The organism is Pseudonocardia bannensis (genome assembly GCF_012911875.1).
GTDB classification, from domain to species: Bacteria; Actinomycetota; Actinomycetes; order Mycobacteriales; family Pseudonocardiaceae; genus Pseudonocardia; species Pseudonocardia bannensis.
On the sequence record NZ_JAAXKZ010000041.1, the window covers coordinates 1 to 42601 of the forward strand.

General features: G+C 72.7%; 37 protein-coding genes. 25 read left to right on the top strand and 12 right to left on the bottom strand.

Annotated elements, in window-relative coordinates; translation table 11 throughout:
• Together HF519_RS13200 and HF519_RS13205 are read left to right on the top strand one after the other, a co-directional pair.
• Positions 1 to 1606 (top strand): DNA translocase FtsK (locus HF519_RS13200; RefSeq protein ID WP_246243409.1); only part of this gene is annotated, 1606 nt, incomplete at its 5' end.
• 239 nt (positions 1607 to 1845) lie between these two features.
• Positions 1846 to 2682 carry a YceI family protein gene (locus HF519_RS13205; protein WP_246243416.1) on the top strand — a complete coding sequence of 279 codons (837 nt, stop codon included), beginning with the start codon at positions 1846 to 1848 and terminating at the stop codon, positions 2680 to 2682.
• Between the two features lie 9 nt (positions 2683 to 2691).
• On the opposite strand, the gene HF519_RS13210 is transcribed toward HF519_RS13205, so the two are convergent.
• The 3 genes from HF519_RS13210 to HF519_RS13220 form a co-directional block, all read right to left on the bottom strand.
• On the bottom strand, positions 2692 to 3162 hold the full coding sequence (locus HF519_RS13210) for a tRNA (cytidine(34)-2'-O)-methyltransferase (protein ID WP_169413217.1): 471 nt from the start codon (positions 3160 to 3162) through the stop codon (positions 2692 to 2694).
• Positions 3163 to 3225: 63 nt separating this feature from the next.
• Positions 3226 to 4107 carry a helix-turn-helix domain-containing protein gene (locus tag HF519_RS13215; protein WP_169413218.1) on the bottom strand — a complete coding sequence of 294 codons (882 nt, stop codon included), beginning with the start codon at positions 4105 to 4107 and terminating at the stop codon, positions 3226 to 3228.
• Between the two features lie 49 nt (positions 4108 to 4156).
• A complete protein-coding gene (locus HF519_RS13220; protein WP_312860087.1) occupies positions 4157 to 4672 on the bottom strand; it encodes an amino-acid N-acetyltransferase in 516 nt (171 codons plus the stop codon).
• A 35-nt stretch (positions 4673 to 4707) separates the two neighbouring features.
• Here HF519_RS13220 and rimO point away from each other — a divergent pair, with 35 nt between their 5' ends.
• The 4 genes from rimO (at position 4708) to HF519_RS13240 (ending at position 8448) form a co-directional block, all read left to right on the top strand.
• Positions 4708 to 6207, top strand: a complete 1500-nt coding sequence (gene rimO, locus HF519_RS13225) for a 30S ribosomal protein S12 methylthiotransferase RimO (RefSeq protein ID WP_211169964.1) — start codon at positions 4708 to 4710, stop codon at positions 6205 to 6207.
• A complete protein-coding gene (gene pgsA / locus HF519_RS13230; protein WP_169413220.1) occupies positions 6204 to 6839 on the top strand; it encodes a CDP-diacylglycerol--glycerol-3-phosphate 3-phosphatidyltransferase in 636 nt (211 codons plus the stop codon). The genes rimO and pgsA overlap by 4 nt, the downstream gene beginning before the upstream one ends.
• Before the next feature lie 170 nt (positions 6840 to 7009).
• On the top strand, positions 7010 to 7387 hold the full coding sequence (locus HF519_RS13235; protein ID WP_169413221.1) for a helix-turn-helix domain-containing protein: 378 nt from the start codon (positions 7010 to 7012) through the stop codon (positions 7385 to 7387).
• Positions 7388 to 7620: 233 nt separating this feature from the next.
• The gene (locus HF519_RS13240) at positions 7621 to 8448 is read left to right on the top strand and encodes a PspA/IM30 family protein (RefSeq protein ID WP_169413222.1); all 828 of its coding nucleotides are present in this window, start codon (positions 7621 to 7623) and stop codon (positions 8446 to 8448) included.
• 190 nt (positions 8449 to 8638) lie between these two features.
• Here HF519_RS13240 and HF519_RS13245 read toward each other — a convergent pair whose 3' ends face one another.
• Positions 8639 to 9487 carry a DNA-formamidopyrimidine glycosylase family protein gene (locus HF519_RS13245; RefSeq protein ID WP_169413223.1) on the bottom strand — a complete coding sequence of 283 codons (849 nt, stop codon included), beginning with the start codon at positions 9485 to 9487 and terminating at the stop codon, positions 8639 to 8641.
• Between the two features lie 189 nt (positions 9488 to 9676).
• Here HF519_RS13245 and HF519_RS13250 point away from each other — a divergent pair, with 189 nt between their 5' ends.
• From HF519_RS13250 to HF519_RS13275, 6 genes are all read left to right on the top strand, one after another.
• Positions 9677 to 10594, top strand: coding sequence for an ABC transporter ATP-binding protein (locus HF519_RS13250; protein WP_169413224.1), 918 nt, complete (start codon positions 9677 to 9679; stop codon positions 10592 to 10594).
• Entirely contained in the window at positions 10591 to 11331 is a 741-nt protein-coding gene (locus HF519_RS13255) for an ABC transporter permease (RefSeq protein WP_169413225.1), read from the top strand. Before HF519_RS13250 ends, HF519_RS13255 begins: the two co-directional genes overlap by 4 nt.
• Before the next feature lie 13 nt (positions 11332 to 11344).
• On the top strand, positions 11345 to 12637 hold the full coding sequence (locus HF519_RS13260; RefSeq protein ID WP_169413226.1) for a sensor histidine kinase: 1293 nt from the start codon (positions 11345 to 11347) through the stop codon (positions 12635 to 12637).
• A complete protein-coding gene (locus HF519_RS13265) occupies positions 12634 to 13311 on the top strand; it encodes a response regulator (RefSeq protein ID WP_312860088.1) in 678 nt (225 codons plus the stop codon). Before HF519_RS13260 ends, HF519_RS13265 begins: the two co-directional genes overlap by 4 nt.
• A gap of 30 nt (positions 13312 to 13341) precedes the next feature.
• Complete coding sequence (locus HF519_RS13270; protein ID WP_169413227.1) at positions 13342 to 14016, top strand: AIM24 family protein; 675 nt, start codon at positions 13342 to 13344, stop codon at positions 14014 to 14016.
• Between the two features lie 69 nt (positions 14017 to 14085).
• Positions 14086 to 14592 carry a hypothetical protein gene (locus HF519_RS13275; RefSeq protein ID WP_169413228.1) on the top strand — a complete coding sequence of 169 codons (507 nt, stop codon included), beginning with the start codon at positions 14086 to 14088 and terminating at the stop codon, positions 14590 to 14592.
• A gap of 8 nt (positions 14593 to 14600) precedes the next feature.
• Here the strand turns inward: HF519_RS13275 and HF519_RS13280 are convergent, their stop codons facing one another.
• Entirely contained in the window at positions 14601 to 16613 is a 2013-nt protein-coding gene (locus tag HF519_RS13280; protein WP_169413229.1) for an acetoacetate--CoA ligase, read from the bottom strand.
• 10 nt (positions 16614 to 16623) lie between these two features.
• The gene (locus HF519_RS13285) at positions 16624 to 18564 is read right to left on the bottom strand and encodes a flavin-containing monooxygenase (protein WP_169413230.1); all 1941 of its coding nucleotides are present in this window, start codon (positions 18562 to 18564) and stop codon (positions 16624 to 16626) included.
• A gap of 178 nt (positions 18565 to 18742) precedes the next feature.
• Between HF519_RS13285 and HF519_RS13290 the strand changes: the two genes are divergently transcribed.
• The 3 genes from HF519_RS13290 to HF519_RS13300 all read left to right on the top strand — a co-directional run bounded on the left by HF519_RS13290 (position 18743) and on the right by HF519_RS13300 (position 21676).
• A complete protein-coding gene (locus tag HF519_RS13290; protein WP_169413231.1) occupies positions 18743 to 19393 on the top strand; it encodes a nitroreductase family protein in 651 nt (216 codons plus the stop codon).
• A gap of 5 nt (positions 19394 to 19398) precedes the next feature.
• Complete coding sequence (locus HF519_RS13295; RefSeq protein ID WP_169413232.1) at positions 19399 to 20952, top strand: class I adenylate-forming enzyme family protein; 1554 nt, start codon at positions 19399 to 19401, stop codon at positions 20950 to 20952.
• A gap of 76 nt (positions 20953 to 21028) precedes the next feature.
• A complete protein-coding gene (locus tag HF519_RS13300) occupies positions 21029 to 21676 on the top strand; it encodes a TetR/AcrR family transcriptional regulator (RefSeq protein WP_169413233.1) in 648 nt (215 codons plus the stop codon).
• A 319-nt stretch (positions 21677 to 21995) separates the two neighbouring features.
• Here the strand turns inward: HF519_RS13300 and HF519_RS13305 are convergent, their stop codons facing one another.
• Positions 21996 to 26753 carry an ATP-dependent helicase gene (locus tag HF519_RS13305; RefSeq protein WP_211169970.1) on the bottom strand — a complete coding sequence of 1586 codons (4758 nt, stop codon included), beginning with the start codon at positions 26751 to 26753 and terminating at the stop codon, positions 21996 to 21998.
• Positions 26754 to 26886: 133 nt separating this feature from the next.
• Here HF519_RS13305 and HF519_RS13310 point away from each other — a divergent pair, with 133 nt between their 5' ends.
• The gene (locus tag HF519_RS13310) at positions 26887 to 28143 is read left to right on the top strand and encodes an MFS transporter (RefSeq protein ID WP_169413235.1); all 1257 of its coding nucleotides are present in this window, start codon (positions 26887 to 26889) and stop codon (positions 28141 to 28143) included.
• 15 nt (positions 28144 to 28158) lie between these two features.
• On the opposite strand, the gene HF519_RS13315 is transcribed toward HF519_RS13310, so the two are convergent.
• The 3 genes from HF519_RS13315 to HF519_RS13325 are packed head-to-tail and all read right to left on the bottom strand — an operon-like array spanning position 28159 to position 31029.
• Complete coding sequence (locus tag HF519_RS13315) at positions 28159 to 28296, bottom strand: hypothetical protein (protein ID WP_169413236.1); 138 nt, start codon at positions 28294 to 28296, stop codon at positions 28159 to 28161.
• A 14-nt stretch (positions 28297 to 28310) separates the two neighbouring features.
• A complete protein-coding gene (locus tag HF519_RS13320) occupies positions 28311 to 29642 on the bottom strand; it encodes a CoA transferase (RefSeq protein ID WP_211169962.1) in 1332 nt (443 codons plus the stop codon).
• Between the two features lie 58 nt (positions 29643 to 29700).
• Positions 29701 to 31029, bottom strand: coding sequence for a DUF6777 domain-containing protein (locus tag HF519_RS13325; protein ID WP_211169963.1), 1329 nt, complete (start codon positions 31027 to 31029; stop codon positions 29701 to 29703).
• 188 nt (positions 31030 to 31217) lie between these two features.
• Here HF519_RS13325 and HF519_RS13330 point away from each other — a divergent pair, with 188 nt between their 5' ends.
• The 3 genes from HF519_RS13330 (at position 31218) to recX (ending at position 33877) form a co-directional block, all read left to right on the top strand.
• Positions 31218 to 31412: a DUF3046 domain-containing protein gene (locus HF519_RS13330; RefSeq protein WP_169413238.1), complete on the top strand. Its 195-nt coding sequence runs from the start codon at positions 31218 to 31220 to the stop codon at positions 31410 to 31412.
• A 249-nt stretch (positions 31413 to 31661) separates the two neighbouring features.
• Entirely contained in the window at positions 31662 to 32702 is a 1041-nt protein-coding gene (gene recA, locus HF519_RS13335; protein WP_169413239.1) for a recombinase RecA, read from the top strand.
• A gap of 5 nt (positions 32703 to 32707) precedes the next feature.
• Positions 32708 to 33877: a recombination regulator RecX gene (recX, locus tag HF519_RS32355; RefSeq protein WP_312860089.1), complete on the top strand. Its 1170-nt coding sequence runs from the start codon at positions 32708 to 32710 to the stop codon at positions 33875 to 33877.
• Positions 33878 to 33887: 10 nt separating this feature from the next.
• Here the strand turns inward: recX and HF519_RS13345 are convergent, their stop codons facing one another.
• Entirely contained in the window at positions 33888 to 34853 is a 966-nt protein-coding gene (locus tag HF519_RS13345) for a LysR family transcriptional regulator (RefSeq protein ID WP_169413240.1), read from the bottom strand.
• A gap of 88 nt (positions 34854 to 34941) precedes the next feature.
• Between HF519_RS13345 and HF519_RS13350 the strand changes: the two genes are divergently transcribed.
• The 6 genes from HF519_RS13350 (at position 34942) to HF519_RS13375 (ending at position 42098) form a co-directional block, all read left to right on the top strand.
• Entirely contained in the window at positions 34942 to 35646 is a 705-nt protein-coding gene (locus tag HF519_RS13350) for a succinate dehydrogenase cytochrome b subunit (protein WP_169413241.1), read from the top strand.
• Positions 35647 to 35654: 8 nt separating this feature from the next.
• On the top strand, positions 35655 to 37598 hold the full coding sequence (locus HF519_RS13355; protein WP_169413242.1) for a fumarate reductase/succinate dehydrogenase flavoprotein subunit: 1944 nt from the start codon (positions 35655 to 35657) through the stop codon (positions 37596 to 37598).
• The gene (locus tag HF519_RS13360; RefSeq protein WP_169413243.1) at positions 37595 to 38350 is read left to right on the top strand and encodes a succinate dehydrogenase/fumarate reductase iron-sulfur subunit; all 756 of its coding nucleotides are present in this window, start codon (positions 37595 to 37597) and stop codon (positions 38348 to 38350) included. The genes HF519_RS13355 and HF519_RS13360 overlap by 4 nt, the downstream gene beginning before the upstream one ends.
• Positions 38351 to 38624: 274 nt before the next feature.
• Positions 38625 to 39425: a succinate dehydrogenase subunit SdhC gene (gene sdhC / locus HF519_RS13365; RefSeq protein WP_169413244.1), complete on the top strand. Its 801-nt coding sequence runs from the start codon at positions 38625 to 38627 to the stop codon at positions 39423 to 39425.
• A 13-nt stretch (positions 39426 to 39438) separates the two neighbouring features.
• Positions 39439 to 41346, top strand: a complete 1908-nt coding sequence (locus HF519_RS13370) for a fumarate reductase/succinate dehydrogenase flavoprotein subunit (protein WP_169413245.1) — start codon at positions 39439 to 39441, stop codon at positions 41344 to 41346.
• Positions 41343 to 42098, top strand: a complete 756-nt coding sequence (locus tag HF519_RS13375; protein WP_169413246.1) for a succinate dehydrogenase/fumarate reductase iron-sulfur subunit — start codon at positions 41343 to 41345, stop codon at positions 42096 to 42098. Before HF519_RS13370 ends, HF519_RS13375 begins: the two co-directional genes overlap by 4 nt.
• 45 nt (positions 42099 to 42143) lie before the next feature.
• Here the strand turns inward: HF519_RS13375 and HF519_RS13380 are convergent, their stop codons facing one another.
• On the bottom strand, positions 42144 to 42440 hold the full coding sequence (locus HF519_RS13380; protein WP_211169974.1) for a hypothetical protein: 297 nt from the start codon (positions 42438 to 42440) through the stop codon (positions 42144 to 42146).
• Between the last annotated feature and the right edge of the window lie 161 nt (positions 42441 to 42601).

Here is a 42601-nt window from a genome sequence, read left to right on the forward strand (position 1 = left end):
CGCGAAGACCCGCCCGCCCGCCGCGGTCGCCGCGGCACCGGTCTCCGAGCCCGACCCGCCCCCGGCCGCCGGGGAGCAGCTGCGGATGACCGTCGGGGAGACGGCGGGATCGGCCGACTACGTGCTGCCGCCGTCGGACCTGCTGCCCACCGGGCCGCCGCCCAAGACCCGCAGCAGCGCCAACGACGCCATGATCGAGGCGATCAGCGGCGTGCTCGACCAGTTCAACGTCGACGCGCAGGTCACCGGCTTCACCCGGGGCCCGACGGTCACCCGTTACGAGATCGAGCTCGGCCCGGCCGTGAAGGTCGAGAAGATCACCCAGCTGACCCGCAACATCGCGTACGCGGTCGCCACCGACAACGTCCGGCTGCTGGCACCGATCCCGGGCAAGTCCGCCGTCGGCATCGAGGTGCCCAACACCGACCGCGAGATGGTGCGCCTGGGCGACGTGCTGCGCAGCGGCAACGCCCGCAAGGAACAGCACCCGCTGGTGATCGGGCTCGGGAAGGACATCGAGGGCCACTTCCTGGTCGCCAACCTCGCGAAGATGCCGCACCTGCTGGTCGCCGGTTCCACGGGCTCCGGCAAGTCGAGCTTCGTCAACTCGATGCTGGTCTCGCTGCTGTCGCGGGCCACCCCGGACGAGGTCCGGATGATCCTCATCGACCCGAAGATGGTCGAGCTGACGCCCTACGAGGGCATCCCGCACCTCATCACGCCCATCATCACCCAGCCCAAGAAGGCGGCCTCCGCGCTGTCCTGGCTGGTCGAGGAGATGGAGCAGCGCTACCAGGACATGCAGGTCAACAAGGTCCGCCACGTCGACGACTTCAACCGCAAGGTGCGGTCCGGGGAGATCACGGCGCCGCCGGGCAGCGAACGGGAGTACCGGCCCTACCCGTACATCCTGTGCATCGTCGACGAGCTGGCCGACCTGATGATGACGGCCCCGCGCGACGTCGAGGACGCGGTCGTGCGGATCACGCAGAAGGCCCGTGCGGCCGGCATCCACCTGGTGCTCGCCACGCAGCGGCCGTCGGTCGACGTCGTCACCGGCCTGATCAAGACGAACGTGCCGTCCCGGCTGGCGTTCGCGACGTCGTCGCTGACCGACAGCCGCGTCATCCTAGACCAGCCGGGTGCCGAGAAGCTGATCGGTATGGGCGACGGGCTGTACCTGCCGATGGGCGCGGGCAAGCCGACCCGCATGCAGGGCGCCTTCGTGGGGGACGAGGAGATCGCCGAGATCGTCGCCTTCACCAAGCAGCAGGCCGAGCCGACCTACACCGACGGCGTCACCGCGGCCAAGTCGGGCGAGCAGAAGGAGATCGACCCGGACATCGGCGACGACCTCGACGTGCTGCTGCAGGCGGCCGAGCTCGTGGTCACCTCGCAGTTCGGCTCGACGTCGATGCTGCAGCGCAAGCTCCGCGTCGGGTTCGCGAAGGCCGGCCGGCTGATGGACCTGCTGGAGTCGCGCGGTGTCGTCGGGCCCTCCGAGGGCTCCAAGGCGCGCGACGTGCTCATCAAGCCCGACGAGCTGGAAAGTGTGCTCTGGCTGATGAGGGGCGGGGGAGGGCCCGCACCCGGCGAGGAGGGGTGAACCACGGCACGGGCCCGTCCCACCCGACGGAACTGTCCGTAGCGGCGCGCGGACACCCTGTGGTGATCCCCACCCTGGCCTGATCGCGCCGGCAACTACCGTGCGTGCCAGAGTAGGTGATCGATCGGTTCCGACGGACGGATCCGACCGATGTCGGAACGGAGATGGCTCAGGGGATGTTGCGTTTCTTGCGACGGGGTGAACGGGCCGGTCGTGGCGCCGATACCGGGCGGCACGCGATGATGCCGATCCCGCTCACCGGTGGACTGCTCAGCGGCCAGGTGCGCGATGCCGAGGGCCGTCCACTGCCCGGGGCCGAGATCTCGGTGTTCGACCGGTCGAGCCGCCGGGTGGCCCACGCCGACAGCGACCCCTTCGGCTACTTCTGCGCGGCCGTGGTGCCCGGTGAGTACCGGGTTCGCGCCGAGGCGGGCGGCTACCAGAGCGTCACCGACATGGTCGAGGTCGACTGGGGCAAGCACGCCCAGCTCGGCGAGGTCGTGATGGCGCCCGACGACACCCAGCAACCACCGATGCCGGGCGTGTACGACATCGACCTCGACCACTCCGCGGTTCGCTTCGTGGCCCGGCACATCGCGCTGTCGAAGGTCTACGGCCAGTTCAACGAGTTCCGGGGCCAGATCCAGATCGCCGAGTCGTTCGAGGACTCGCACGTCGAGGTGGTCATCGAGGCGGCGAGCGTCGACACCAACGTCCCCGTGCGTGACGCCCACCTGCGCTCGCCCGACTTCCTGGACGTGGAGCGCTTCCCTCAGCTGCGGTTCAGCAGCACCCGGTTCTCCCGCCGCGGCGGCAACAAGTGGCTCATCGACGGGGAGCTCACGCTGCACGGGCTGACCAGCGACGTGCAGCTGGACACGACGTTCCTGGGCATGCAGGAGTGGGCCGGCATCCGGGCCGGCGCGATCGCCACCACCGAGCTGCACCGCGAGCACTTCACCCTGAACTGGCAGCAGACGATCGCCCGTGGGCTGCCCGTGGTGGGTTCCACGATCGCGATCACCCTGGACGTGCAGGGGATCCTGAAGGGATCCGGAACTCACCGAACCGGGTGACGGGCCCGCTCACGGCCCGTCCGGCCTGCGGAAGCCGTGCTGGCGCCAGGCCTCGTACACCGCGACGGCCGCCGCGTTGGCCAGGTTGAGCGACCGGGAGGTCGGGAGCATCGGCAACCGCACCCGGTCGCTGATCTGCGGGGCGTGCTCGACCTCGGGCGGCAGCCCGGCCGACTCGCAGCCGAACAGCAGCACGTCCCCCGGGGCGTAGGCAACGTCGGTGTAGCACCGGGTCGCCGTGGTGCTGAACGCGTAGACGGGGGCCGGCAGCAGGGCCTGCCAGGCCGCGTCGAGGTCGGCGTGCACGTGCACCCGGGCGAGGTCGTGGTAGTCCAGCCCGGCCCGGCGGACGTTGCGCGCGTCCAGCGAGAACCCGAGTGGCTCGACGAGATGCAACTCGGCGCCGGTGTTGGCGGCCAGCCGGATCGCGTTGCCGGTGTTGGGCGGGATCTCGGGGGCGTGGAACACGATCCGGAACACGCGGAGATCCTCGCGTGGGGCCCGCCGGCGCCGGTAGGGGGTGCCGAAGCGGCCGCGCCGGTCTCACGCCCCCGGGCGAGGTGCCGTCGGAGCGGTGGTCTCGGGCCGTTCGGCGAGCCAGGCGGTGGCGGTGAGCCCGGCGAGGTCGCGGAAGTCGCGGGCGAGATGGGCCTGGTCGACGTAGCCGCACCGGGCGGCCACCTCGGCCAGCGCGGGCCGGCGCGGGCCGCGCAGCAGGTCGCAGGCCCGCTCGAAGCGGATCACCCGGGCGGCTGCCTTGGGGGACAGGCCGACCTCGCGGCGGAACCGGTCGGCGAGATGCCGGCGGCTCCAGCCGACCTCCCGGGCCAGCGCTCCGATGCGCAGCGTGCCGCCGGTCGCGGTCAGCCGGTCCCAGGCGTACCCGACCTCGGGCGCGGTCCCGGCCGGGTCGGCGCCGCGCTGCCCGGGGGGCACGAGGCCGGCGAGCGCGGCGTCGAGCAGCGCGAACCGCTCCGCCCAGCCGGGCGTGGTGGCGAGCCGGTCGAGCAGCGGGGCGGTGCGGCGGCCGAGCAGCGCGGCGAGGTCGACGACGTCGCCGGCCAGCTCACCGGCCGGGACGCCGAGCAGGACGCGGGCACCGCGCCAGGTCAGCCGTAGCTGCAGCCCGGTCTGCGGGGCACCCTGGGCGATCACCGCCGGTGCGTCGTGGAGGCCGCCGACCATCGCGACGAACGAGCCGGGGGCGCGCGCCGGGTCGGGCATCCGCAGGACCTCGACGGTGCCGTCGAGGCAGAGCAGGAACGTCAGGTGCGCCGACGGGACACCCTGGTGGGTGCCGGGCTCGGCGGCACCCGTCCGGTAGCCGGAGTAGGCGGTGACGAACGGCTGCAGCGCCGCCGCCGGCCGGGCCCGGATCATCTCGTGGCCCGTCTCCCGGGCATCGGGGCCGGCCGGCGCGACCATGATCCGAGGCTACCGCCTCCCGCGCCCGGACACGGTCACCGGAACAGCGTCACTCGCGCCCGGGTGGGGGCAGCCGCAGCATCATCCGCACGTTGCCCAGGGTGTTCGGTTTGACGTGTGCCAGGTCCAGGAACTCGGCGACGCCGGCGTCGTAGGAGCGCAGCATCGCGGCGAACACGTCCGGCGACACAGGGGTCCCGTCGATCTCGGCGAACCCGTGCCGGCCGAAGAAGTGCTTCTCGAACGTCAGCACGAAGAGCCGCTCCAGCCCCAGGTCACGGGCGTTGTCGATGAGCGCGCTGACGATCGCGTGTCCGACGCCCTGACCGAGCACCCGGGGGTCCACCGCGACCGTCCGGATCTCGCCCAGGTCCTCCCAGAGCACGTGCAGCGCACCACAGCCCACGACCTCGCCGTCGATCTCGGCGACGAGGAACTCCTGCACCGATTCGTAGAGCGTGACGATCTCTTTCGCCAACAGGACCCGACCGGCGTAACCGTCCACCAGGGACTTGATCGTCGTCACGTCGGCGGTCCTGGCCCGCCGCACGGCCACCACTGCCACGACGGGTCAGAGTAGATCACGGGGGGCCGTCTACCCTGGTCCGTGTGTCGACACCCCGCAGAGCTGCCCTACTGACCCTGGGCTGCGCGCGTAACGAGGTCGACTCCGAGGAACTGGCCGGCCGGTTGGTCGGGAGTGGTTGGGAACTGGTGGAGGCCGATCCGGGTGCCGACCCGGACGCGGGTCCCGCACCGGACGTGATCGTGGTCAACACCTGCGGCTTCGTCGAGCAGGCCAAGAAGGACTCGATCGACACCCTGCTGGCCGCCTCGGATGTCGCGAAGGCCAGTGGTGCCAAGGTGGTCGCAGTCGGCTGCCTGGCGGAGCGGTACGGCGCCGAACTGGCGGAAAGCCTGCCCGAAGCCGATGCCGTGCTCGGCTTCGACGCCTACCCCGAACTGGCCGAACGCCTCGGCGACGTGCTCGGCGGGCACGCGCCCGCCCCGCACGTCCCGGTGGACCGCCGCACGCTGCTCCCCATCTCCCCGGTCCAGCGCCCGGCCGCCGTGGCCGACGTCGCGGTCCCCGGCCACGCCTGGGTGCCCGACCTGTCGCGGCGCCGGCTCGAGGACCGCCCGTTCGCTCCGCTCAAGCTGGCCTCCGGCTGCGACCGGCGGTGCGCGTTCTGCGCGATCCCGTCCTTCCGCGGCGCGTTCGTGTCCCGGCCACCGGCCGACGTGCTGGCCGAGGCGGCGTGGCTGGCCGGCCAGGGCGTCCGCGAGGTCGTGCTGGTCAGCGAGAACTCCACCTCCTACGGCAAGGACCTGCCCGGCGACACCCGGGCGCTGGTCGACCTGCTGCCGCGGATGGCCGCGGTGCCCGGCATCGACCGGATCCGGGTCAGCTACCTGCAGCCCGCCGAGGTCCGTCCCGACCTGCTGAAGGTCATCGCGACCACCCCCGGCGTCGCGCCGTACTTCGACCTGTCCTTCCAGCACGCCAGCCCGGCGGTGCTGCGCCGGATGCGCCGCTTCGGCTCGCGCACGGACTTCCTCGACCTCTGCGAGCGCATCCGCGCCCTGGCCCCCGAGGCCGGCATCCGCAGCAACGTCATCGTCGGGTTCCCCGGCGAGACCGAGGAGGACGTCGCCGAGCTCGAGGCGTTCCTGACCGGGGCGCGTCTCGACGCGGTCGGCGTGTTCGGCTACTCCGACGAGGACGGCACCGAGGCCGCCGGCTACGACGGCAAGGTCCCGGCCGACGAGGTCGCCGCGCGGGTGTCGCGGATCTCCGCGCTGGTCGACGAGCTGATGACCCAGCGCGCCGAGGACCGGATCGGTACCGAGGTCACGGTCCTGGTCGAGCAGGCCGAGGACGACGACTTCGAGTGCACCGGCCGGGCCGCGCACCAGGCCCCTGAGGTCGACGGCGAGTGCGTCTTCGAGCGCGGCTCCGGTCTCGAGGTCGGCGATCTGGTGCGTGCCGTCGTCGTCGATACCGAGGGTGCCGACCTCGTCGTATCGCCGAGGGAGATCCTCCCCCGGGCGGTGTCCGCTGCGGAGGACCCCGCGGCCGCCGCCCTGGGGCGCGGGTGAACTCCGTCCCGGCGGGGGGCGCGTCCACCCCGCCGGGCGGCGCTCCGCCGCTGCTCAACATCGCCAACGTGCTCACCGGGTTGCGCCTGGTGCTGGTGCCGGTGTTCGTCGCCGCGCTGTTCGTGGAGTCCGGCCGCGACGTGGACTGGCGACTGATCGCGTTCGCCGTCTTCGCGGTGGCCGCGTTCACCGACAAGCTCGACGGCGAGATCGCCCGCAAGCGCGGCCTGGTCACCTCGTTCGGCGCGATCGCCGACCCGATCGCCGACAAGGCCCTCACCGGTTCGGCCCTCGTCGGGTTGTCCGTGCTGAGCCTGATCCCGTGGTGGATCACCATCGTGATCATGGGCCGGGAGATCGGGATCACGCTGCTGCGGTTCTGGGTGCTGCGCCACGGGGTGATCCCGGCCAGTCGCGGGGGCAAGGCCAAGACCTTCGTGCAGACCCTCGCGATCGGGCTCTACCTGCTGCCGTTGACCGAGCTCCTCGGGGGCGCGGTCGCCGTCGACATCGCGCGCTGGACGGCACTCGCCGTCGCGCTGGCGCTGACGGTCGTCACCGGACTCGACTACGTGCTGCGCGCGCTGCGCCTGCGCGCGGCGGCGTCGGCGGCCCTGCACGACACCCCCTGAGCGGCTCCCGACCGCTGCGCGGTGCGCTCCGCCCGGCGCCGGTGTTCGCCGTGAGCGGACACGTCGGACCGCTCCATGACGGACGCGGATCGGCCGGAGTGGGTACGGTGAGGCGCACCGGGCCGATCGCGGATCGGCCCGGCCGGGCGGCGGGTGCGAGGAGGGGTGGCATGGCTGTGCTGCTGCGTGAGGCGATCGGCGGCAGCCTTCGGCGGGCCCGCACCGCGCGACGGCGGACGCTGCGGGACGTCTCCCAGCGCGCCCGGGTGAGCCTGGGCTACCTGTCGGAGGTGGAGCGCGGCCGCAAGGAGCCTTCCAGCGAGCTGCTCGCCGCGATCTGCGAGGCCCTCGACATCTCGCTGCCCGACCTCATCGCGGCCGCGGCCGAGGACATGGCCGCCGCGCTGCGCCCGCAGATGGTGGTCCCGATCGGGCAGCGGCACGCCGACCTGCGCATTGCCGGCCTCGCCGACCCACTGACGAGCCCGCAGCCGGCGTCGGCGCTCGCGCCGTCCGCGCCCGTCGCCCGGGTCAGCGCTGCCGCCTGAGTCCTGTTCTTCCGTTCTGTCCGGCTCCGCCCTCGACGGTCGACCTCGTCCGTTGGGTAGCCTGGTCTGCGGGTCGCCCCCCGGGCGGCCTCCGGAAGATCCCCGATATCGTCGGTGTGCGCTGGAAGCAGGCCCCGTGCAATGCCACGATGGGGCGAAGCAAGCGGCGAACCGACGCCCCAGTCGGACGGCGCGGTGGCAGACGGTGTCGCACTCGGAGGTAGGCGGAGCAGATGGCCAACGCTTTCACGAAGGCCTGGAAGTACCTGATGGCGTTGTTCTCGTCGAAGGTCGACGAGTACGCCGATCCGAAGGTGCAGATCCAGCAGGCCATCGAGGACGCTCAGCGGCAGCACCAGGCGCTCTCGCAGCAGGCGGCTGCGGTGATCGGCAACCAGCGGCAGCTCGAGATGAAGCTCAACCGGCAGCTGGGCGAGATCGAGAAGCTGCAGGCCTCGGCCCGGCAGGCCCTCGTGCTCGCCGACCAGGCCCGGGCCCAGGGCGATGAGACGACCGCCCAGCAGCGCGAGCAGGCGGCGCAGGCCTTCGCGACCCAGCTGGTCACGGCCGAGCAGTCCGTCGAGGACCTGAAGACCCTGCACGACCAGTCGATCCAGGCTGCGGCGCAGGCCAAGCAGGCCGTCGAGCGGAACTCGATGATGCTGCAGCAGAAGATCGCCGAGCGGACCAAGCTGCTCAGCCAGCTCGAGCAGGCCAAGATGCAGGAGCAGGCCGCGGCCTCGCTGCGTCAGATGACCGAGCTCTCCGCGCCGGGCAACACCCCCTCGCTGGAGGAGGTGCGGGACAAGATCGAGCGGCGCTACGCCAACGCGATCGGTTCCGCCGAGCTCGCGCAGAACTCGGTGCAGGGCCGGATGCTCGAGGTCCAGCAGTCCACGGTCGACATGGCCGGGCAGAACCGGCTCGACCAGATCCGCGCGTCGCTGCACGGCACCCCGGTCGCCGGTGAGGTGAGCTCGGGCTCGCAGCAGCCGACCACCCAGCTCCCGGCCTCCCCGCAGAGCGGCCAGCAGACCCAGCAGCAGCCGGGCACGGCCTGACCCTCGCCCCTCACGACACGCCCGTCCCGGTCCGCCCGGGGCGGGCGTTCGTCGTCCGCCGCGGGGCCGGCCGCGGTGTGCTCGTCCGTGATCGCCGCACGGAGGGCCTGCGCGCTCTCCCGGTGACCCATGATCGCCGTACGGGAGCGGGCAACCGCCACGCGCGCGGCCACAGCTGCCGGAACGGCGATCACGGCCGGGACGTGCGCCGCTCCCCGCGGCCGGCTGCGCGACCGCCGCGGGGCGCCGGGCCGGGCTGGCAGCGGGGGCACCAGTACGCCACCCGGGCGTAGACGCCGTCGCCCTGGTCGGCGGTCCGGATCCGGGTGCCGCAGCGGCGGCAGCGTTGCCCGGCGCGCTCGAACACCCAGTGCGCCTCGCCCGGGTGCAGCGACCCGGTGGTGCTCTGCTCCGGGCGGTCGGCGTTGCGCAGCAGGAGCTTCCGCGACAGCGCGACGGCCCCCGGCAGGTCGGGGACGTCGCGTACGAGCGTCCACGGGGAGAGCCCGAGCAGGAAGCAGACCTCGGCCTTGTAGAGGTTCCCCACGCCCGCCATGACGCGCTGCTCGAGCAGCGCCAGCCCGATCTCGGCGTCGCGGCGGGCCTCCAGCCGGCGCAGCGCCTCGGCGGCGTGCCCGTCGTCCCAGGCCGGGTCCAGCAGGTCCGGGCCGAGATGGCCGACGAGCCGGTCCTCGGCGACGGTCGGCAGCAGCTCCATGTCGTGCAGCGCGAACCCGACAGCGACCCGGTCCTCGGTCTCCAGCACGGCGCGGGCCTCGTGGGTGGGCCGCCGCCAGCGCATCCCGGGCCGGTAGAGGTGCCAGGAGCCGTCCATGCGGAAGTGGCTGTGCAGGCTGCGGCCGTCGTCGAACCGGGTGAACAGGTGCTTGCCGACACTCGCGACCCCGAGCACCGTCAGGCCGGCGAGATCGTGCTCGACCAGCCGCGGGTGCCGCAGCTCCCCGCGCAGCAACCGGTGGCCGGAGAGCGCCGCGTGCAGCCGCTTGCCGGCGAGGTGGACGGTATCGCCCTCGGGCACGACGCCGACGGTAGCCGCCACCGGACCCGTTCGCCGCCCGCGCGACGCTCGGCGGAGCCGGGGTGGGCGGCCGCCCGGGTGGCAGCCCCCGCGCATCCACCGATCGGTGGATCGCCGGTCCACCGGCCGGGCCGTATCCCGAACCGGGCGTCCGATCCGTACGCCCGGCCCGCCCGCCAGGCTCGGAGCATGCCTGTCATCGAGGTCCGCGACCTGCACAAGCGCTACGGCGACCACGTCGCCGTGCACGACGTCTCGTTCGCCGTCGAGGAGGGGGAGATCTTCGGCATCCTCGGCCCGAACGGTGCCGGCAAGACCACGACGGTCGAGTGCATCGAGGGGTTGCGCACCCCCGACGGCGGCACGATCCGGGTCCTGGGCCTCGATCCGCAGCGTGACGGCGACGAACTGCGCCGTGCGGTCGGGGTCCAGCTGCAGGATTCGAAGCTGCCCGAGCGGATGACCGTCGGCGAGGCCGTCGCCCTCTACGCGTCGTTCCACCCTGATCCGGCTGACGGCGACGAACTGCTCGATCGGCTCGGGTTGGCGGCCAGGCGGAGGACCCGGTTCGGCGCGCTGTCCGGGGGCCAGCAGCAGCGCCTGGCGATCGTGCTGGCCCTGATCGGCCGGCCGCGGATCGCGGTGCTCGACGAGCTGACGACCGGCCTGGACCCACGGTCGCGGCGCCGGACGTGGGAGCTCGTCGAGCAGATCCGTGCCGAGGGCGTCACGGTCCTGCTGGTCACCCACGTCATGGAGGAGGCCGAGCGGCTGTGCGACCGGATCGCCCTCATCGACGCCGGGCGCGTCGTGGCGATCGACAGTCCGGCCGGTCTCGTCGAGCGGGTCCAGGCGCCTCAGCGGATCCGGTTCCACCCGTCGGAGCCGATCCCCGATGCGTTGCTGCTCGCCCTGCCCGAGGTGACCGCGGTCGAGCAGCGCGACGGCCGCGTCGAGGTCAGCGGCACCGGAGACGTCCTCGCCGCCGTCACGAGCACGCTCGCCCGGCGTCGCATCGTGGTCGCCGAGCTCCGGATCACCCAAGCCCGGCTCGACGACGCGTTCGTCGCCCTCACCGGGACCACCGAGGAAGGAACCGGAGCATGACCGGTCTGCGTGCCCTGACGCTCTGCGAGTCGCGACTGTTCCTCCGCGACCGCGCCAACGCCTTCTACACGTTGCTGTTCCCGGCGCTGCTGCTCGCGGTGCTCGGCCTGATCCCGTTCTTCGGCGACCGCCCACCGGAGCTCGGCGGGCTCCGGCTGATCGACGTCTACGTGCCCGTGGTGATCGCTCTCGCGCTCGCGGCGACGGCCCTGCAGGGCCTGCCCGCGCTGCTGGCCGGCTACCGCGAGCAGCGCGTGCTGCGCCGGCTGCGGACGACGCCGGTGCGGCCGGAGACGTTGCTGCTCGCGGTGCTGCTGATGACGCTGGGCGTCACGGCGGTCTCCATGGTGCTGGTGCTGGCCGTCGGGCGGCTCGGGTTCGGCGTGGCGCTGCCGGCCAATCCGGTGGGCTTCGCGCTGGCCGTGCTGCTGGCCGCCGCTGCCGTCCACGCGCTGGGCCTGCTGGTGTCGGCGGTCGCGTCGACCGGGCGCGCCGGCAGCGCCCTCGGTTCGCTGCTGTTCTTCCCGCTGATGTTCTTCGGCGGGATGTGGCTGCCCCGGGACGCGATGCCCGCACTGCTGCGCGCGATCAGCGACTACACGCCGCTCGGGGCCGGCGTCGGCGCGATCCAGGCGGCGTCGGCCGGCTCCTGGCCGCAGCTGCTGCACCTCGGGGCGCTCCTGGTGTGGACCCTGGCGGCCGGCTGGATGGCCGCTAGGTTGTTCCGCTGGGAGTAGGGGGGCCTGGAGGATGGTCGAGCGCGAGGCGCCGATCGGTGGGGTCCGGTCACGGCCCGAACACCGCCTCGATGTCGTCGAACGTCGTCTCGAGGTGCTCATCGACCGGTTCGCGCCGTTCCTCGGGCTCGGCCTGGGCCTGGTCCTGACGGTGTTCGCGTTGCCGCCGCAGTCCGCGGCCTACTGGGCGATCACCGGCGCGCTGGCGGTGGTCACCGTGGGGTGGTTGCTGTTCCTCGCGGCGTTGCCGGCGGCCCGGGCGGACGAGCCGAGGACGGGCGCGGTCTACATGACCGGTTACATCGTGCTGATGGCGGCGCTCACCCACCAGTCCCCGTTCTTCGCCTTCATGGTTCTCGGGGCCTACGGGCACGCGGTCCGCTATCTCCGGGGCAGGTGGCGGTTCGTCGCCGTCGCGGCGTCGGCCACCGTCGCCGCCTACTCGCAGATGGGCGGCCGTCTGGCCGAGGCGTCCGCCACCTGGCTGGCCGGGCTCGTCGCGCTGATGGTGACCAACATGATCGTCGCGGGCGGCCTCACCTGGTTCGGCGCGATCAGCGCGCAGCAGACCGAGCGGCGCAAGCGGGTCATCGCGGAGTTGGAGGACGCCAACGCGAGGCTGAACGCCGCGTTGGAGGAGAACGCCGGGTTGCAGGTGCAGCTGCTGGCCCAGGCCCGGGAGGCCGGGGTGCTCGACGAGCGCCGGCGGATGGCCCGGGAGATCCACGACACCCTCGCCCAGGGTCTGACCGGCATCGTCACGCAGCTGGAGGCCGCCGACGCCGCCGGGGACGACCCCGGCCTGCGCCGCCGCCATCTCGACGTGGCGCGATCCCTGGCCCGGGAGAGCCTGACCGAGGCGCGCCGCTCCGTCGACGCCCTGCGCCCCGGCCGGCTCGAGGAGGCGCAGCTGCCCGACGCGGTCACCGATCTGGCCAAGCGGTGGGCCGAGACATCCGGGGTCGCCGTGCGCGTGGACACGACCGGAGAGCCCCGTCCGCTGCTGCCCGAGCTCGAGGTGACCCTGTTCCGGGTGGCGCAGGAGGCGTTGGCGAACGTGGCGAAGCACGCCGCGGCGAGCACCGCCGGCCTGACGCTGTCCTACATGGACGATGTCGTGGTGCTGGACGTGCGCGACGACGGCGCCGGGTTCGAGCCGGGTTCCACGAGCGGGGGGTTCGGGCTGGCCGCGATGGAGCAGCGGGTGCGCCGGGTCTCGGGCACCTTCACCGTGGAGAGCGTGCCCGGGGACGGGACGGCGCTGAGCGCGAGCGTGCCGGCGATCCCGGCGGAGGTGCAGGCGTGACCGAGCAGCGAGGAGGCTCCGTGGCCGGGCCGATCCGGGTACTGATCGTCGACGACCACCCGGTGGTCCGGGACGGGCTGCGTGGCGTGCTCGCCGGGGAAGCCGGCATGGAGGTCGCCGGCGAGGCCGGGAACGGCGCCGAGGCGCTGGCGCGGGTGGCCGCCGCCGCGCCCGACGAGCCGATCGAGGTCGTGCTCATGGACCTGCGGATGCCGGTGATGGGCGGGGTGGACACGATCCGGGAGCTGCGCCGCGTCGCACCCTCGGTCCGGGTGCTCGTCCTCACCACGTTCGACACCGACCGCGACGTGCTGCCCGCGATCGAGGCGGGCGCCACCGGCTACCTGCTCAAGGACGCCCCGCGCGAGGAGCTGCTGCGCGCGGTCCGGGCCGCGCACCGGGGCGAGGCGGTGCTGTCCCCGGCGGTGGCCGGGCGGTTGATGGGCCAGGTCCGGGCGCCCGTCCAGGATGCGCTGAGCGAGCGCGAACTTCAGGTACTGCGGCTGGTCGCCGCCGGTGCGACGAACCGGGAGGCGGCCCGGCGGCTGTTCATCAGCGAGGCGACGATCAAGACCCACCTGTTGCACATCTACGCGAAGCTCGAGGTGCGGGACCGGGCCTCGGCGGTGGCAGCGGGCTTCCAGCGTGGCCTGCTGCTGCCCGGCGGGGGATGAGAACCGCCCGGATCGGCCAGGATGGCGACCATGCGGAGCAACCTGTTCGAACAGCAGCACGCCGAGGTCACGACCAACCAGCGGTTCACCCTGCAGTCGTCGAAGATGCTCAAGGTCGTGCTCGGGCCCGACCTGCTCGCGCTCAAGGGCAGCATGGTCGCCTATCAGGGCCGGGTCGAGTTCAACCACGAGGGTGCGGGCAGCGTCGGCAAGCTGGTCAAGCGACTGGTGACCAGTGAGGACACCCCGTTGATGCGGGTCCGCGGGCAGGGCGAGGTGTTCTTCGCCAACCGGGCGCAGAACATCTTCCTCGTCGCCCTGGAGGGCGACGCGATCAGCGTCAACGGCACCAACCTGCTCGCGTTCGACGCCGAGCTGAGCTGGGACGTCCGGCGGGTCAAGGGCGCCGGGGTCGCCACCGGGGGTCTGTTCAACACCGAGATCGGGGGGCACGGCACCGTCGCGCTGACCTCCGACGGGGACCCGCTGCTGCTGGACTGCTCGCAGCAGCCGACCTGCGTGGACGTGCAGGCAGCCGTGGCCTGGTCGGCCAACCTCGTGCCCCAGGTCGTGTCGAGCATGAACGTGCGCTCGCTGCTGCGCGGCGGCAGCGGTGAGGCTCTGCAGTACGCCTTCCACGGGCCGGGTTTCGTGGTGGTGCAGCCCTCGGAGGGGATGCCCGTGGCGACCCAGCAGGGGAGCTGAGCGGAGGCGGCGGATACGGCCCCCGGCCGGGCCTGTCCAGCGCCCGCCGGGCGTCCTACCGTCGAGATCGTGACCACGCAGAGTGCGCCACGCGCCGGTCGGCCGCTGCGGGCGCTGCTGCTCGTCGTCGGTCTGGCCGCCGCGCTGGCTGTCGGGTGCGGCGGCCCGTCCGGCTCGTCCGCGTCGGGACAGGCCGCGAGCGCGACGCTGGCCGACACCCTGGACAAGCTCCGGCTGATCGGCCGTGACGAGTGCGCGACGCACCCGTCCGCGACGATCTACCCCCGGTGCACCCGGTTCCTGCGGGAGCTGGAGAACGCCCTGAACAGCGTCAAGAACGAGGCCAAGGAGCTGCCGCAGGCGGGGTCCATCAACGGCGCCGTCCAACCGATCGAGTCGGCCATGGACGACTTCACCCAGCGGGGGTGTGCGCCCCCGCCGGGTCAGCCGCCCTCCGGGACGGGAGGCCCGGTGGACGCCCCCTGCGTTGCGGACCTCACCGAGGTCCAGAGCGGGCTCCGGCAGCTGGTCGCCGTGCTCTCGCCGGTGGTGTCCGAGGGCGCCACCCCCCGCTGAGATGGGCGTCAGCCCTCCCGTGCGGGGTCGCCGTGCGGCTGCAGGGTGGCGAACGCCGCGACCGCCGCGAAGTCGCTCACCGCGTCGGGGCTGACGACCTCGGCCGCCGGTCGCCCGCGCAGGATCTGCTTGATCGGCGTCTCCAGCTTCTTCCCTGTCAGGGTCCGCGGGATCGCGGGGACCGCGTGCACCACGTCCGGCACGTGCCGCGGGGAGAGCTCGCTGCGCAGCGCGTCGCGGATCCGGCCGCGCAGTGCGTCGTCGAGCGTGGCGCCGCCGCGCAGCGCGACGAACAGCAGCAGCTGACCGGCCCCGCCGCCGGCGTCCTCCAGATGGACGACGAGGCTGTCGGTGATCTCGGGCAGCTCCTCGACCACCGTGTAGAACTCCGCCGTGCCGAGCCGGACCCCGCCGCGGTTCAGCGTGGCGTCGGAGCGACCGCTGATCACGCAGCTGCCCCGGTCGCTGAACTCGACCCAGTCACCGTGGCGCCACACCCCGGGGAAGGTCTCGAAGTACGACGACCGGTAGCGCGCATCCCCGGGGTCGTTCCAGAACCGCACCGGCATCGACGGCATCGGTGCCCGGACCACCAGCTCACCCAGCTCACCGACGACCTCCCGGCCGGCCGCGTCGAACGCCGCGACGTCGGCGCCGAGGCACGGCGCGGCCAGCTCCCCTCGGTACACCGGCAGCCACGGGCCGCCCCCGACGAACGCGCTGCACACGTCGGTCCCGCCGCTGATCGGGTTGAGCAGCACATCCGGGCCGAACCGCTCGTACACCCAGTCGAAGCCCTCGGCCGGCAGCGGCGCCCCGGTGATGCCGATCTGGCGCAGCTGCGGCCAGCGGGCCGGCTGCACACCGTCCTTGCGGCAGGCCATCACGAAACCGGGAGAGGTGCCCATCAGGGTCGCCCCGGTCTCGGCGGCCAGCCGCCACTGCGCTTCCAGGTCGGGCCACAGCGGGTTGCCGTCGAGCAGCACGATCGCGGCCCGGTGCAGCAGCGCGGAGATCGTGATGTTCCACATCGCCCATGCCGTCGTCGTGAACCACAGCGCGCGGTCGCCCGGCCGGGTGTCGAGGTTGAACGCGTGCAGCTTGAGGTGTTCGAGCAGGATGCCGCCGTGCCCGTGCACGATCACCTTGGGCAGCCCGGTGGTGCCGGAGGAGAACAGCACGTAGAGCGGATGATCGAACGGCACCGGGTCGAACGCGAGCGGACCCGGCTCGGACAGCATCGCGTCCCAGGTCAGCGTGCCGGGCCCGGTGTCGGCCGGCGCGTACGACCCGTACGGCACCGCGACGACGTGTTCGACGCTCGGCAGTCCCGTGCGGATGGCCGCCACCTCGTCGCGCTTGTCGATGTGCTTGTCGCCGTAGGTGTAGCCCGCCACGGTGAGCAGAACCCTGGGCTCGATCTGGGCGAACCGGTCGACGACGCTGCGCGCGCCGAACTCCGGCGCGCACGACGCCCAGATCGCGCCCAGGCTCGCCGTGGCCAGGAACGCGACGAGCGCCTCGGGAATGTTCGGCAGGTAGGCGACCACCCGGTCCCCGGCACCGATCCCGAGCCGGCGCAATCCCGCCCGGGCCCGGGCGACCTGGTCGCGCAGCTCGCCGAAGGTCAGCTCGCTCGGCTCCCGGGTCTGGGACCGGGCGATGACGGCGGTCCGGTCCCGATCCTCCTCCAGCCCCAGCATGTGCTCGGCGTAGTTCAGCGTCGCACCGGGGAACCACTGCGCGCCCGGCATCTCCCGCGAGGCGAGCACCCGCTCGTACGGGGTGTGGGCGCGGACCCCGAAGTGGTCCCACACCGAGGCCCAGAAGCCCTCGAGGTCGTCGACCGACCAGCGCCACAGTGCCGCGTGGTCGGCGAACTCCCGTCCCCGCTCGGCCAGCCCGCGCACGTAGCGGCCGAGGGCGGTGGTGTCGAGGGCGTCGGGGGCGGGCTTGCGGAGTACGGCACCGGGGGCGTGCGGACTGACGGTGCTGACATCGGCGGCAGCGGGGTCGCTCATGTCGGGATCTCTACCGCACGACGGGCTCGGTCCGGAAGTCTGCGAGATCGGCGGAGCGCGTCATCGACCAGTAGTCGACGATGCGCCAGGGCAGCGTGGAGACCACCCGGCCGGCGTCGTTGCGGTACCAGTTGTCCATCCCGGGGTGGGTCCAGATCATCCGCGCGTGCGCGTCGTCGTGGCGGCGGACGTAGGCGGCCTCGACCTCGGGCCGGCACTCCACCGCGCCGATGCCGCCGTCGATCATGGAGACGAGCAGGTCGACGATGTAGCGCACCTGGCACTCGGCGATCGTGATGTAGCTGCCGCCGTGGCCGAGCACCGTGCCCGGCCCGCAGGTGATGAACAGGTTCGGGAAGCCCGCGGTGGTGATGCCCAGGTGCGCGGTCGCGTCCTCGGGGCCCCAGACCTCGCGGATCGAGCGTCCGTCGCGGCCGCGGACGTCGATCGGGTGCAGCAGCTTGTGGGTCTCGAAGCCGGTCGCCAGCACGACGACGTCGGCCTCGCGCTCGGTGCCCGCGACGCTGCGCACCCCGGTCCCGGTGATCTCCGCGACCGCTTCGGTGATCAGCTCGACGTCGTCGCGGCGCAGCGCCGCGAACCAGCCGTTGTCCAGCAGCATCCGCTTGCCGAAGGGCGGGTAGTCCGGAAGCGCCTTGGCCACCAGGTCCTCGCGGCCCTCGAGCTGGGCGGTGAGGTAGCGGGTGAAGACGCGGCGGTGGGCGTCGTTGATCGCGTTGACCGACCGGTCGGCGTGCTCCCACTCCGGGTCGACCTGCAGCGACGGGTGCACGCGGTCGTTGAAGTTCCAGGCCAGCCGGGTGCGGTACCAGCGGCTGTAGAACGGCACGTGCGCCATGAGGTGGTGCACCGCGTCGCCGACCGGGGCGAAGTACACGTCGTTCGGCGCCGCCCACTGCGGGGAGCGCTGGAAGATCGTCACCTGCGCGGCGTCGCCGGCGATGGCGGGGACGATCTGCATCGCGCTGGCCCCGGTGCCGACGATCGCGACGCGCTTGCCGGTGAGATCGAGGTCGGCCGGCCAGTGCGCGGAGTGGAAGATCGGGCCGCGGAACGCGTCGAGCCCCGGCAGGGCGGGCACCTTGGGCCGGTTGAGCTGGCCCGTCGCGGTGATGACGGCGTTGGCCGTCAGCTCCTGCCCGTCGGCCGTGCGCACCGTCCAGCGCTGCCGCGCCGCGTGGTACTCGGCGGCGGTCACCTCGGTGCCGAACCGGATGACGCGGCGCAGGTCGTGGCGCTCGGCGACGTCGCGCAGGTAGCGGTAGACCTCGTCGCGCTTGCCGAAGTGGGTCGACCAGGCCCGGGGGGCGAACGAGTACGAGTACAGGTAGCTGGGCGTGTCGACTCCGGCCCCGGGGTAGCGGTTCTCCAGCCACGTGCCGCCGACGTCGTCGTTCTTCTCCAGCACGACGTGGTCGATGCCGGCCTCGGTGAGCTTGATCGACGCGAGCATGCCGGACACACCGGCGCCGATCACGATCACGGAGAAACCGGTGGCGCTGCCGGTGCGCGGTGCCCGGGCCGGGGCGGGCGCGAAGCCCATGTCCTCGGCCGTCATCTCGGCGTACTCGGCCGGGACCTCCTCGCCGACGGCCAGGCTCATCAGTTCGACCAGAGCGTCCCCGGTCGGGGCCGGAACCGCGGGTGGGCGGCCGTCGGCCCAGGCCAGCACGGCGTCGACCGCGGCGGCCCGGATCCGCGCCTGCACGGGCGGGGGGAACCCACCGTCGTCGTTGTCGTCCATACCGCGGCTGCGGGTGGGGCGGTACGGGTCGGCCAGCCACGCGCGGTCGCCGGTGAGCTGGAACAGCACGGCGACCAGCGTGGGTAGGTTGGCGTGCTCGACGGCCCGGGCCAGGGCGGCCCGGTCGCGCGAGGGCGTCGCGCCGGACGCGTCCGCAAGCGCCCGCGGGGCGTCGACCTCGGTCATGGCGGGCCTCCTGTATCCGATCATGTACCCGCCGTGAGCCTAACCATTGTTAGGCACTCTGGCCAGTGTTACGACGGTGCACCGGGCCGAACCGTGCACAAAGTTCTTGACGAGTGGCTCTGACCACAGCATGCTGCGACGATCAACCTAACCGCTGATAGGTAAACGGGAGCGAGCGATGGAGCTGACCGCCGCCATGCGGACCACGGGGACGTGCCGCTACTTCCGGACCGACCCGGTGCCTGACGAGGTGCTCCACCAGGCGTTCGAGGTCGCCCGGTTCGGCCCGCAGGGTGGCAACCGGCAGCCGGTCCGCTGGATCGTCGTCCGCGCGGCCGCCCGCAAGCAGGCCCTCGCGGATCTGTACCTGCCGCTGTGGAAGGCCTACTTCAACGCGATCAGCGACGGCTCGGTCAACGTCGGAGCCCTGCCCAAGACCGTCGTCGACGCCGACCACTTCGCCGAGCACCTGGCCGAGGCGCCGGCGATCATCGTGGTCTGCGCGGAGACCGCGGGCCTGCATCCGACCGACCACGAGCTCGGCCGGATCAGCGTCGTCGGCGGTGCCTCGATCTACCCGACGGTGCAGAACCTCTGCCTGGCACTGCGCGACCAGGGCGTCGGTACCGCCGTGACCACGCTGCTGTGCCACGAGGAGCCGCAGGTCCGCAAGCTGCTGGAGATCCCGGACGGCTTCATCACGGCCGCGCACATCGCCGTCGGCTATCCCGAGAAGCCGTTCCCGACCACGCTCACCCGCAGCCCCGTCTCCGACATCGTCGCGCTGGAGACCTTCGGCACGCCGATGTTCGCCCCGGCCGGGAGCTGACGGCCGTGCCCGATCTCGCCCCGCTGCACCGCCGCCCGCTCGGCCGCGCCACCCTCGGCGACCAGCTGCGCCGGCACGCCCGCACCCAGCCCGACAAGATCGCCTTCATCAGCTACGACGGCTCCGGCGGCCGCACCGAGACCAGCTACGGCGAACTCGACCGGCGGGCCAACCGCTTCGCCCACGCGCTGCTCCGTCTCGGCGTGGGCCGCGGCGACCGGGTCGCGGTGATGGCCCGCAACAGCGTCGACGTGGTGGTCGCCTACTACGGCACGGTCAAGATCGGTGCGGCGTTCACCGGCGTCAACGCGCTGTACCGGGCGCCGGAGATCGCCCATCAGCTCGGGCACGCCGAGCCGGCGGTGGTCGTGGTGGGCGCGGAGTTCGCCGAGCTCGTCGCGTCGGTGAAGCCGGACGGCGCCGCTCTCGTCGTGCTCGGCGAGGAGTTCGACGCGCTGCTCGCCGCCGGTCCCGACACCGAACCCGACGCCGACGTCGACGAGAACGACGTCGCGATGATCGTCTACACGAGCGGGACCGAGGCCGCGCCGAAGGGCGTGCTCATCCCGCACCGCAACTACCTGATCTCCACCGCGCCGGCATGGAGCTGGGGGCTGCAGACCGGGCCCGATGACACGTGGTTGTTCGTGATGCCGTTCCACACCATCGCCGGCCTCGGCTCGATGACCACCCTGACCCTGATGGGCGCCACGCTGGTGCTGCCGGCCACCGCGGATCCGGCGCGCTCGTGCGAGATCATCGGCCGGGAGCGGGTGACCGTGATCGCTCAGACCCCGACGTTCTACCTCGCCCTCGCCGGGCAGCCGGCGTTCGGGCCGGAGACGGTCGGCGCCGTCCGCCGGTGCATGACGTACGGCGGGCAGGTCGCGCCGCACGCCGTCGAGGCCTGGTCCGCGGCGGCCCCCGACGCGGTCTGGGGCACCTACTGGGGTCAGTCCGAGCTGTCCCAACTGGGTTCGGTGGGCTGGTTCCGCACGCTCGCCGACATCCCCGACGGCGACCCGTCGTGGATCGGCAGGCCGGTGACGCACCTGGAGATCCGGGTCGTCGACGCCGAGGGCGACGACGCCGAGGTCGGCGAGCTGATCTGCCGGTCGCCGTCGGTGATGCTCGGGTACTACAAGGACCCGCAGCGCACCGAGGAGGTGTTTCGCGACGGGTGGGTGCACACGGGTGACATGGTGCGCATCGACAAGGCCGGCAACCTGTTCTTCCACGACCGGGTCAAGGACATGGTGAAGTCGGGCGGCATGAACGTGAGCTCGCAGGAGGTGGAACGGGTGCTGCACGCCCATCCCGACGTGCTGCGGGCCGCCGTGATCGGGATGCCCGACGAGTACTGGTCGGAGGCCGTGACGGCGTTCGTCATCGCACGCCCCGGCCAGGTGCCGGACCCGGCCGGGATCATCGCGTTCTGCCGCGAGCAGCTCGCCGTGTACAAGGTGCCCAAGGCCGTGCACGTGGTCGACGAGCTGCCCGTCGACGCCCAGGGCAAGATCCTGAAGCGCGAGCTGCGGGCGGCTGGGACACCGTCGTGAACCCGGCCGACAGGCCTCCTGGCCGGAAGGACGGCGTGAACCCGGCCGGAGCCGGCGTCGTGGCCGGAGAGACGTCGTGAGCTCGGCCGGGGCTGCACCGGCCGCCGGCGAGCCGGCGCGGCCCGCGGCGCGCGAGGCCCGGACCCGGCTGCGTCGCGAGGAGATCGTGGCCGCCGCGGCCCGGATCTTCGCGACGGCGGGATACCACAACGTCGGGATGCGCGACATCGCCGACGCGGTCGGGATCCGCGGCGCGAGTCTGTACCACCACTTCCCGTCGAAGGAGGAGATCCTCTACGCGGTCTGCCTGAGTGTCACCCGGGAGCCGAACGAGGAGAACCTGCTGTTGCTCGACGCTCCCGGCACACCGTCCCAGCGGATGGCCGCGCTGGTCCGCGCCCACTTGCGGCACCTGCATCGGCGCCGCGTGGAGCACCTGGTGGGCCTGCACGAGCTGAACTCGCTCGCGCCGGAGCACCGCGCGGAGATCGACGGCTATCGGCGGTACTACCAGCGCCGGGTGCGCGACGTCGTCGTCGCGGGCGTGCGCACCGGTGAGTTCAGGGTCCCCGACGCCCGGCTGGCCGCGTTCGGCCTGCTGGACATGCTCAACGGGATCAGCAACTGGTTCCACGACGACGGCGTGCTCGGCCTGGAGCAGGTCGTCGACGGCTACGTCGAGTTGATCGTCGGCCGCATGCTGGGGTCGTCGGGACCGTACTGAGCCGCCGCGGGGCCGCGTTCCTCGGCCCGGCTTGTCCGACCGGAGCCGGTTGATCGACCACGGAGACGCCCGCTCCCCAGCGGCGACCGAGTGTCCGGCGCTGCGCGGAGTCTTCCCCTGATGCTTCGCGCAGGCACGGACGACGGCCCGGCCGGTGCAGCGTCGCACCGGCCGGGTCCGGCCTCGCTCCGTCGAACCGGGCCCCGGCCACGGGCTCAGCCCCCGACCGCGGCCGATCCGGCCCGCTACCGGGCTCTGCCCGCTCGGGTCGCCGGGCTCAGCCGGCATTCGCCGCCGGCCTCAGAGCGGAGCCGCGTGGTCACGCTCGCAGCCGCAGCCCCTTCGGCGTGACCCGGAAGCCCGCCTCCGTGAGCACCTCGGCGAGCCCGGAGCCCAACGAGCCGACGCCGTCGGCGCGCTCCACCGCCAGCGAGCCCAGCCACCCCTCGTGCACCGCCCCGGCCAGCGCGTCGGCGCCCGCCCGGAGCTCGTCGGGGTCGGTGGTGAAGGACAGCAGCGAGCGGCCGCCGCGCTCCACGTAGAGCGCCGGTGCGCCTTCGACGAGGACGACCAGCGCCCCGGCCTTGCGGCCCGGTCGGTGCTTGGTGTCGCCGACGGTGTCCGGCCAGGACAGCGCGGCGCCGTAGGGCTGCGCCGGGTCGGCGGCGGCCAGAACGACGCTGGACGGACCGTGGCCGTGCCCGCCGCGGTGCGTGCTGTCGGCGGGAAGGCCCCCGGCCCCACCGGCCGGCGGGCCGTCGGGCCGGGACAGTGCCCGCAGCCGGTCGATCGCGCCCGGCACGGCGAACTGCGCGGCGCCCAGGCCGTCGACGACGTAGCCACGCCGGCAGCGCCCGGAGTCCTCCATCGCGCGCAGCACCCGGTAGACCCCGGCGAAGCCGCCGGCCACCCGCTCGGTCGACAGCGCTCCGCGGGTCAGCACGCCGTGCCGTTCCAGGAACGCCTCGGCGCGAGCGTGCGCACGTCGTGTCGGATCGGGCTCGCGCTCCACGGCCAGCGCCCACCGCCCGCCCACCGAGGGCGGCCCGCCGCGGCTGGGCATGGCCGGGCGACCGGCCCGCAGCTGGGCGTAACGGCCGCGTGGCGCCGGCCGCCGGGACCGGTGGGCCCCGCCGCGGCCACCACCGAGCCGGGCCCGCAGCGGGCCGAGCGTGTCGTTGGTGAGCAGCCCCGCCCACACCAGGTCCCAGATCGCGGTGACGACGGCATCGTCGGCCGGTGCCGGCTCCCCGAGGTCGACCAGCGCCTTCCCGGCCCGGTCGGCGAGCTCCCTGAAGAACAGCGCCCCGCCACCGATGGGCGGCGTGTCGAGGTCGGGTAGCCCGAGCGCCGCGAGCACGGCGCGGTGCAGCGGGGTGTCCGCCACGTCGGATTCCGGCTCGGGCAGCAGCAGGTCGGCCACGTCGGTCGGGGCCACGGCGAGCCACCCGTCACTGCCGGCCAGCGGCCCGCACCCGGTCCAGGTGACCTCGCCGGCCGCGGTCAGCTCGTCGAGCAGCGCGGGGGAGTAACCGGGCAGCCTGGCCGGCAGGACCAGTGACTCCAGTGCGCTCGCCGGCAGCGGCGCCCCGGCGAGCTGCTCGACCACGCCGAGGACGTCCTCTGCGCCGGGGGCTCGCCGCATCCGGCCGCGCCGGCCGGTGCCGTCCCCGGCTGCGCCGGTCTGCACACCCTGCCACGCCGGCAGGAAGCGCCCCAGCGCGCGCTGCTCGACCGGCTCCACCTCGGCGCGCAAGCGAGCCAGCGAGGCCCGCCGCAACCGGCGCAACACCTCGGCGTCGCAGTACTCCAGGCCCCCCGTCTCCGCGCCGGGCCGCAGTTCCCCGCGTACCAGCCGCCCCGAGCCGGTCAGCCGGTCGAGCACCCCGGTCACCACGGCGACACCCAGCCCGAACCGAGCGGCGCACTCGGCCGCCGGGAACGGCCCGTGGGTACGGGCGTAGCGGAGGACCAGGTCACCGAGCGGGTCGGCGACCGGCTCGGTGAACGTCTCGGGCACCCCCACCGGCAAGGCGACGCCCAGCGCATCGCGGACCCGGCCGGCGTCCTCGATCGCGATCCAGCGCTGCTCACCGGCGATCCGCACCCGGATGGCCCGCCGCGCGGACTCCAGCTCGGCCAGCCACCCGGGCTCGACACCGCGCTCGGCGGCCTCTCCCTCCGTCAGGTCACCGAGGAAGCGCAGCAGGTCGGCGGCCCCCTCGGCGTCGCGGGCGTGCCGGTCCTCCAGCCGGCGCTGCAGCGCGGCCTCGACCTCGGCCAGCACCTCGGGGTCGAGCAGCTCGCGGATCGCCTCCGAACCCAGCAGCTCGGCCAGCAGCGTCGAATCCAGCGACAGGGCCGCTGCCCGGCGCTCGGCCAGCGGGGCGTCCATCTCGTAGAGGAACATCCCGACGTAGCCGAACAGCAGGCTCCGCGCGAACGGCGACGGCGACGGGGTCGCCACCTCGACGACCTTGACCTTGCGCGACACCACCTCGGACATCAGGTCGCGCAGCCCGGGCAGGTCGTAGACGTCCTGCACGCACTCGCGCATCGCCTCGAGGGTCACCGGGAACTGCTCGTACTTGCCCGCCACCGCGAGCAGCTGCGCCGAACGCTGGCGCTGCTGCCACAGCGGGCTGCGTCGCTTCGGGTCGCGGCGCGGGAGCAGCAGCGCGCGGGCCGCGCACTCCCGGAACCGGGACGCGAACAGCGAGGAGTTGCCCAGCTCGGCCACGACCATCTGCTCGATCTCGGCCGGGTCGAGCAGCACGTCCTCGGCGGTGGGAACGACCTCGGCCCCGGACTCGTCGACGGCGTCGGGAAGCCGCAGCACGATCCCGTCGTCGGCGCTCGCCGCATGCACCTCGACCCCGCGCCGTTCCCGCATCCGGGCCGCGATCGCCAGCCCCCACGGGCCGTTGACCTGGGAACCGAACGGGGAGTGCACGACGAGGCGCCAGTCGCCCAGCTCGTCGCGGAACCGCTCCACGAGGATCGTCCGGTCGCTCGGCACGTGCCGGGTGGTCTCGCGCTGCTCGTGCAGGTAGGCGAGCAGGTTGTCGGTGGCCCACTCGTCGAGCCCGGCCGCCGTGGCCCGGGCCCGGGCCGCCTCCTCGTCGGTACCGGCCATCTCCCGGACGAACGCGCCCACGGCACGGCCGAGCTCCAGCGGGCGGCCGATCGACTCGCCCTTCCAGAACGGCATCCGCGCGGGCTGCCCCGGGGCCGGGGTGACGATCACGCGGTCGTGCGTGATGTCCTCGACCTTCCACGAGCTGGTGCCCAGCAGGAACGTGTCGCCCACTCGGGACTCGTAGACCATCTCCTCGTCGAGCTCACCCACCCGGGAGCCGGCGCCGTCGGCCCCGCCCGGGGTCATCACGGTGAACAGCCCGCGGTCGGGGATGGTGCCACCGGAGGTGACCGCGAGCCGCTGCGCGCCCGGGCGGCCCTGGAGCTGGTCGGTCACCCGGTCCCAGGTGATCCGCGCCCGCAGCTCCCCGAACTCCTCGGACGGGTAGCGCCCGGCGAGCATGTCGAGGGTGGCGTGCAGCGCGGATTCGGGCAGCGCGGCGAACGGCGCCGCCCGGCGGACGACGCGGGCCAGGTCGTCGAGCTGCCACGGCTCCAGCGCGACCATCGCCACGATGTGCTGGGCCAGCACGTCGAGCGGGTTGCGCGGGTAGCGCAGCGACTCGATCGCGCCGCCGGCCATCCGCTCGGCAACGACCGCGCAGGACACCAGGTCGCCGCGGTACTTCGGGAACACCACACCGCGGGACACCGCGCCGACCTGGTGGCCGGCCCGGCCGACGCGCTGTAGCCCGGACGCCACGCTGGGCGGCGCCTCGACCTGCACGACGAGATCGACCGCGCCCATGTCGATGCCGAGCTCCAGGCTGGAGGTGGCCACCACGCAGGGCAGCAGGCCGCCCTTGAGCTCCTCCTCGACCAGCGTCCGCTGCTCGCCCGACATCGAGCCGTGATGGGCCTTGGCCACGGCGGGGGGCGCGCCGCCCCCGATGCCGGACTGCCCCACGGCCTCGGCGGGGAACTGCGCGGGCCCGTCGAGGTCCTGCACCTCGTCACCAGCCGCCTCCTCGGCGGCCAGTTCGTTCAGCCGCGACGTCAACCGCTCGGCCAGCCGCCGGGAGTTGGCGAACACGATGGTCGAGCGGTGCTCGCGGACCAGGTCGAGCAGCCGCCGTTCCACCGCGGGCCAGATCGACGGACGCTGGGCGGTGCCGGCGGCGGAGCCGATGACCTCCTCGTCCGAACTGCCCGGCGCGGGACGCTCGTCGAGCGCCGCCAGGTCGGGCACCGGGACCTCGACGGCCACCTCGATCGTCTTGGGGGTCTTCGGCTGCACGACCTCCACCGGACGCGCTCCGGCCAGGAACGTGGAGACCTCGTCGATCGGGCGGACGGTGGCCGAGAGTCCGATCCGCTGCGCCGGGCCGTTCGCGAGCAGTTCGTCGAGCCGTTCCAGCGACAGCGCGAGGTGCGCGCCGCGCTTGGTGCCGGCCACGGCGTGCACCTCGTCCAGGATGACCGTCTGCACCCCGCGCAGTGACTCGCGCGCGGCCGAGGTGAGCAGCAGGAACAGCGACTCCGGGGTCGTGACCAGCACGTCCGGCGGAGTGCGCGCGAACCGTCTGCGCTCGTCGGCCGGGGTGTCGCCGGTGCGCATGCCGACGGTGATGTCGGGGACGGGTGCGCCGATCCGCCGGGCGGCCTGCCGGATGCCGGCGAGCGGGGAGCGCAGGTTGCGCTGCACGTCGACCGCGAGCGCCTTGAGCGGGGACACGTAGAGCACCCGGCAGCGGTGCCTGGGCTCGTCCGGGGCGGGGGAGGACGCGAGCCGGTCGAGCGCCCACAGGAACGCCGCGAGGGTCTTGCCGGATCCGGTCGGGGCCACGACCAGCGCGTTGCGTCCGGCCTGCGCAGCGGTCCAGGCGCCGTTCTGCGCGGGGGTGGGCGCATCGAAGGCCCCGCGGAACCAGTCGCGGGTGGCGGGGGAGAAGTTGTCGAGAACCGTCGGCGCCGATGCGCCGCGGGCGGCGCTGGGCATATCGCGGGACGCCGATGTGTCATTCACGTTGTTCATAGTGCAGCCGGGCACCGACAATACGCCTGTCGGCGACCCCCATGAGGATCTTCGGAGCCGGCGACGAGTCGCCGCCGACCAGGGCAGGAGCGCCGGAATGGACATCCACGAGCGGCATCCGGCGACCGTGCAGCGCAGGGTGCTGGCGGTGCTGGCCGCGACCCAGGTGCTCGGCGGGATCGGGGTCGCCGGGGCACTCGCGGTCAGCACGCTCGTGGCGGCGCGGCTGTCGGGCTCGGACCTCGTCGGCGGCGCCGCGTTGACTGCCGTCGTGCTCGGCGCGGCGGCCGCCGCGTTGCTGCTCGCCCGGGTGGCGGCCCGCGCGGGCCGGCGACCCGCCCTCAGCCTCGGCTACGGTCTCGGCACGCTGGGCGCGGTCGTCGCCGTCGTCGCGGTGGCCGCCGGCAGCGCGGGAGCCCTGCTCGGCGGGCTGGTCCTCATCGGCTCCGCCACCGCGGCCGGTCTGTCCGCCCGCTTCGCGGCCACCGACCTGGCCGCCCCCGATCGGCGGGCCCGTGCGCTCGCCCTCGTCGTCTGGGCGACGACGGTGGGGGCGGTGGCCGGCCCGAACCTCGCGGGGCCGACCCAGACCGTCGCCGCCGGGATCGGCCTCGAACCGCAGACCGGCCCGTTCCTGCTGTGCGCGCTGGCCTTCGCGCTGGCCACCGCCGGTTCCTGGCTCGGCCTGCGGCCCGACCCGCTGCTGCTCGCCAGGGCCGAGGCCACGGTCACCGACGCCGCCCGACCGCCGGTACCCGGCCGCGCCGTCCGTGCCGCGCTGCGGGCCTCGCCGCGCGCGTTGCTGGGCATCGGCGCGATCGCGCTCGGTCACCTGCTGATGGTCGGCCTGATGTCGATGACGCCGGTGCACATGGGGCACGACGGCGCGACGCTGCAGGTCGTGGGGCTCGTGATCAGCCTGCACGTCGCCGGGATGTATGCGCTCAGCCCGGTGTTCGGGTGGCTCGCCGACCGGATCGGCCGGGAGCGGGTGCTCGCGCTGGCGGCCGTGCTGCTGGTCGCCGCCGGTCTGGTCTGCGCGGTCGCCGACGGTCGCCAGACCGTGCTGCTCGGCGCCGGCCTCGTCGCGCTGGGGCTCGGCTGGTCCGCGGGCCTCGTGGCCGGGTCGGCGCTGCTCACCGAATCGGTCCCGGAGCCCGTCCGGCCGGGTGCGCAGGGCCTCGCCGACGTAGCCATGAACATCGCCGGAGCGGCCGGTGGGATCGCGGCCGGGCTGGTGGTGGCCGGACTGTCGTTCGCGGCGCTGGGCGTGGCCGCGGCGCTGCTCGCGGTGCCCTACCTGCTCGCCACCGGCCTGGTCGCACGCTCTCCCCGGCCGGTGACCACCGGCTGAGCCGGGAGGGCGGGCTCAGCGCTTGCGCTGCTGCCACCACCAGCGCAGCAGCACCACCAGCGCGGAGAGCAGGGCCAGCAGGACCACGATCCGCCCCAGCGGGGAGGAGAAGCCGGTGGGATCTCCCTGGGCGAGCGCGAGAAATTCGGACATGGAGATCAAATTACCTACTCCCAGGTCGGCGACGCCGTGCCGAACGCGGGGGCCGGCGCGGGCCAGTGCAGCCCTCGTCCCGCGATCGTGCCCGGTGGTGAGGCGAGCGTGAGCCGGCCGTCCGGCGCGTCCAGATCCTCCAGCCAGGGCGCCGGGTCCACGCCGGCGACGTCGGGGGCGGCGGCCGCGCGTGGCTGGCCGAGCAGCCATGCAGCCGTCCCCACCAGCGACAACCGCACATGCCGGGTGCCACCTTCCCGGCGTTGCGCGGCCAGTGCGACGAGCGCCGCCGCGGCCGCCAGGTACCCCGTCACGTGGTCGAGCACCTGGGCGGGCAGCGCGCCCGGGGGCTGCTCCGGGTCGCCGCCCGCTTCTGCCACCCCGATCCCGGTGGCCGCCTGCACCAGACTGTCGAACCCGCGCCGGCCGGCCCAGGGCCCGAGATGGCCCCAGGCCGACAGCGTCACCACCACCAGCCCGGGATGGCGGGCGGCGAGCTTCTCGGGGTCGAGCCCGAACCGGTCGAGCGCCCCCGGGCGATAGCCGGTGACCACGACGTCGGCGCCGGCCAGCAGTTCCTCCAGACGCCCGTCGTCCGAACGCAGGTCGTGCAGCGCGCTGCGCTTGCCGGGCAGGGTGTCCCAGTACTGCAGTGGGATCTCCGGCCGGTCCGGCGCGTCGATCCGGAGCACATCGGCGCCGTGCGCGGCCAGGGTCCGGGTGGCGACCGGCCCTGCGATGACCCGGGTCAGGTCCAGCACCCGCGCCCGGCGCACGGGTCGCGGGACCGCGGGACCGAGGTCGCGGTGCTCGACGAGAGGGAGCGTGCGGGCCGCCCGGCCCGCGTCGGTGGCCCACCACTCCTGCTCGGTGCGCACCGCGGCGGCCACCCCACCCGCCTCGTGCAGCGCGGTCTCGAGCTCGGTCGACGGCCATCGCCGCACCGCCGCAGCCAGGGCGTCCGGGCCGGCGGACTCGTCGCAGCCCAGCACGCGCAGCGCGGCGACCCGGTGCCACGGGTAGTTCGCGTGCAGCCGCAGCCACCCGTCCGCGGTGCGGTGGAACGCCGACAGCGCATCGAACGGGTCGCCCGCGCTCGCGCCGTCACGGCGCAGGTACCTCTCGCTGCGCAGGGCGACAGCGAGCTGCCGGGTGTCGATCCCGGCCGGCTCCCGGCCCGACGCGGTAGCGGCGAGCAGGCTCGCCCCCACGGCGGCGACGCCCACCGCGGTCACCGGGAACCGTGAGCCCAGGGTGTCCGACGGGCCGGTGACGGTGAGCCGATCGAGCTCGCCGTCGGCCCCGCCGACGGCATTCCAGGCCTGCAGCAGCAATCGCGCCCACACACGACCCAGACTGCCACCCGCTCGTCTCCGTGGGCAGCGGCGCTCGAACCGACCTGGGCTAACCGGTGCCCGGGGCCCCGGCGGTGGGGGCCTCCGTCAGCTGTCTCGTCGTGGTCACCGGTGGGTTCGTCGTGGGGGCGGTCGACGTGGGGGAGGCCGCCGAGCGCTCCGCCGTCGTCGTGCGCCCCGTTGTCGTCGTGCGGTCCGTTGTCGTCGATGGATCGGTCGCGGCGGTCGGCGACGGGCCCGGGCTCGTGTTCCCCCTCGGCGGCCGGGTCGGAACCGCCGACGGCGGCGCCGGGACGAACGCGCTCGGCGGCTGTGTCGTGGTTGCCGGCCGCGGTCGTCTCGCGACGGTTCCCGGTGGCCTGTCCGGCGATTCGGTCGCCCGTCGGCGGGGTGAGACGCCGGCGGGGGCCGTCGTCCGGTTCGTCGTCGCGTCCCGCACCGTTCGCGAGGCCGTCCGCGGTACCACCTGCGGTACCGCCTGCGGGGCGGCCGGAGGCACCACGTGCGGCGCAGGTCCCGGCTCGACGCTCGCCCTCCCCGGCGCCGGCTCCGCCGTGGTCGACGTGCCCGGCCACCCGGTGCCGGGCGGGGCGTACGACAGTCGCCTGGCGGTCCACCACGGGTCCTCGTGCGCCACGACGAGGCGCAGGGCGGTTCCCGGCGGAGCCGGCCGAACGTCGACCGTGCCCGGAACCACGACGACCGGGGATCCCTGGACGACGTCGGCCATGACGAACTGATCGATCACGACGGATGACTGCTGGATGACCACGATGGTGTCCCGGGTGAACCCGGGCCAGACCCGGCCCTGGACGGAGGGATCCCCGGAGTACCGGATCGGTGGGGTCAGCGGGTCGCCGCACGAGCACTTGACCACCGGCAGGCCGAAACGGTCGACGAGCACCGCCGTGCCCCGCTGCAACACCGCCGGCACCACGGTGGCGCCACCGTTGAGGTAACCGTGGTCCGTGACGAACGTGTCGGACCGGAGGATCGCCGGGGTGAGCTCCCGGATGTAGGCGGGTATCTCGTCGGGGCGGATGTCACGCACGCCCGACCAGGCCTCCGCGACCTGCGGGTCCGAGGTCAGGGAAGCGATCAGTCGTTCGCGGTCACACGCAGGGGGCTCCGTCGTCGCCGCGTAGACGCCCGGACCGTCGGCCGGCAGTGTCCCGCCGCCGGTGTCGAGGGGGATGACGCCGGCCTGGTCGGTACCCGCGGAGGGGGTGAACGGATCCGGCTGCGGGGTGAGCACCGCCTGCAGTACGACGCCGTCGGTTGCGGGCGCCGGCCCGGCCGCGGCGGGCGGGGGCGCGTCCCAGGTCGCGTCCCGCCAGATCACGGACACACCCAGCACCAGCACCAGGACCGTGGACACCGCCAGACATGACCTCGTTCGGGACATGACCCCACCCTCGGCCCGGATGCACCTGTCACAGAGGTGCCGCCCGTCCGGCGACGGCAGAGCCGAAGGTCCCGCGCCGACCGGGCACGCCGGCGGCGACACGTGGGCGCGCCGGGTCCCGCAGGGAGCGCCGCCGTGATCGGAGCCCTACCCTCGGGAGGGTGCGACTGACCCACTTCCGTGAGTTGATGGAGGGCGAGTTCGGCGCGGTCCGAGCCGGTTCGCTGGCCCGCGACCACGTCTTCTCGCAACTCGGCGGCCGGACGGTCGAGCAGGCCCTGGAGGACGGCATCGACCCGAAGAAGGTCTGGTTGGCCGTGTGCGAGGCCTACGACGTTCCGGCGCGGCGCCGGTGACGGGGCTGCCGAAGCCGCCGTAGAGCCGCTGGGCGCCGCAGGGTAGCCGATGGGCGTGTCGGCATCCCGATCGAACAGGTGTTCGTATACCCTGTTGTCCACATCGCGGTCCGGCCGTCCACAGCCGGAGACGCGATCCGCGGGACTGTCGGTGGGACCCAATACGGTTCATCCGTGGCTCCCCGCAAGACCTCAACCGCACAGTCCCGTACCGCCCCAGAGCGCACATCAGCGAGGTGGCAATCCGAGATGACCGCACCCGACCGCGAGAAGGCGCTCCAGCTCGCCCTCGCCCAGATCGAGAAGAACCACGGCAAGGGCTCGGTGATGCGTCTCGGCGACGACACCCGTCCGCCGATCGGCGTGATCCCCACCGGCTCCATCGCGCTCGACGTCGCCCTCGGCGTCGGCGGGCTGCCCCGCGGGCGGGTCGTGGAGATCTACGGCCCGGAGTCCAGCGGTAAGACCACGGTGGCCCTGCACGCGGTGGCCAGCGCCCAGGCCACCGGGGGCATCGCGGCCTTCATCGACGCCGAGCACGCGCTCGACCCGGAGTACGCCAAGGCCCTCGGGGTCAACACCGACGATCTGCTGGTCTCCCAGCCCGACACCGGTGAGCAGGCGCTCGAGATCGCCGACATGCTGATCCGCTCCGGCGCGCTCGACATCATCGTCATCGACTCGGTGGCGGCCCTCGTGCCCCGCGCCGAGATCGAGGGCGAGATGGGCGACAGCCACGTCGGCCTGCAGGCCCGGCTGATGAGCCAGGCGCTGCGCAAGATCACCGGCGCGCTGAGCAACTCCGGCACCACGGCGATCTTCATCAACCAGCTGCGCGAGAAGATCGGCGTCATGTTCGGCTCGCCGGAGACCACGACCGGCGGCAAGGCGCTGAAGTTCTACGCCTCGGTGCGCCTCGACATCCGCCGGATCGAGACGCTGAAGGACGGCACCGACATGGTCGGCAGCCGGACCCGCGTCAAGGTCGTGAAGAACAAGGTCGCGCCGCCGTTCAAGCAGGCCGAGTTCGACGTGCTCTACGGCGTCGGTATCAGCCGCGAGGGCTCGCTGATCGACGTGGGCGTCGAGCAGGGCATCATCCGCAAGTCCGGCGCCTGGTACACCTACGAGGGCGACCAGATGGGCCAGGGCAAGGAGAACGCCCGCAAGTTCCTCAAGGAGAACCCGGACGTCGCGGCCGAGATCGAGAAGAAGATCAAGGAGAAGCTCGGTATCGGTGCGGTGCTCGACGCCGAGGCTGAGCCGCTTCCGGCACCGGTCGACTTCTGAGCCCGGTGGCAGGCCCGGAGGAGCGGCCCGGCGATTCCGCCGGGCCGGGTCCTGATCCGACGGAGCAGCGGGGCGCGCGTGTCGCCCGCCTCGACGACCTCGGCTCCGCCGGCCGCCGCGACCGCCCTTCGGTCGCCCGCCTCGACGACGTGGGGGAGCAGGGCCCCGGCCGGCAGGCCGTAGCCGCGCTCGATGATCTCGGCACGTCCGAGCCGGCCCGCCCGGTGCCGGTCGCGCTGTTCGACACCCTCGATCTCGACCGGGATCGCCGCCCCGCCGACCGAACCGCCCGTCTCGACGATCCGGCGCCGCCCGTGGAGCGCCGCAAGCCCCGCTCGGCGCGGCTCGACGACGTGGCTCCGGCGGACGGCCGCCGACGGTCCCGGGCCGACACTCGACGCACCGCCGGGCCGCCCCGGCGGACGGCGGCGCCCCGGTCCGAATCCGCCGCCGCGCCCGCGGCTGGGGAGCAGGGCGACCCCGGTGACGCGCCGCCCGAAGCTCGGCCGTCCTCCCGGCGCCGCCAGGACGGAGACGAGCCGGACACGGGCCCGGCGACCGGAGGGCGGCGGCGCCGTGATCGGTCCGGGGACAGCCGGTCGAGCGGGGGCCGGTCGAGCCGGGCGCGAGAACGCCCGGGCGACCCGGCATCCGAGCCGGATCAGGACGCCGATCCGGAGTCGGTGGCCCGCTCCATATGCCTGCGCCTGCTCACCGACCGGGCCCGGACCCGTCAGGAGCTCGCCCAGGCCCTGCGCAAGCGGGGCGTTCCGGACGACGTCGCCGCCCGGGTGCTCGATCGGTTCGGTGAGGTCGGCCTGATCGACGACGCGGCGTTCGCCGGCCAGTGGGTCCACTCCCGCCACACGTTCCGTGGCCTGGGCCGGCGGGCCATCGCGGTCGAGCTGCGGCGCAAGGGGGTCGACGACGAGACGGCGGCCGACGCGCTCGCCGAGGTCGACACCGAGGCCGAGGAGCAGCGCGCCCGCGAGCTCGTGGAACGCAAGCTGCGCACCCAGCGCGGCGAGGTCGACGAGGCGGTGGCTCGGCGTCTGCTGGGGATGCTCGCCCGCAAGGGCTACCCCGCCGGCGTGGCCTACCGGGTGGTGAAGGAAGCACTGGCCGAGCACGCCGCCGAGCTGGCCGAGCAGATGCCCTCCGGGGAGGACGGTTGAGCAGCTCGGGTCAGTCCCGGGCGAGACCTGCGCCGCCGTCACGCCAGCGGTGCAGCACCTGCACGTCGGCCGACAGCCCGCCGGTCGCCGACACCTCGCTGATGAACGACAGCATGGTGTCGCAGAACGCCTGGGTGGCCTGTGTCGGCGCCAGATCGGCACGCCGGGCCAGCGCGACGGTCCGGTACAGCGGCGGGGTGAGCACCGTCCGGCGCAGCCGGGGCCGTCCCGCGAACACCAGATCGGGCACCACCGCCATCCCGGTTCCGGCCTCGACCATGCGCAGCACCGCGTCCATCTCGCCGCCCTCGACGGCGAACTTCGGCGTCACCCCGGCGTCGGCATAGGCCTGCAGGGTGACCTCGCGCAGGTCGTAGCCCTTGCGGAACATCACCAGCGAACGCCGTGACAGTTCCGTCAGCGACATCGAACCGCGGCTCGACGGCGGGCGTCCCGAGCGGGGGGAAGCCACCGACAGCCGCTCGCGCATCAGCGGGGTGATCTCCAGCGACGGGTCGAGACCCTCCCGTGGCACCACGAGCACGGCGACGTCGAGCTGACCGCGTGCGAGGTCGCGGGCCAGCGGCTGCGAACCGTTCTCGCTGAGCTCGAGGTGGATGTCGGGGTACTGCTCGTGGAAGACCCGGAGCACGTCGGCCACCACCCCGATGCAGAGCGAGGGTGTGGCGCCCACCCGCACCCGGCCACGGCGCAGTCCGACGAGCTCGGCCACGGCGGTGCGGGCGCTGTCCATGTCGCTGAGCATCCGGCGGGCGAGTGGGAGGACGGCCTCACCGGCGGGGGTGAGGGTCAGCTCGCCGCGGCCCCGATTCACAAGTGGCGCACCGAGTTCGTCCTCGAGCGCCTTGAGCTGTCGCGACAGTGTGGGCTGCGCGACACCCTCTTGATCGGCCGCCCGAGTGAAGCTGCGCACGTCCGCCAGCGCTACGAAGTACGCGAGCTGCTGAAGTGTCACCTCTATAGCCTACGTGCATGGATTAGCGCGCGCTGATGCATTGGACGGCTGATCAACCCGGTAGTGCACTGGCCGCGTGGTGACACAGATGGCGCGTGGAGCGCGGGCGGCCGGTACCGCACCGGCGCGACGGCGGCAGCACCTGCCGTCCGTCCAGTTGAAGTTCGTGATGGCGGTGACCGGCGCGGTCATGCTGCTGTACCTGGTGCTGCACATGATCGGGAACTTGAAGATCTTCTTCGGTGCCGAGGCCATCGACTCCTACTCGGCGTGGCTGCGCACGCTCCTGGAGCCCGCGCTGCCGCACGGCGGCATGCTGTGGATCGTCCGCGTGGTGCTGCTGGTGTCGGTGATCGCGCACATCGTCTCGGCCGTCGTCCTGGCCCGCCGCGCCCGCAAGGCCCGCCCGGTCCGCTACGCGCACCGCCAGCCGGTCCAGGGCAGTTACGCCGCGCGCACCATGCGCTGGGGCGGCGTGATCATCGCGCTGTTCGCGGTCTACCACATCCTGGACCTGACCACCGGCACGGTGAACCCCAACGGCGTGCACGGTGCGGTCTACGACAACATCACCGCCAGCTTCGACCGCTGGTACGTGACGTTGTTCTACGCGCTGGCGGTCATCACCGTCGGCTTCCACGTCCGGCACGGCCTGTGGAGCGGGCTGCAGACGTTCGGCCGTTCCAACGCCGCCACCCAGAACGCGCTCAAGGGCTTCGCGCTCGTCTTCGCGGTCGTGCTGACCGCCGGATTCCTGTCCGTGCCCTTCGCCGTCGTGACCGGGCTGGTGTGAGGAGAGAGATGAGCTACGTCGACTACACCCTCGGCGCGCCGGTCGTCGACAAGGCCGCTCCCGACGGGCCGATCGAGACCCGCTGGGAGCGCCGCCGCTTCGGGGTGAAGCTGGTCAACCCGGCCAACAAGCGCAAGATGCACATCATCGTCGTCGGTACCGGCCTGGCCGGTGGTGCGGCGGCGGCGACGCTCGCCGAGCTGGGTTACCGGGTCAGCTCGTTCTGCTACCAGGACAGCCCGCGCCGGGCGCACAGCATCGCCGCCCAGGGTGGCATCAACGCGGCGAAGAACTACCGCAACGACGGCGACAGCGTGTACCGGCTGTTCTACGACACGGTCAAGGGCGGCGACTTCCGCGCCCGCGAGTCGAACGTGCACCGGCTCGCCGAGATCAGCCGCCAGATCATCGACCAGTGCGTCGCACAGGGCGTCCCGTTCGCCCGCGAGTACGGCGGTCTGCTCGACAACCGCTCCTTCGGTGGCGCGCAGGTCTCCCGGACCTTCTACGCCCGCGGCCAGACCGGCCAGCAGCTGCTCCTCGGCGCCTACCAGGCCCTGGAGCGGCAGATCGACGCCGGCGGGGTCACCATGTACCCCCGCCACGAGATGCTCGAGCTCATCGTGGTCGACGGCCACGCCCGCGGGATCGTCGCCCGCGACCTGATCACCGGGGAGACCCGCAGCCACCTGGCCGACGCGGTCGTGCTGGCCTCCGGCGGCTACGGCAACGTCTTCTACCTGTCGACGAACGCCAAGGGCTGCAACGTCACCGCGAGCTGGCGGGCGCACCGCAAGGGCGCGCTGTTCGCGAACCCCTGCTACACCCAGATCCACCCGACCTGCATCCCGGTCTCCGGCGACCACCAGTCGAAGCTGACCCTGATGTCGGAGTCGCTGCGCAACGACGGCCGTGTCTGGGTGCCCAAGCGCAAGGGCGACGACCGCAACCCCAACGACATCCCCGAGGACGAGCGGGACTACTTCCTGGAGCGTCAGTACCCGGCGTTCGGGAACCTGGTGCCCCGCGACATCGCGTCGCGCGCGGCGAAGAACGTCTGCGACGAGGGTCGCGGCGTCGGCCCGACCGGGCTGGGCGTCTACCTCGACTTCGCCGAGGTGATCTCCCGCCTCGGCCGTCCGGCCGTCGCCGCGAAGTACGGGAACCTGTTCCAGATGTACCAGCGCATCACCGGCGAGGACCCGTACCAGGTCCCGATGCGGATCTTCCCGGCGGTGCACTACACGATGGGCGGGCTGTGGGTCGACTACGACCTGCAGAGCACCATCCCGGGCCTGTTCGTGGCCGGTGAGGCCAACTTCTCCGACCACGGCGCGAACCGCCTCGGCGCGTCGGCGCTGATGCAGGGCCTGGCCGACGGCTACTTCGTGCTGCCCAACACCATCGGCGACTACCTGGCCACCCAGAAGCACACCCCGGTGGACCCGGACGCGCCGGAGGTCCGCCAGGCGGAGGCCGACGTCGCCGAGCGGATCGACACGCTGCTGTCGATCGACGGTGACCGGACCGTCGACTCCTTCCACCGCGAGCTCGGCCACATCATGTGGGAGCACTGCGGCATGGAGCGCACCGACGCCGGCCTGCGCAAGGCGCTGGACCGGATCCCGGAGCTGCGCAAGGAGTTCTGGTCCAACGTCAAGGTGCCCGGCAAGGGTGTCGAGCTGAACCAGAGCCTGGAGCGGGCCGGCCGGGTGGCGGACTTCCTCGAGCTCGGCGAGCTCATGTGCCTGGACGCGCTGCACCGCACCGAGTCCTGCGGTGGGCACTTCCGCGCGGAGAGCCAGAGCGAGGACGGCGAGGCCGCGCGCGACGACGAGAACTTCTCCTACGCCGCCGCGTGGGAGTACACCGGCCGCGGCGAGGCGCCGGTCCTTCACAAGGAGGACCTCACCTTCGAGTACGTGACCCCGAGCCAGCGGAGCTACAAGTGAGACTCCATCTCAAGGTCTGGCGCCAGAGCAGCGCCGACGCCAAGGGCAAGATCGTCAACTACGACGTCGACGACGCGTCACCCGACATGTCGTTCCTCGAGTTGCTCGACGTGCTCAACGAGAAGCTCGCGTTGCAGGGCGATGACCCGGTCGCGTTCGACCACGACTGCCGCGAGGGCATCTGCGGTGCCTGCAGCATGGTCATCGACGGTCAGCCGCACGGCCCGGAGAAGGCCACCACCACCTGCCAGCTGCACCTGCGGCACTTCCGTGATGGCGACACGATCACCATCGAGCCGTTCCGCGCCGGCGCGTTCCCGGTGATCAAGGACCTGGTCGTCGACCGCAACGCCTTCGACCGGATCATCCAGGCCGGCGGTTACATCAGCGCCCCGACCGGTTCGGCCCCGGACGCGCACGCCACCCCGGTGCCCAAGGCCAACGCCGACCGCGCGTTCGCCGCCGCCGCCTGCATCGGCTGTGGCGCGTGCGTCGCGGCGTGCCCGAACGGATCGGCGTCGCTGTTCCTCGGCGCCAAGATCACCCACCTCGGGGAGCTGCCGCAGGGCCAGCCCGAGCGGCACAGCCGGGTCCGGGCGATGGTCGAAGAGCACGACGCGTCCGGTTTCGGTGGCTGCACCAACACCGGCGAGTGCGCGGTCGCCTGCCCCAAGGAGATCCCGCTCGACGTCATCTCCCAGCTCAACCGGGACTACCTCGACGCGCGGAAGGCGGGCCGCAAGGGCGCGTAGCCGCAGCGGCGTGACGCCGCACACGGAGGAGCCCGGCCCCCACCACGGGGCCGGGCACTTCGGCGTTCCCGGAGACGGGGGGCCGGGCCGCCCGCCGGATGTGACCCCCGTCTCCAGCAGCGGTTTTGTTCCCACCCTGACCCCTCATCACTGTGACCTACGTCGTAGGCTCCGTGTGATCCATACGACCCGGCGTGGGGCGTACGGCTGGTCTTCCGAAGCGGGGGCCCTCCGGAGCACCGGCGTCGGCTCCACAGATGAGGACTCCCCTGACGTGTCATCCACCACAGACGCGTCCGCCGGTCGGGCGCAGATCGCGGCACGGACGCTCCGCACGGATCGATGGTGGCTGCCGCCACTGCTCAACGTCGTGGGCCTCGGCGCGTGGGTTCTCTACGCCACCGTCCGGGCGTTCATGCAGGAGTGGTACTTCGTCACCGAGTACAACTACCTGACACCGTTCTACTCACCGTGCGTCTCGGTCGGCTGCATCCCCGAGGCCGCGCACTTCGGCAGGATCCTGCCCGACGTGTGGTGGCTGCCCTACGCGGCGTTGACCCTGCCGTTCCTGCTCCTCTTCCGGCTCACCTGCTACTACTACCGCAAGGCCTACTACCGGTCCTTCTGGCTCTCGCCGCCGGCCTGCGCCGTCGCCGAGCCGCACCGCAGGTACACCGGTGAGACCCGGTTCCCGCTGCTGGGCCAGAACCTGCACCGGTACTTCTTCTACGCCGCGGTGATCATCTCGATCATCAACACCTACGACGCGATCCTCGCGTTCCAGAAGGGTGACGGCAGCTTCGGCCTCGGGCTGGGCAACATCATCCTGCTCGGCAACGTGATCCTGCTGTGGGCGTACACCATCTCCTGCCACTCCTGCCGCAGCATCATCGGCGGGCGGCTGAACCACTTCTCGAAGCACCCGCTGCGCTACAAGGCCTGGCAGTTCGTGTCCCGGCTCAACACCAAGCACATGCAGCTTGCCTGGACCACGCTGGCCACGCTGGCCATCACCGACTTCTACGTCATGGCCGTCTCCGCGGGCTGGATCCCCGACCTGCGCATCATCAACTGAGGAGGGTGATCACATGAGCGAGATCGAGAGGCACGAGTTCGACGTCGTGGTCATCGGCGCGGGCGGGGCCGGGCTGCGCGCGGCCATCGAGGCACGCGCCCGGGGCAAGCGGACCGCGATCATCTCCAAGTCGCTGTTCGGCAAGGCGCACACGGTGATGGCCGAGGGCGGGTGCGCCGCGGCCATGGGCAACGTCAACCCGAACGACAACTGGCAGGTCCACTACCGCGACACCATGCGTGGCGGGAAGTTCCTCAACAACTGGCGGATGGCCGAGCTGCACGCCAAGGAGGCCCCGGACCGGGTCTGGGAGCTGGAGACCTACGGCGCGCTGTTCGACCGCACCGCCGACGGCAAGATCAGCCAGCGGAACTTCGGCGGGCACACCTACCCCCGGCTGGCGCACGTCGGCGACCGCACCGGCCTGGAGCTGATCCGCACCCTGCAGCAGAAGATCGTGTCGCTGCAGCAGGAGGACTTCAAGGCGACCGGCGACTACGAGTCGAACATCCGCGTCTTCCACGAGTGCACGATCACCGATCTGCACAAGACCGACGGGAAGATGTCGGGGGCGTTCGGGTACTACCGCAACACCGGCTCGTTCGTGCTGTTCAGCGCGCCGGCGGTCGTGCTGGCGACCGGCGGGATCGGCAAGTCGTACCAGGTCACGTCGAACTCCTGGGAGTACACCGGCGACGGCCATGCGCTGGCCCTGCGCGCCGGCGCGACGCTGATCAACATGGAGTTCCTGCAGTTCCACCCGACCGGCATGGTCTGGCCGCCGTCGGTGAAGGGGATCCTGGTCACCGAGTCGGTCCGCGGTGACGGCGGGGTGCTGCGCAACTCCGAGGGCAAGCGGTTCATGTTCGACTACATCCCGGACGTGTTCAAGGAGCAGTACGCGACCTCCGAGGAGGAGGCCGACCGCTGGTACACCGACCCGGACAACAACCGGCGCCCGCCGGAGCTGCTGCCCCGGGACGAGGTGGCCCGGGCGATCAACTCCGAGGTCAAGGCCGGCCGCGGCTCGCCCCACGGTGGGGTGTTCCTGGACATCGCCTCCCGGCTCTCGCCCGAGGAGATCCAGAAGCGACTGCCGTCGATGTACCACCAGTTCAAGGAGCTGGCCGACGTCGACATCACCAAGGAGCCGATGGAGGTCGGCCCGACCTGTCACTACGTGATGGGCGGGGTCGAGGTCGATCCGGACAGCGGCCAGTCCACGGTGCCCGGCCTGTTCGCCGCCGGCGAGTGCTCGGGCGGGATGCACGGCTCCAACCGGCTCGGCGGCAACTCGCTGTCGGACCTGCTGGTGTTCGGCCGCCGTGCCGGGCTCGGCGCCGCGGAGTACGTCGACGCGCTCGGGGCCCGGCCGGCCGTCCACGAGACCGACGTCGAGCGGGCAGCCGAGCGGGCGTTGCTGCCGTTCAGCAGCGCCACCGACGGCGGCGAGAACCCGTTCGTCGTGCAGCTGGAGCTGCAGAAGACGATGAACGACCTGGTCGGGATCATCCGCAAGGCCGACGAGATGGAGCTCGCGCTCAAGAAGCTCGAGGACATCGCGACACGCACCCGGACGGTCAGCGTCGAGGGCCGCCGGGAGTTCAACCCCGGCTGGCACCTCGCCCTCGATCTGCGCAACATGCTGCTCGTGTCGCTGTGCGTGGCGAAGGCGGCACTGGAGCGCCAGGAGAGCCGCGGCGGGCACACCCGCGACGACTTCCCGGTGATGGACTCCGACTGGCGGCACGTACTGCTGGTCTGCTCGGCGCTCGGCGAGGACAACATCAACCTGACCCGCAAGGAGCAGGTCCCGATGCGGCCGGAGCTGTTCGACCTGTTCGAGCTCGACGAGCTGAAGAAGTACTACACCGGCGAGGAGCTCGGCGGGCACCGCGCGGACCAGGGGGAGAAGGCATGAGTCACTGGCAGCACTTCCGCGTGTGGCGCGGCGACTCGGAGAAGGGCGAGCTGGTCGACTACCCGGTGGAGGTGAACGAGGGCGAGGTCGTCCTCGACATCATCCACCGGCTCCAGCAGACCGAGGCGAACGACCTGGCCGTCCGGTGGAACTGCAAGGCCGGCAAGTGCGGCTCGTGCAGCGCGGAGATCAACGGCATGCCGCGGCTGATGTGCATGACCCGGATGTCGACGTTCGCCGAGGACGAGGTCATCACGGTGACGCCGCTGCGGACGTTCCCGGTGATCCGGGACCTGGTGACGGACGTGTCGTTCAACTACACGAAGGCCCGCGAGATCCCGTCGTTCGCGCCGCCGCCCGACCTCGCCCCCGGTGAGTACCGGATGCAGCAGGTCGACGTGGAGCGGAGCCAGGAGTTCCGCAAGTGCATCGAGTGCTACCTGTGCCAGAACACCTGCCACGTGGTCCGTGACCACGAGGAGAACAAGGAGAACTTCGCGGGTCCCCGCTACCTGATGCGGATCGCGGAGCTGGACATGCACCCGCTGGACACCGCGGACCGGCAGGAGGCGGCCCAGGAGGAGCACGGCCTGGGCTACTGCAACATCACCAAGTGCTGCACCGAGGTGTGCCCCGAGCACATCAAGATCACCGACAACGCGCTCATCCCGCTGAAGGAGCGCGTGGTCGACCGCAAGTACGACCCACTGATCTGGCTCGGCAACAAGATCTTCAAGCGCTCCGGCGCCTGAGACGAGATCCTGGGCGGCGGGTGGTGCTCCGGCAGCGCCCGTCGCTCAGCCGTCACCGCGCAACGAGCGGCGGATCTCCTCCAGCCGTTCCCGGCCGGCCTTCTCCCGCTCGGCCTGCTGCTCGGCCAGGGACTGCGCCTGCTGCGTCTCGTCGGCCAGTTCCGTCGCGCCGAGCGAGCGGGCGTACCGGCCCTCGATCCTTTCCCGGACGTAGTCCAGGCTCGGGACACCGGCCTCGGTGTAGTCGGGCGTGGGCGCGGCCTCCCCGCCCGGTCCATCGATGACAGGCGCGGCGTCGTCCCCGGTCGTGTTCGCCGGTTCCCGGTGCTCGGGGTCGTTCATCGCGTGCCCTCACTCCTGGATCCCTGCCGGTGGCCACCCCCACGCTACGTCTCCGCGACCCCCACGCGCGCGTTCCCACCGCCACGCGCGCGTTCCGACGTGCGCGTGGCCGGGCCGGGCGCGCGTGGCAGGCACGGCGCGGTGCCGGGCGGGGGTGGGAG

Coding starts and splice junctions, on each gene's coding strand:
- HF519_RS13205 (WP_246243416.1), top strand. CDS start 1,846: ATGATGCCGATCCCGCTCACCGGTGGACTGCTCAGCGGCCAGGTGCGC.
- HF519_RS13215 (WP_169413218.1), bottom strand. CDS start 4,107: ATGGTCGCGCCGGCCGGCCCCGATGCCCGGGAGACGGGCCACGAGATG.
- HF519_RS13235 (WP_169413221.1), top strand. CDS start 7,010: ATGGCTGTGCTGCTGCGTGAGGCGATCGGCGGCAGCCTTCGGCGGGCC.
- HF519_RS13240 (WP_169413222.1), top strand. CDS start 7,621: ATGGCCAACGCTTTCACGAAGGCCTGGAAGTACCTGATGGCGTTGTTC.
- HF519_RS13250 (WP_169413224.1), top strand. CDS start 9,677: ATGCCTGTCATCGAGGTCCGCGACCTGCACAAGCGCTACGGCGACCAC.
- HF519_RS13255 (WP_169413225.1), top strand. CDS start 10,591: ATGACCGGTCTGCGTGCCCTGACGCTCTGCGAGTCGCGACTGTTCCTC.
- HF519_RS13260 (WP_169413226.1), top strand. CDS start 11,345: ATGGTCGAGCGCGAGGCGCCGATCGGTGGGGTCCGGTCACGGCCCGAA.
- HF519_RS13270 (WP_169413227.1), top strand. CDS start 13,342: ATGCGGAGCAACCTGTTCGAACAGCAGCACGCCGAGGTCACGACCAAC.
- HF519_RS13280 (WP_169413229.1), bottom strand. CDS start 16,613: ATGAGCGACCCCGCTGCCGCCGATGTCAGCACCGTCAGTCCGCACGCC.
- HF519_RS13285 (WP_169413230.1), bottom strand. CDS start 18,564: ATGACCGAGGTCGACGCCCCGCGGGCGCTTGCGGACGCGTCCGGCGCG.
- HF519_RS13290 (WP_169413231.1), top strand. CDS start 18,743: ATGGAGCTGACCGCCGCCATGCGGACCACGGGGACGTGCCGCTACTTC.
- HF519_RS13305 (WP_211169970.1), bottom strand. CDS start 26,753: ATGCCCAGCGCCGCCCGCGGCGCATCGGCGCCGACGGTTCTCGACAAC.
- HF519_RS13310 (WP_169413235.1), top strand. CDS start 26,887: ATGGACATCCACGAGCGGCATCCGGCGACCGTGCAGCGCAGGGTGCTG.
- HF519_RS13315 (WP_169413236.1), bottom strand. CDS start 28,296: ATGTCCGAATTTCTCGCGCTCGCCCAGGGAGATCCCACCGGCTTCTCC.
- recA (WP_169413239.1), top strand. CDS start 31,662: ATGACCGCACCCGACCGCGAGAAGGCGCTCCAGCTCGCCCTCGCCCAG.
- HF519_RS13350 (WP_169413241.1), top strand. CDS start 34,942: ATGGCGCGTGGAGCGCGGGCGGCCGGTACCGCACCGGCGCGACGGCGG.
- HF519_RS13355 (WP_169413242.1), top strand. CDS start 35,655: ATGAGCTACGTCGACTACACCCTCGGCGCGCCGGTCGTCGACAAGGCC.
- HF519_RS13370 (WP_169413245.1), top strand. CDS start 39,439: ATGAGCGAGATCGAGAGGCACGAGTTCGACGTCGTGGTCATCGGCGCG.
- HF519_RS13375 (WP_169413246.1), top strand. CDS start 41,343: ATGAGTCACTGGCAGCACTTCCGCGTGTGGCGCGGCGACTCGGAGAAG.
- HF519_RS13380 (WP_211169974.1), bottom strand. CDS start 42,440: ATGAACGACCCCGAGCACCGGGAACCGGCGAACACGACCGGGGACGAC.